Raw genomic sequence first — 52,321 nt, forward strand, 5'->3', positions numbered from 1 at the left:
GTACGGGTGAGTGAAAATCCCCCGGGTGGTCGCAGGTAAGCTCACTGCCCGTGATCCGGCTCGAACACGTGTCAAAGACGTACAAGACGTTGGCGCGCCCCGCTCTCGACGACGTCTCGGTGTCCGTGGACAAGGGCGAGTTCGTATTCCTCATCGGCCCCTCCGGGTCGGGCAAGTCCACGTTCCTGCAGCTGCTACTGCGGGAGGAAGTCCCCACCCGAGGTCGGGTGATCGTCGCCGACTGGAACGTCGCCAAGCTGCCGAGGCGGCGCGTTCCCAAGCTGCGGCAGCGGGTCGGTTGTGTGTTCCAGGACTTCCGCCTGCTCAACAACAAGACCGTCTTCGGCAATGTCGCCTTCGCCCTCGAAGTGATCGGAAAACCCCGACACACCATCCGCAAGGTGGTTCCCGAGGTGCTGCAGCTCGTCGGCCTGGACGGCAAGGCGGATCGGATGCCCGTCGAGCTGTCCGGCGGTGAACAGCAGCGAGTCGCCATAGCCAGGGCGTTCGTCAACCGGCCGCTGGTGTTGATGTGCGATGAGCCCACCGGGAACCTCGACCCGGACACCAGCCAGGACATCATGCTGTTGCTGGAGCGCATCAACCGCACCGGAACCACGCTGGTCATGGCCACGCACGACCACTCGATCGTCGACTCCATGCGTAGGAGGGTCGTCGAGCTCAGTCACGGCCAGGTCATCCGTGACGACGCCCGTGGCGTGTACGGCGTGGGCCGCTGAGCCCGCTGCACGCGAGGTCAGTGCAGCCCCGAACCCCAAGTCGCAGACCGCACCGAAAGCTGACTCAAGATGCGCGCGAGCTTCGTATCCAGCGAGGTCGTCAACGGCCTTCGTCGTAATGTGTCGATGACGATCGCGATGATCCTGACCACCGCGGTTTCTCTCACGTTGCTCGGTGGTGGCCTCATCGTCGTCCGCAAGGTGGATCAGGCCCAGGAATCGCTGCGCAACGCGGCAGACGTCGTCGTTTACATGAACGAGAACGTCAGTGCCAACGATCCCGAGTGCGCCAACGATCCCTGTGCCGGGCTCCGTTCCGAGCTGGAGCAGGCCTCCGGTGTGCAGTCGGTGCAGTATCTGAACCGCCAGGCCATCTTCGATCGGGCGACCGAGGAGTTCTCGAACCAGCCGCAGCTGCAGGAGCTGGTGCGGCCCAAGGCGCTGCCCGCGGCCCTGTGGGTCGAACTGGGCGACAACGTCACGCCGCAGGCCGTCAAGAAGCAGTTCGAGGGACGTGCCGGCATCGGTTCGATCAACGACCAGTCCCAGTTCGTGCGAAACATGGTCAACAAGCTCAACGACGTACGTGACGGGACGTTCCTGATCGCGGCGTTGCAGGCCTTCGCCGCACTGCTGTTGATTTCGAACACCATTCAGCTCTCTGCGTTCAACCGCCGCACCGAGACCGGCATCATGCGGTTGGTGGGTGCCTCCCGCTGGTACACCCAGCTGCCCTTCCTGCTGGAGGCCATGGTCTCCGGAATCATCGGTTCCGTCGCGGCGACCGGGCTGCTCATGGTGCTCAAGGAGGCGTTCCTCGACGGGTTGATGAAGCCGTTGACCAACGCCAACCTGCTGACCGCGGTCAGCTACGCCGACGTGGCCTTCGTGGCACCGATCCTGGTGCTGGTCGCCTCGGCGATCTCCGGCCTCACCGGGTATCTCACCCTCCGGCTGTACGTGCGGATCTGAGGATCGCTCGTTTCGCGGCCCGGCCTCGGCGTTCGACTCCGAGCCGGGCCGCGCAGCGTGCGAAAACCACGTGGTCCACTCGCCGGACGTAGCGCTATGCTCGCCGGTATGGCAAAGGAACGTGGCCACAACCTGATCGCGCGCAATCGCAAGGCGCGGCACGACTGGACGGTGCTGGACACCTACGAGGGCGGCATGGTGCTGACCGGGACCGAGGTGAAGAGTCTCCGCCAGGGGCGCGCCTCGCTGGTCGACTCCTTCGCGACGATCGACCGGGGCGAAGTGTGGCTGCGCAACGTGCACATCCCCGAGTACACCGAGGGGACGTGGACCAACCACGCCCCGCGTCGTTCGCGCAAGCTGCTGCTGCACCGCGACGAGATCGAACGACTGCTGGGCAAGACCAAGGAGAGCGGACTGAGTCTGGTGCCGCTCTCGCTGTACTTCTCCGACGGCAAGGCCAAGGTCGAGTTGGCACTGGCCCGAGGTAAGCGGATCCACGACAAGCGCAGGGACATGGCCAAGCGCGACGCCGAGCGCGAGATGGCTCGGGCCATCGGTCAGCACCGCAAGGGCATGCGCTGAGAATGCCGTTACGCGGACGACTTTCGTGTGATCCGCCGTGCTCGGATCGGGTGGCGCGCGCGGCCTTCGGCTGCCCGCGGTGAACGGGATCGAGGGGCCACCGTCCGACGAGGGTGTCCCGGACTGGATCGCGGGGCTCGGCCTGCCGGGGCTGGTGGATCTGCACACGCACTTCCTGCCCGAGCGCGTGCTGCGCAAGGTCTGGGACTACTTCGATCTGGCCGGTACCCACTACGGGATCGAGTGGCCGATCCGGTACCGCTTCGACGAGCCGACCCGGCTCGGTGTGCTGGAGAGCCTGGGGGTTCGTGCGTTCGCGCCGCTGGTTTATCCGCACAAACCGGGTATGGCCGAGTGGCTCAACCGCTGGGCGCTCGAGTTCGGGCGCACCACGGTGGGGGCCGTGCCCACCGCCACGATGTATCCGGAGCCCGAAGCCGCCGACTACGTGGCTGCGGCCCTCGACGCCGGGGCCCGCTGCTTCAAGGTGCACGTGCAGGTGGGCGGATTCGATCCGCGTGACCCGCTGCTGGAGCGGCCGTGGCAGCTGTTGGCCGCGTCCGGGGTGCCGGTGGTGGTGCACTGTGGTCACGGTCCGCTGCGTGGGGAGTTCACCGGACTGGACGTGTTCGCCGAGGTGCTCGAACGTCATCCGGGGCTGGTGACGGTGCTGGCGCACGCCGGGATGCCCGAGTACGGGCGCGCGCTGGAGTTGGCACGGGATCACCCCGGGGTTTACCTGGACACGACGATGGTCGGTGTCGCCTTCAGCGAGCGGTTCGCGCCGCTCCCGTCCGACTGGGCCGCCAGGCTGCTGCCCGTCGCGGACCGGGTGGTGCTCGGGTCCGACTTCCCGAACATTCCCTATCCCTACGCCGAACAGCTCGCAGCCGTGGCCGGTTGGGCCGGCTCCGATGAACGGCTGGGAATACCGTTCCTGCGCGCGGTGTTGCACGACACGCCCGCTCGGTTGCTCGGATGTGGCTAACCGGTTCGTGGGGACCGCTCCGTGCGGCGACGGTCCGGCCGTGGAACTCACCGCGAACCGAACCGCCGATCCGGGAGTGATCGTGCGGGAGTAGTACGTTATGATGTTGAGTACGGACTCGTCCGGGGGTTGCCCGGTGGAGCCGGACTGTTGCAAAACAGGTTGTTGAGTAACTGAACACGGGGGTGAACGGTTTCGACTCTGGCCGTTGAGCCAAGGGAAGCGTGCCGGTGCAGGCGGAAGACCACCGTAAAGCGTCGCCGTAAATTAACAAGCGCCGACAACAAGAGTCAGCGCGAGTTCGCACTCGCCGCCTGAGCGAGTAGCGACTCTGTCGGACCGGGTAAGTCTCCGACCCGGACCCCGGCATCGTGCAGGGGACTCACCGTTCAGTTTGGTCGCGGGACTGAACGGGACATCGCACAGCGACTGGGCTTGTCACACCGGCTTGTTCGCGTGACCGGTGAAGCCGAGTAGAGACATAGCGGACTGCGCACGGAGAAGCCTTGGTGAGGCGACAGAGGACCCGGGTTCGAATCCCGGCACCTCCACTGCGGTCCCGGTGACCGCGCGAATTTCGAAGTGACACCCCGCTCGGCGAGCCTCGCCGGGCGGGGTTTTTCGTTGTCGGAGCCCCGCGCCGCGCCCGGTGTCTCTCCCACACCGGGCGCGGCGATTTCGCGAGAAATTGACGCCGGGCCGTCCCGTTGTTGCCACATTTCCGCTGCTGCGCCGTCGTCGCGTGCGGGGTTGTGCGGCTACGATTCCGCCGTGCTCACCGCGACGGCGAGTATCGGAGGCAGGCGATGAGCGGAAACCATTCCCACGGCCACGGCCACGGCAGGCGGAGCGATTCCTCGGGCGAACCGCGCGCCACGCGTACGGCTCCCGCGCGGGGACTGCTCCACCGGCTCGGGCACTTCCTCCTGCCACACGAGCACGACCACGCCGAACAGGTGGACACCGAGCTGGAGGGCAGTCGTGCGGGCATGCGCGCCCTGTGGCTCTCGCTGCTGGTGCTCACCGCTACCGCCGTGCTGCAAGCCGGGGTGCTTTGGTTCTCCGGTTCGGTGGCGCTGTTGTCCGACACGCTGCACAACGTCGCCGACGCGCTCACCGCCCTCCCGCTCGCGGCTGCGTTCCTGCTGGCGCGCAGACCCGCCAACCGTCGCTTCCCCTACGGCTACGGCCGGGCCGAGGACGTCGCGGGGGTACTCGTGGTGCTGGTGATCGCGGGCTCGGCGGTGGCGGCACTGCTCGAGTCGGCCAACCGGTTGTTCGAGCCCTCCGGCATCGGTGATCCGCTGATCGTGGCGTTGGCCGGTGGCTTGGGATTCTGCGGCAACGAGCTCGCCGCTCGGATACGCATCCGAACCGGTCACCGGATCGGCTCGGCCGCGCTCGTGGCGGACGGACTGCACGCGAGGACCGACTCGTTCACCTCGCTCGGGGTGGTGCTCGCCGCCGGCGGCGCCGCTCTGGGGTGGCCGTTGCTGGATCCGCTGGTCGGTCTGTTGATCGGCCTGGCAATCGCGATGGTCACCTGGTCGGCCGCCAAACGGATACTGGCCCGGCTGATGGACTCGGTGGCGCCGGAACTCACCGACCTCGCCTACCGGGCCCTGGGCACCCATCCGGAGGTGCGTTCGGTGGAGGTGGTGCGGTTGCGCTGGATCGGGCACGCCCTGCATGCCGAGGTGAAACTCGGCGTGGCCGCGGAACTCTCGCTGTACCGGGCGCACGAGATCGCCCACGAGGCCGAGCGTGACCTGTATCGGGAGCTGCCCCGGCTGTCCGGTGCCACGGTGCACGCCCATCCGGCAGAACTCACCGCGGCCGAATCGAAGTGACAACGATCACTCGTTTCGTGTTCTTCCGGCGGCCTGCCGGGCGAGATCGCTTGTGCTCCGCGTTCCGCTCCCGGACTATTCCCTGGTCACGTATCTGACCATGGCGAGTTCAGTCCGGCTCGTCGCTCATCGCTGTCACGTGTGAACACAGCGGAAGCACGTAAAATCGGGCAAATGGTGTGCCGGGAAGACTGGTCGGCGGGAAGTTGACGGACGAACCGAACGGGACGTGTTGATGGCGACCGACCCCCAGCGTGACGGAGCACGGCGTGCGGAATCCCAGGACGGGAGTTCCCCGGACAAGAGTTCCCCGGACAAGAGTTCCCGGCACGAGCATTCCCAGCCGCAGGACTCGGGGGCCGAGGAACCGCAGCGCAATCCGGTGCGACGTTTGTTCTCCCCCACGTCCGATGCCGAGAGGATCACTCTCGCCGACATCCTGCGCACGGAGACCGTCGGTGGCGTACTGGTGCTCCTCGCCGCGGTGCTGGCGCTGCTCTGGGCCAACTCGCCGTGGGGTGAGACCTACAAGACGGCCGCCGAGTTCGTCCCCTGGCCGGGCGGGGAGTCCCTCGGGCTGGACCTGAACCTGAAGCACTGGGCCTCGGACGGGCTGCTGGCGATCTTCTTCTTCGTGGTCGGCCTGGAGCTCAAGCGCGAGTTCGTGGCCGGTGAGCTGCGCGAGCCCCGAAGGGCCGTGCTCCCCGTGGTGGCGGCCGTGGCGGGAATGATCGTCCCCGCCCTGTTCTTCTTCGCCATCGCCTCCACCGCGGGCGGGGAGGCGCTGCGTGGCTGGGCGATCCCCACGGCCACCGACATCGCTTTCGCCCTGGCCGTGCTCGCGATCGTCGGCAAGTACCTGCCCAGCGCGTTGCGGGCCTTCCTGCTGACGCTCGCGGTGGTCGACGATCTGCTGGCGATCACGGTCATCGCCGTGTTCTACACCGACGACTTTCATCCGCTGCCACTGCTGGGTGCGGTGCTGCCGATAGTGGCTTTCGCGTTGCTGGTGCGGCTGCGAGGCCCCTGGTGGCCGGTGCTGCTGGTGCTCGGTGTGCTGGCCTGGGGGCTGGTGCACGAGTCCGGGGTGCACGCCACCATCGCCGGTGTGCTGCTGGGCTTCACGGTTCCGGTACTGGGCCGGGGCGGCAGTGAACCCGGCCCCGCCGAGCACCTGGAACACCGCTGGCGCCCGATCTCGGCCGGGGTCGCGGTGCCGCTGTTCGCGCTGTTCGCGGCCGGAGTCTCGCTCGGCGGTGACGGCATCACGACCGCCTTCTCGGATCCGGTGGTTCCCGCGGTGATGGCGGGACTGGTGCTCGGCAAGCTGGTCGGCATCTTCGGTGCGACGTTCCTGATGGCCAAGTTCACCGGGGCCCAGCTCGACGCCAACCTGTCCTGGTGGGACCTGATCGGGCTGTCGCTGCTCGCGGGAATCGGTTTCACCGTTTCGCTGCTGATCGGTGAACTCGCTTTCGGTGCCGGGGAACGTGGTGAGAACGTCAAGGTCGCGGTGCTGTTGGGCTCGGTGCTGGCCGCGCTGCTGGCCTCGGCGGTGCTCGGTATCCGCAACCGTGCCTACCGCGGCGCCAGGACGACGGGTAACGGGTGACCCGCCGCCGAGTAATACTCACGTGTCCGGGCGCGATGTAGGATCAGCACGTTTCGTCGCATGTCCGAGCACTGGAGTGGATATTCGTGGTGATCCCCGAGAAGGGGAGCCGTCGCAAGATCAGTTGGGACGTGGTTCGGGCGGGCTGCGTCACGTTGGTGATGCTGTACCACTCGACCACGGTCAGCGTGGAGTTCCACCCCGAGATCGAACCGCGAACGTTCACCTTCCCCTGGCAGGTCGGTGCCAGCATGCTGCTGGTCGTATCGGCCTACTTCGCCTGCGTGACCATCGGGCGCGGGACCGTGCTGCGTTACTGGTGGGGCAGGCTCGCCCGGCTGCTGCCCGCCTTCGTGGCGGGCTCGGTGCTCATCTTCCTGCTCACCCGCGCCTTCCACGTCGAGGGGTGGTACCTGCCCGACGTCCGGGACCTGGTCGAGCACCTGCTGATGCTGTGGCACTGGAAACCGCGGGAGTTCGAGTTCCTCGACGTCGCGCACTGGACGGTGCCGCTGCAGCTCATGGGCTTCACGGCGGCGGCCTTGCTCTATCGCTCCCGGCTGGGCCGCGGTAACCGGATCGTCGGTGTGCTGTGGTTCGCGCTGCTGCTGCCCATCGCGCAGTGGCCCATCCGCGCCTCGGACCCCCCGGAGTTCTACCGGATGCTGGCCGACGGTCTCGGGGTCCACCGCTGGCACCTCTTCGTGGCCGGAGTGGTGATCTGGCTCTGGTCGGCCCGTAGACTCCGGACCCCTCACTTCGCCGCTTTCCTGGGCAGCGCGATGTTCGCGCAGTGGTTGCACAGCTTCGAGGTCGGCCCCTCGGGGACGCTGACCCCGGATCTCGGGTCCTCGGCGTGCGTGGCGCTCGGGCTCTGCTTGATCGCGCTGGTGGCGCGCGGTCCCGATTGGGACGCCGTGATCCCCGCGGCGGCGCGCCGCCCGGTCCAGTGGTACGCGGGGATCTCCTACGGGGTCTACCTGACGCACCAGTCGCTCGGCCACATGGTGGTACGCGGGTTGCAGGACCTGGGCATGCCGAGCTCCCTGCAGACCGCGGGGATGCTGGCCACCGGTGTGCTGCTGGGGTGGGGGCTGACCAGGGTGGTGGAGCAACCGGCCCACCGGTACCTGATGCGTGCCTACGACCGGTTCGCAACCGAGCGCAGGCCCGTTTCCGGCGGGGTCTGAGCTCTCTCCGCAGCGACGTTCGCGCGTTTCCGGTCGAGTTCGGCGGTCAGTTCCGCGACCGCGGTCCGCGCGGTGCGGCCCACGCCGATCAGGGTGGCCGAGGCGGCGCCGGTCCAGTCGCCGTAGCCCACCAGGTGCAAGCGTGGTTCCTCGGGGTTGCGCGTGCCCTCGGTGGGAATGCGGCCCTGCTGTCTGCTCAGCCGCAGCGGACGCAGCTGCCGCAGCGCGGGTCGGAATCCGGTGCACCACACGACGCTGTCGAACTCGCGCTCGGTCCCGTCCGCCCATGCCGCGCCACGCGGGGTCAGCCCGTCGAACATCGGAAGCGCGTGCAGCACGCCGCGTTCGCGGGCGTCCCGCACGCTGTCGACCATCACGATGTCGCCGAGTTCGGAGACACCGTTCGCCGTGCCCGACAGCCTTCGGGTGGCCACGTCGAACAGCACCCGGCCGTCCACCTCGTCCGGCATGAAGCGCGGTGGCCTGCGGGTGACCCAGGTGGTGTCGGCCACCGTGGACAGTTCCGCCAGGATCTGGGCCGCCGAGTTGCCACCGCCCACCACCAGCACGCGCTGTCCCCGGAACGGCTCGGGCCCCGGGTAGGAGGCGGTGTGCCACTGCGGGCCGGTGAAGTCGGTCATACCCGGATACGCGGGCACGTAAGGTGCACGCCAGGTTCCGGTGGCGCTTATCACGCCCCCGGCCGTCCAGGTTCCCACGTCCGTGGTCACGGTGAATTCACCGTCGGTTCGCCGTACCTGGTCGACCCGTACCGGTCGTCGTACGGGCAGCTCGTAGCGGCGTTCGTAGTCCCGCAGGTATTCGACCGCGTGGTCCACAGTGGGAAACTCCGCCCCGGCCTGTGGGGGCATCGGCCAACCGGGCAGCGAGTTGTGCTGGGCGGGGGAGAACAACCGCAACGACGGCCACATGCGCTGCCAGGCCCCGCCACCCTGCCGCCGTTCGTCCAGTATCGCGAAGTCCACGCCCGCTCTGCGCAGGAAGTATCCCGCCGCGAGTCCCGCCTGGCCACCGCCGATGACGATCACCTCGTGGTGCGGTGTTTCCGACATCCTGCTCTCGCGTTCCTCGGGGCCGTTGGGGTTCGCAGTTACCGAAACGATTTCACGCTCCCGTGCTATTCCGCCATTTCGCGAGAAATCGAGGGCAGGGCGCGGCGTAGCACGGCGTCGATTTCTCGCGAAATCGCCGTTCGGCGGGGACGGATCGTGGGGGGAGGCGGCGCCCGGTCGCCGGGTCGGGAGCGGGGAGGGAACCCGGCCGGGCGGGACGGCCCGGCCACCCCGGTTGTCGGGGGTTCGCGGCGGTCGGGCCGTTCTCGCCGAGCGACTTCGGCACATCGTCGAGGTGGCAAGCTGGGAAAAGGCGACCGTGCAGGTCATCCCAGCCGGGATCGAGAGACGGCACCCCGCGCACGCGGGGCCTTCATCCTGTTCGAATTCCCGGAGTCGAAACCGAGCGTCCACATGGAGCAGTCCAGTTCCTCCACTTTCCTGCACCAATCAGAGGATGGTCGGGCATAGCGGGAAGCGGCGGCCACGCTCCGGCAGTTGGTGATGAGCCCTGAGGATTCCATGGAGCTCATCGCTCGTACCGCCGACGAAACGGAGAGCTCGCAGTGACGGCACACCACCCCGAAGGATGGCGCAAGTCGAGTCGTTCGCAGCATCAAACGGCGTGCGTCGAGGTCGGCGGGATCTCCGACGGCGCGGCGGTGCGGGACAGCAAGGACCGGGCGGCCGGGTTCGTCGCGACCACTGGCTCGCAGTGGCGGGCGTTCGTGGCGGGGGTCAAGACCGACCGGTCCGGCTGAACCCGCGCGGACAACACCGACACGGCCTCCCGAGGCGGTCCGGCGTGGTCCGGGGCGATCCGGGACGATCCGGTGCGCCGTTTCCACGCGCGCCACACGGCGGCGACCTGCGGCCGTTGGTCCGGACGGCAGAATGTGGTCGTGGACCCGCTACACGATCCGGACGACGAAGAGCTGCTCGCACCGGAGCAGGCGCGTGACCTCGCCGCGCTGGTGGAGCGCGCCCAGCTGGCCTCCGGCGCTGTGCGCGAGGGGCGAGTCGGCAAGGTAGGCGTCGCCGACGTCGTGCTCAACGCGGGCAACCCGCTGGCCCTCGGCAACCGTGCCTGCGGGCTGTGGGGCACCTCCGCCGAGGTCGCCACCACGCTGTTCCGGCTGGAGAGCGTGTTCGCCGAGGCGGGCAGGCCCGAGGCCGTGGTGCACGCCTCGCCGACCACGGTGGCCGACATCGAGGGGATCGCCGACGACTCGGGCTGGCACGCGGTCACCGAGAACGTCGCGCTGTTGTACCGCCCCGATCCGGCCGCGCGCGAGACCGAGGCCATCGGCACCCATCCGGTGCGCGAAGCGGCCCAGGACGACCTGCCCTCGGTGGCCGAACTGCTGGCGGACGAACTGGACCTCTCGTCCGGAGCCGAACGGCGCCTGCCGCGCCATCTCGGCCAGCGGCTGGACGATCCACGGTGCTTCCTGCACGTGCTGGAGGACGGTGAACTCGAACGGGCGGCCGGGTTCGTGCTCGGTTTCGCCGAGAGCGGCATGGGGCTGATCGAGCACATCGCGGTACGCCCCGGCCGCCGCAATCGGGGGAGGGGCCGGGAACTGCTGCGCGTGGGTGTGGACGCGGCACTGGACCGCGGGGCGCTGCTGGTGGCCACGCACGCCGAGGACGGCGGATCCGCGCAGCGCTTCGCCGAGTCCTGCGGGTTCGAGACCGCCTACCCCGTCACCGCCTACACCCGTCGAGTCGACGAACTCCTCGAATAGCGAGACCACCGGCCCCATCGGCCTGCCGAACGGCGAGCCCCCCGGGGGCTCGCGGCTTCTCGCCGAGGACCGCGGTGTCGGACACGACATCCGGTAAGCGTTGCGTCCGGTAAGCACCGCGTCACGTGTGGCGAAATCCCGCCCCGCGTAGCGAGATCGGGAATATTTCACGGTCGAGTGAACTTGTGCTCTGCTGGACGACAAGGAGGCACAGTGCCGGAGACCTCGCCGACCGCTACCGAGAACCAGCCGAACGATTCGCCACGCAAGTCGAGCACGCTGTCCGAGCTACCCAGCGAGATCTGGGTCCTGATCAGCGGCGGTTTCATCGTCGCCATCGGGATGGGCATCGTCTCGCCCGCGCTGCCCACCTTCGCGACCAGCTTCAACGTCGGCGTGACCGCGGCGGCTTTCATCGTCAGCGCCTTCGCGCTGATGCGGCTGGTCTTCGCCCCGGCCAGCGGGCGACTGGTCTCGATGTTCGGCGAGCGGCCGAACTACGTGCTCGGCATCGTCATCGTCGGCATCAGCTCCACCGCCTGCGCCTTCGCGCAGTCCTACTGGCAGCTGCTGGTGTTCCGGGGGCTCGGCGGCATCGGCTCCACCATGTTCACCGTCTCGGCGCTGGCCCTGCTGGTGCGGCTCGCCCCGGCACATCTGCGCGCCAGGGCCTCCGGGCTGTGGGCGACCAGCTTCCTGCTGGGCAGCATCTCCGGGCCGGTGCTCGGCGGGCTGCTGATCGGGTTCTCGCTGCGGCTGCCCTTCCTGATCTACGGCATCGCGCTGTACCTGGCCGCTTTCGTCGGTTGGTTCCTGCTGCGCAACTCCACGCTGGCCGACCCGCAGCAGCACAGCGACGCCCCCGACCTCAGGGTCACCACCGCGTTGCGGGACTCCAGTTACCGCGCCTCGCTGCTGGCGAACTTCAGCAAGGGCTGGACCGCGCAGGGCGTGCGGATCGCGCTGATCCCGCTGTTCATCGTCGAGGCGATGCGACTGCCCGACGCCATGACCGGTATCGCCCTGTCGGTGTTCGCCGCGGGCAACGCTGCCGTGCTGCTCCCCGCAGGCAGGTTGGCCGACTCGCGCGGGCGCAAACCGATGCTGCTGAGCGGGTTGGCCATCGCGGCCGTGGGCAGCGCCGCGATCGGATTCAGCGAGTCGGTGCCCTGGCTGCTGGGGGCCTCGCTGCTGGGTGGGGTCGGCATGGGGCTGTTCACCCCGGCGCAGAGCGCGGCCGTGGCCGACATCGTCGGGCCGAAGGCCAAGGGCGGTCCGGTGCTGGCCGCCTTCCAGATGTCGGCCGACGTCGGCACGATCATCGGGCCGCCGCTGGCCGGTGCGCTGGCGGGCGCGCTGTCCTACCGTGCCGCGTTCCTGCTCACCGGGGCTGTCGCGCTGGTCGCGATGGCGACGTGGCTCTTCGCCCCGGAAACACTCGGTCGTAAGTCCCGTTCCGAGCGGACCGATTCCGATCGGAACGTGGAGTCGGCCGAGCCCGCCTAGCCGGTGGTGCCGGGCGCGGCTGGACCGGGTCACCGGAACGAATCTCCGGAGGTGGGTGTCACACCGTTGTCAACCGGGTACACCCACGGGAAACCCGGTGGGGAGGGGAGGGCGTGTCCATGGAAACCGGAGTGGAAGCAACCGAGTTGTCCGAGGTCGACCTGCGGCGGGAGCTTCGACACCTGCACGAGACGCGCAACGGGACGTTCCTGCACGGTGCCTCGGACGCGCTGGAGGAGCACACCCGCAGGATGTTCGAGCTGGAGCAGGAGTACCTGCGCAGGCATCCCGAACGGGAGGTCGACCCGAGGCGTACCCGGGAGGGTGCCCGAGCGGGCTGAGCGCGAACCGGTGGCTCGTGCTGCCGAACCCTCGACGTGTTCCGTGGTGCGGGTCACTCCGGGGCTCTCCGGGGAACCGAAGGGGGCCTCCGCCCCGCAATGCCGTCCGCCGGCGGGGCAGCCGAGCGACTCGGAGACGAAACCGCTGGGCACGGATTTTGGGGCGGCGTGATCGAACGAGGGGTACCCCCTGTACGGCAGGGGGCTCACCCTGTTGTAAAGTAGTGGCACAACGGAAGGCGGGGACGGAAAAACCGGACCGGCCCACCGGGAAAAACGAAAAGGGGCTGTGGCGCAGTTGGTAGCGCACCTGACTGGCAGTCAGGGGGTCACGGGTTCGAGTCCCGTCAGCTCCACAGTGAATACTTCGGTAACCCCGCACCGCGTGCTACGCGGTGCGGGGTTCTCGTGTCAGCGGCCTGCGTCCTTCCCTGGTGCGTCCTTGATCCGGTAGCTCCGTGAGCGGACGAACCGGGGGGTCTCCGGGGCACGCGAGAGGGTGCCGACACCTCCGGGGAGATCGGTTTCTCCCGTCGAACGATGATGGCTCCGTGTGGAGCTCCCGGATGGTGGACCCCGGTTCGCTCGCGTTTCGAGCAACCGGCCCAGCGCGTTCCGCCGAAGGGTGAGGTGTGGCACAGGCAACCCTGTACCGGGCCTGGACACTCCGCCGTTCTACCTATAGACCGGGGAGGGGCACGCGTCCGGTGACCTGTCCCAGCGAGTCCGAGCACGAAGGGAAAGGTCGGTGTAATGGACGTCACCGAACACGTCGAAAGCGTCTACGCGGAGCTCCGTCGACGCGATCCCGGTGAGAGCGAGTTCCACCAGGCGGCCGCCGAGGTGCTGCACGACCTCGAACCGGCCCTGCGAAAGCATCCGGAGTACGTGGACGCGCGGATCGTCGAGCGACTCTGCGAACCCGAACGGCAGCTCGTCTTCCGGATCCCCTGGACCGACGATCGTGGTGAGGTCCGGGTCAACCGCGGGTTCCGTGTGGAGTTCAGCAGTGCCCTGGGGCCGTACAAGGGTGGGCTGCGGTTCCACCCGAGTGTGGACCTCGGCACCGTCAAGTTCCTCGGCTTCGAGCAGATCTTCAAGAACGCGTTGACCGGTATGCCCCTCGGAGGGGGTAAGGGCGGAGCCGACTTCGACCCCAAGGGCAAGTCCGACGGCGAGATCATGCGCTTCTGCCAGTCGTTCATGACCGAGCTCCACCGAAGCCTGGGCGAGCACACCGATGTTCCGGCCGGGGACATCGGGGTGGGCTCTCGCGAGATCGGCTATCTCTTCGGCCAGTACAAGCGGATCACGAACCGCCACGAGGCGGGCACGCTCACCGGTAAGTCGGTCGCGTGGGGCGGCTCGCACGTTCGCACCGAGGCGACGGGCTACGGCGTGGTGTACTTCCTCCAGGAGATGCTCGCCACCCGAGGTCGTTCCCTGGAAGGCCAGCGCGTGGTGGTTTCCGGTTCGGGCAACGTCGCCATTTATGCCGTGGAGAAGGCCAGCGCCCTGGGGGCGACGGTGTTGGCCTGCTCCGACTCGGTCGGTTACCTCGTCGACGAGGACGGGATCGATCCGGAACTGCTGAAGGAGATCAGGGAGGTGCGCGGGCAGCGCCTGCCCGCCTACGCGGAGGCCAGGCCGAACGCTCGGTTCGTCGAGAGCGGCTCGGTGTTCGACGTGCCGTGCGACGTCGCGTTGCCCTGCGCCACCCAGAACGAACTGAACCGGGAACACGCCCTGACACTGGTCAAGAACGAGGTGTTCGCGGTCGCCGAGGGCGCGAACATGCCGTGCACGGCCGAAGCGATCGAGGCGTTCCGGGAGGCGGGCGTGCTCTTCGGGCCCGGCAAGGCCGCCAACGCGGGGGGAGTGGCCACCTCGGCGCTGGAGATGCAGCAGAACGCCTCTCGGGAGACCTGGACCTTCGAGCGGGCCGAGGAGAGGCTGGCCACCATCATGCGCGATGTCCACGCGCGGTGCCGGGCCACCGCCGAGTCCTACGGCGGTGCCTCCCACGATTACGTCTTCGGCGCCAACATCGCGGGTTTCCTCCGCACCGCGGATGCCATGGTCGCTCAGGGACTCGTCTGAGCAGCTCTCGCGCGTTGAGTCGCGCCGAGGGTGGTGCTTCCGGCTGAGGCCCGTGGTTCCCGTGCCCCTGCCGATCCGGTCGGCTCCACGACGGAGTTCCGACCGGCTCGGCACGGCGTGGGTCCCGGGCGGGCGTCGTGCTCCAACGAGGAGTCTCGAAACGGTTTTCCACGGAATTCGCCCGCCGAGCGGTTGACGGTTGGTGCTTCCGCGGCAATCCGGAAAGTCGTTCTCGCGAGACCGTTGACAGCGCTCGGAATTTCGTGGAACTTCTGTTCCCGATAGTTTCGAACCTTGTTCGGCATTACGAACAAGGTTTTCGGGGTTGCTGCGGCAGCTCCGCGGGCGGAAGTCACGAGGAGGGATCCATGTGAGCGGGGTTCCGGTCTTCCGATGACACGTGCTTTCCGGTGCGTCACGACCGGAGGGCACGGAAGAGGATCGACTGTCCACTCCAGGCTGTCCCGGCCGATTCCGGGATCGGTGTCCACTTTTCTTCGCGGGGCCCAGTTGTCCGTGCCCGCGGTGCACGGCAACTATTGGAGCGCTCCCAAGGAACGGAGAGACTGGCCGGTTCCGGCGAACGGGATGCCACGGCGAGGTGTCATCTCCGTGCGTGGGCACGGAGGAAAGCCAGGAGTCGGAGCGATCCGGTTCGGACCCTTCCGGGAAGATCCGCCCACTCGGTTCCGGGAAACTGTTTCCGTTAGAAGGAGACCCCAGTGCGATACTCACGCTGGTTCGCGGTGCTGGCCGCCGCGATGATCGCTGCCGGCGGTATTTCCGCCGGTTACACGGACACGACAGCGAGCGCGAACACCGCGCCGAGCGCGAACACCACGGCCGAGCTGCCGTCGAGCTTCCAGTGGACATCGACCGGTCCGTTGATCGGCCCCAAGCCCGACGCGACCCACGACGCGGTCTCCTTCAAGGACCCCTCGGTGGTGCGCTACAACGGCGAGTGGCTGGTGTACGGCACGACCGCGAGCGAATCAGGCGGTTGGAACCTGGTCTACACCCACTTCAGCGACTGGTCGCAGGCCTCCTCGGCCCCGCACTACTACCTCGACCAGTCCGCCATCGGCTCCGGGTACCGTGCCGCACCGCAAGTGTTCTACTTCGAACCCCAGGACAAGTGGTATCTGGTCTACCAGACCGGTGTGCCTTCCTACTCCACCACGGACGACCCCAGTGATCCGAGTTCCTGGTCCGAGCCGAGGAACCTCATGGACAGCATGCCCGACATAGTCTCCGACAACATCGGTGACGGTCACTGGGTGGACTTCTGGGTCACCTGCGATTCGGCCATGTGCTACCTGTTCTCCTCCGACGACAACGGGCACCTCTACCGTGCGGAGACCACGATCGGGCAGTTCCCCTACGGCTTCGGCAACACTCAGATCGCCGTGTGGGACACCCCCGAGGACCTGTTCGAGGCGAGCAACGTCTACAAGGTGGCGGGAACCGGCAAGTACCTGCTGCTGGTGGAAGCCATCGGCAGCGACGGCCGTCGCTGGTTCCGTTCCTGGACCGCCAACAGCATCGACGGCTTCTGGAAGCGGCTGGCCGACACCGAGCAGAACCCGTTCGCCAGGTCCAACAACGTCACCTTCCCCGATGGACGGTGGACGGCCGACATCAGCCACGGCGAGCTGATCCGCTCCGGTGTCGATCAGACCATGAAGATCGACCCCTGCCGGCTCCAGTTCCTCTACCAGGGCAAGGATCCGAACGCCGGCGGTGATTACTCCCAGCTCCCGTTCGAGCTCGGGCTGCTGACCCAGACCAACTCGTCCTGCTAGTACGCCGAAACCAGGGCGTGGGGTGCGTCCGCCCCGCTGCCGTTCGGCCTTCCGTTGGTCCCGGGTGGACTCGGTGACCGAGCGGCACGCTCGGGCCGGAGCTGGCCGGGCACCTGGGTCCGCCGGATCCGGGTGCCCGCACGGCTCCGAGTTTCCGTCCCGGCGGGGCGGGGACGAGCCCGCCGGAATTCCGTCCAGCTGGTCCGTCCGAGAAGTGGAGAGTGTTCCGAAATGTCCCGCAGCGACAACACTTACGGCCGCCGCGGAATTCTCGCGGCCGGCGCCGGGCTGCTCGCCGCCGCTGTGCCGACCATGGGCGCCCGAGCCTCGGAGGCTCTCGGTTCGCTGCCGAGCTCCACCGCAAGCACACTCGCCTCGAGTGGTTTCTCGAACCCTGTGATCTGGCAGGACTTCGCCGACGTCGACATCCGCCGGGTCGGCGACACCTACTACTACTCGGCCTCGACGATGCACTACTCGCCGGGCGCACCCGTACTTCGCTCGTACGATCTGGTCAACTGGGAGTTCGCCGGGCACTCCGTTCCGGTACTGGAATTCGGGCCCGAGTACGACCTCGATGGTGGAAACGCCTACGTGGGCGGCATCTGGGCGTCCTCGCTCAACTACCGCCCCGCTGATGAGTCTTTCTACTGGATAGGTCAGATCGACTTCGCGAAGACATACGTCTACACGGCTCCGGCCGCCGAAGGACCCTGGAACAGGCACGCCACGATCGACAACGTCTACTACGACGCCGGGCTGCTCGTCGATGACGACGACACCCTCTACGTGGCCTACGGTCAGACCGATATCAGTGTCGCCCAGCTGTCCCGGGACGCGAGCGGTGAGGTCAGATCCGAGCTGGTGTTCAGCACACCCCCGGAGGTCGGCACGCTGGAGGGGGCACGGTTCTACAGGATCGGCGGGAACTACTACATCTTCCTGACCCGTCCGGCCAACGGCCAGTACATCCTGAAGTCGTCGAACGGTCCGTTCGGGCCCTACGAGATGGGGGAGGTGCTGCTCGATCTGGACGGTCCGGTGCCCGGTGGCGGTGTACCGCACCAGGGCGGTCTCGTGGACACACCTGACGGCGACTGGTATTACATGGCCTTCGTCGACGCTTATCCGGGCGGCAGGGTTCCGGCGTTGGCCCCGGTCACGTGGACCTGGGACGGCTGGCCGGTGGTGCAGCTGGTCGATGGTGCCTGGGGCGAGAGCTATCCGCTCCCGGAACCGGCGCACGAGGTGGAACCGCTCATCGGGGTCGACACCTTCGAGGGGGCCACACTGGATCCCGCTTGGGAGTGGAACCACAACCCGGACAACAGTGTGTGGTGGACCGGTGGTGGCCTGTCGTTGTTGACCGCCACGGTGACCGACGATCTCTACGCCGCCCGCAACACCGTGACTCGCCGGATCCAGGGCCCCACGTCCACCGCGACGATCGTGCTCGAAGGATCCGCGATGCTGGAGGGCGACAGGGCGGGGCTGGCCCTGTTGCGCGATTCCTCCGCGTGGATCGGTGTCGATCCGGACGGAGGCAGCAACACGGTGGCGATGGTCGACGGTCTCACGATGGACGGTGACTGGAACACCGTCTCGACTGGTACCCGGCGGGCCGAGGCCGAGGTGTCCGGCAGCCGTGTCTGGTTGCGCATCAACGCCGACATCCGTCCGGACGGTGACCACCGGGCCAGGTTCTCCTACAGCACCGACGGCGTCGACTTCGAGTTCCTCGGCCCGGACTTCACCATGAATACCGACTGGCACTTCTTCCTGGGCTACCGGTTCGCGATCTTCAACCACGCCACTCGGGCACTGGGCGGCCTGGTAAACGTCGAACGCTTCGAACTGAGCACACCGTAGCGCGGGGCCCGCGGCCGTAGCGGGAAGGCGGGCTGCTGATTATCGCCCTGGCCTACGAACATCGGAGCCGGGTCGCGGGGAGTGCTCTCGTGCCCTCCGCGGCGGGAACGGTTCGGAGCTTGCCATGTCTCGACCGGGTGGTGGCACCTATGGGGTACCGGATCCGCGTCGAAGGAGGACGGTCACTGTGCCGAATCGAATCGTTCGAGGCGCAATCGGCACGGAGCACCAACCGATCCGCGACGGTGGCGACTTCCCGTCGGCCGTCCCCCTCACCGGAGGCGACCGGCATTACATCCCCTGCCGCCCGCTCCGCTGGGAAATATGTCAGGGGGCAGGTGTGCCCTTTTGGTCGAGTACATGCTCCGTTCGGCGCAGCGCGCGTTACGACTTACGGCTGTAATATCTGCTGTGCGATGCGTAAATACCCGATCGGGCCCTGTCTGGAGCCGTTCCGGCGTGTAACGATCCTCGCCGGAAAACTCGGGATTTTCCGGCTCGACCGGCGAGTCCTGAGTGGTGAATTTTCAGGGAGGTTGACCGAATGCTGGAGTTTCGGGGCCGACGGCGATCCCGGAGGCCGCTCGCGCTCGGCTTGGCCGCTGCCGTCAGCGGACTGGCACTGATCGTGCCGTCCGCCGTCGCCCAGTCGCCGGGCGACGACGTGCAGCACAGCAACAACGTTCACCCGGTGGCCAACGTGCCACGGCAGGGTCCGCTGCAGGAGTCGACCCACAGCGATCTGGCGTTCTATCAGAACTACGCTTTCCAGGGCAGCTACGACGGTTTCACCGTCTACGACATCTCCAAGCCGCACAAGCCTAGGACGGTCACCCAGGTGCACTGTCCGGGTGGGCAGGGTGACGTGTCGGTGAGCCCGGACGGCAACCTGCTGTTCCTGTCGGTGGACTACGCGCGCACCGACGCCACTTGCCAGAGCGAGCAGGGCTCCTACGAGGACCCCAGCTCCTGGGAGGGAATGCGGGTCTTCGACATCAGCGACAAGGCGAACCCGCGCTACATCAAGGGCATCAAGACCAACTGCGGTTCGCACACCCACACCATGGTGCCCGGCAAGAACACCGACGACCTGTTCCTCTACGTCTCGTCGTACAACCCGGACCCGGCGTTCCCGAACTGCCAGCCGCCGCACGACTCGATCTCGGTCGTCAACGTCCCGGCCGGTAGCCCGAGCGACGCGAAGGTGGTCGCCGAGCCGGTGCTGTTCCCCGACGGCGGCGCGGCAGGAACCGCGGGCTGCCACGACATCACGGTCTACCCGGAGTACGACCTCGCCGGTGGCGCCTGCATGGGCGATGGCGCGCTGCTGGACATCTCCGACCGCGTCGAGCCGCGGGTGATCACCACGGTGGAGGACCCGAACTTCGCGTTCTACCACTCGGCGACGTTCACCAACGACGGCAAGAGCGTCCTGTTCACCGATGAACTCGGTGGCGGCGGTGCCCCGACGTGCAACGAGGACGTCGGTCCCAAGAAGGGCGCGAACGCGATCTACAACATCACCGGCAGCGGGGACGAGCGCGAGCTCGAGTTCCAGAGCTACTACAAGATTCCGCGTCACCAGGCCGACACCGAGAACTGCGTGGCGCACAACGGGAACCTGATCCCGGTTCCGGGCCGCAACGTCTACGTGCAGTCCTGGTACCAGGGTGGTGTGTCGATCTTCGACTTCACCGACACCACCGCGCCGAAGGAGATCGGCTACTTCGACCGTGGTCCGGTCAACGAGGAGTACCTGACCCTCGGCGGTTCCTGGTCGGCGTACTACTACAACGGTTACGTCTACTCCAGCGACATCACGCGCGGGCTGGACGTCATGAAGGTGACCGGCCCCGGCATGGGCCATGCCAAGCAGGTTCACCTGGACGTCCTCAACCCCCAGACCCAGTACTCGTACCCCGAGTGATCCGTCCCGCCGCCGGGCCCGGCCGCACCGGGCCCGGCGCGGGCCGTTCGGAAGGGAGCAGGCGATGTTCCTGCGGAAACTTTCCTTGCTGGTGGTGCTGCTGACGGGTCTGCTCGGCGCCGGGACCGCGAGTGCGGCCACCCAGGCGTACAACGATGCCGACGCCGAGTTCACCAGCATGATGATCCCGCACCACTACCAGGCGATCGTCATGTCCGAACTGGCTCCGGACCGCGCGGCGGATCCCGAGCTGAAGTCGCTGGCGGACCGCATCCTTACCGAACAGAGCCTGGAAATCCAGATGATGCGGGGCTGGCAGGGCCGCAACGGCCTGCCGGTGACCGATCCGGAAACCGCCTACCAGGATGTGCTGGACAACCCCGAGATGCTCGAGCGGATGGGAATGGCCACCCGGGAGGAGATGGACCGGCTCGCGACGCTTTCCGGGGCCGAGTTCGACCGGATGTTCCTGGACCTGATGATCCCGCACCACGACGGTGCGGTCGCGATGTTGCGGGACGTGATCCTCAACGGCAGCGATCGGGAGCTGAACCAGATGGCCCAGGACATGATGTCCACCCAGAAGGCCCAGCTCGCGATCATGCGCGACATGCGCGAGGCCATGTGATGTGAGCGCGCCGTGCCCGGGCCGTCGTCGGCGGCCCGGGCATTCGCGTGGGGGAGGGGGCGGAACGGCTCTCGCGCGCGGGATGTGTATCGTGTCCGAGCACGGGCTGATCAGTACGACGAGCTGAACATCCGTGCCGAGAAACACGGGGCTGTGGCGCAGTTGGTAGCGCACCTGACTGGCAGTCAGGGGGTCACGGGTTCGAGTCCCGTCAGCTCCACAGAGAATACTTCGACCCACTCCGCGTCTCGCTTTCGTCGCTGTGGGCACCGAGCGTCGATTTCTCGCGAAATCGCCGGGCCCCTTCGACGCGGGCCGAGCTCCGACCACCCTCGGGGCGAACTTCGATCTCCCTCGCCCCCGGCACCGCCGTGGGGCTCCGGTGCGGCTCTCGCGAGGACGGCCCCCGACGTTGTGTGGGGCGCCTCCGATGTCGGGATCCCGAAGCGACAGCCGTCCCGGAAGTTCCGCCACGAAACCGGCTACGCGGACCGAGCCGACGAACTCAGTAGGACACGAAGGCGAACCGCCCGCTGTCGGGCGCCCAGTTGCCGACGTTGCTGGTGCCCTGCCCGCCGAACAGCGGGAAGGTCCGGAGGGGGGTCTGCCAGTCCGCGGTGGAGACCACGCGGATCGCGACCTCGGTGTCGGGCGGGTGTCCGAGAGTCCCGGCCGGATAGGACAGGTAGTTCGCGTACCTCCCGTCGGGGGAGACGTGCGGGAACCAGTCGACGGTCGCCGAGCTGACCAGCCGGCGAGGTGTTCCCCCTGCTGCGGGGAGGCGTGCCAGCTGCGCGTGCCCGGGCTGCTCGCCGAACGACTCGTCGTTGAACACGATCCACTCGCCGTCGGGCGAGTACTCCGGCCCGTCGAGGTGTCCCGGCCCGGTTTCCAGCACCCGCACGGGACCGCCCGCGGCGGGCAGCACCGCCAGCTCCCCAGCCGTGCCGTCCCCGCTGCTCGGCAGCAGCACGCACGCGAGGCTCTCCCCGTCCGGACTGACTCCGTGCAGGTAGTGCCGCCACCCGTCGTCCTCGGTCAGCCGGGTGGCCGCGCCCCCGGTGATCGGGGCGGAGTAGATGTGCCCGTCCTTGGCAGTGACGTAGACGGTCCGTCCGTCCGGCGAGGGCACGTGATCGTTGTTGATGTCCGGCACCCCGGTCAGCGGGATCCGTTCGACGTCGTCGGGGCGCTCGACGTCCAGCCGCCACAGCGCCCCGTTCCCGTTGAGCAGCAGCGCGCTGCCGTCCGGGGTCCAGTTGGGTGCTTCGAGCAGGATCTCGGCGGTCTCGAACAGCTTCCGAGGTTCGGGGGAGTCCGGGGCGGCGAGCCACACCACGGTGCGTCGGCCCGGTGCCAGCCGTCGGAAGTTCCCACTCTCGGGCGCGCTGTCGGTCATACGTCCATCGTCCGGGGCGGACCACGGCGCTCGGCGGCGGGGCACTCGGCGGCGGGGAGTTCCTCATTCGGCGACAGACGTCGTCCCCCGGAGCGAACGGAGAACGCGGCGTTTTTCCGGCGGATTCTTTTTACGCCGGGTGATGCAACCGAAAGCGCGGGAATCACGTCTCCGACACGAAGAGTGTTTTCACGATGAGTGATCGAACCCGATGCGCGCATGTTAATTGTCAAACGTTTTTTGTCCATGCCGAAAATTGTGAAAACGAACACCGCGCGAACCGGTTGATCGGCACAAAAAGATCACGAAGAGATATACCCTCTTCAATTCACGTCAGTTTCACGGCTAAGTTCCGCCGGGCGTTTCGACGGCCGGGGCCGGATTACCGGTTCCGCCGCGTGACGCCGGTACGTGCAGTTCGGAATCGAACGGGGACGGGTCCGGTGTGGTCACACCGCGTTCCGTCGCTCCGGCGTGGTCGGTGCTCCGCTCGGTTCAACTCGGGTCGTGGTCGGCTCTCCGCTGTCGCGGTGAGGCGGGTCGCGGCTCACGGCTGGTGAGGAACTTCTGATGAGCTACGACGCGCCCCGTGGCAACACGCCGCGTCCCGCCAGGATCGGGTCGTTACTGCTCGCGTTGGCAGTGGTCCTGGGCCTGATCAACGCCCCGCAGTTGCAGGCGCAGGCCGCCACGCAGGGCGAGATCCCGCAACAGGAGCAGGGCAGTGCGGCAGGCCGCTCCCACGAGGCGTCCACGGAGGACACCTCGGCCGAGGACGACTCCGGGGGGAAGCCGCACAACGCGCTGCCCGCCGAGGGGCTGCCCTCCGACGAACGCCCGCCCGCCCCGGAACTGCCGCAGCAGTTACCGGAAAAGGCGAAGGTCAGCATCGGCTCCGAACCGGACGCCGACACTCGAGGGTTCGACCCCGACACCAGCCGTGAGCTCAAGAGTGAGCGCTCCAGCCAGAGCCAGACCTTCGCCAACGCCGACGGCACCAGGACGCTGCGCGTCTACCAGAGCCAGAAGTTCGCCGAGACCGCCGACGGCGACCTCCGGCCGGTCGACCTGACCCTGGAACGGGACGGCAGTGGCTGGCGGACCACCACCGACTCGCGGACCAAGAACTTCGCGGATGCCGCGAACACCTCCGAGATCGCCTCGGTCGAACTCGCCGACGGCAGATCCCTGGGATTCCGGGTGGCCGACGCCGCCGACGTCACCGCGAAGGTCTCCGGCAGCTCGGTCACCTACCCGGATATCCGGCCGCGGGCCGATCTCAACCTGCGGGCCACCGCGGTCGGCATCAAGGAGACGATCCGGCTGAAGTCGGCCGACGCGCCGACCGTGTGGGACTTCCCGATGAACGTCGGCGACCTCACGCCGGAGCTGCACGAGGGCTCGGTACTGCTCAAGGACTCGGAGGGCGAGGTCCGCCACGTCATCCCGCCGGGCTACATGGTGGACTCCAACATCCACCCCCGCTCCGGGGAGGGCGTGCGCTCCGACGGCGTGAAGTACGAGATCGTCGGCGACGCCGAACAACCCGTGCTGCGGGTGTCGGTGGACGAGGAGTGGCTCGCGGACCCGGAGCGGGTCTTCCCGGTCAAGGTCGACCCGAGCGTGGTCGGCAAGGACACCGACGGCACCACCTACGTGCAGTCGCCCTACGACAGCGACTACTCGGGCGAGCCCAACATGAGCGTGGGCACCTACAACGGCGGTGGCAACAAGGCCGCGGCCTTCCTGAAGTTCGACTCGATCAGCTCCGAGCTGGCGGGCAACTACGTCCTCGGTGCCAGGTTGCGGATGTTCGAGACCTGGTCCTACTCCTGCGATCCCAGGCCGGTGCGGGTGCACGAGGTCACCCAGCCCTGGTCGGTGCAGGGCAGCAAGAGCTATCCCGGCCCGGCCACCGGCGCGGAGATCGCGCGCAAGAGCTTCGCCCACGGCTACAACGACAGCTGCGGGTCGCAGTGGGTGGACATCCCGCTGGGCAACGCCGGGCGCGATCTGGTGCACGGCTGGACCCACGGCGAGCCCAACCACGGCCTGGCGCTGCGGGCGTCGGAGACCGACTCCAAGGGCTGGAAGAAGTTCGCCAGCGCGGCCTCGGCCAACCCGCCCTACCTGGAGGTCACCTACACGCCGTACTGGGCCGACTACGAGCTCGGCGGCATGAGCCCGGTCGTCACCACCAGCGACGACGGCCGCATGAGCGTCACGGTGACCAACCGCGGGCGCGACACCTGGACCCCGGACAACGACTACAAGCTGGGTTACCGGCTCTGGGACGCCGAGGGCAACGAGCTGCCGCGCACCTCCACGGCGTGGACGGACATGCCGCACGACGTCGCTCCCGGACAGACGGTCACCCTCGACGCCCGCGTCGAGAAACTGCCGCCGGGCGAGTACTCGCTGCGCTGGGACATGGACCACTACGGCACCAGCCGGTTCTCCTCGACCGGGGCGCCGATGTCGGCGTCGGTGGCGTTCACCGTGCCCAACCAGCCGCCCGCCGTGGACTCCATGTCGCCGCCCAGCGACTACAACGCCTCGGTGCTGACCCCCACGCTCGCGCTGACCGGCCACGACCAGGACGCCTACCCGGGCGAGGGCATCAACTACCGCTTCAAGGTCTGCTCCGCGCCCGGTGAGGACTGCTTCAACTCCGGCTGGGTGGACTCCCCGGTCTGGTCGGTGCCGGAAGGCGAGCTCACCTGGGGCGAGAACTACGTCTGGTACGGCCAGATCGGCGACATGCGGATCGCCAGCCCCTGGACACAGGGCTCCCACCTGACCACCAAGGTGCCGCAGCCGCCGGTGACCAGCCACCTCTCCTCCGGTGACGAGGTCGGCGGGCGCGTCGACCCCGGTGTGGGCAACTTCGCCGAGGTCGAGACCGACGCCGAGATCGCCGCCGTGGGGCCGGAACTGTCCGTGGCGCGCTCCTACAACAGCCTCGACCCCAGGCGGAACCCGGCCTTCGGCTCCGGCTGGTCGACCAAGTGGGACGCGCGGGTGGTGCCCGACGACGACGGTTCCGGCAACGTCGTGGTCACCTACGCCAGCGGGCAGCAGGCCCGCTACGGGCGGAATCCCGACGGCAGCTACGCCACCCCCTCCGGCCGCACCGCCACGCTGGTGCGCACCGAATCGGACGGTTGGACGCTGCGCACCCAGGGCGGCCAACGCTACGAATTCGACTCTGGTGGGCGGCTGACCAGGATCGTCGATGCGCAGGGGCGCGAGCAGCACCTCTCCTACGACGGCTCGGGCAACCTCGCCACGGTCACCGACGCCACCTCGGGTCGTTCGCTGCACCTGACCTTCTCCGATGGGCACGTCACCGAGATCAGCACCGCCCCGGATCCCGTGCTGACCTGGTACTACCACTACGACGGCGACCGGCTCACCAGGGTCTGCGACCCCACCGGGGCCTGTGACAACTACACCTACACCGACAGCTCGCACTACCGCGCGGTCACGCTCGACGCCAACCCGCGCGCCTACTGGCGACTGTCCGAACAGTCCGGCACCGCCGTGACCAGCGAGGTGCCCGGCTACTGGGAGTCCAAGGAAGCCACCTCCCACAACCTCACCCACGGCAGGCCCGGCCCGATCGCGGGTGGCTCCACCACTGCCGCCGGTTTCGACGGTTCGTCCAGCTACGTCCAGCTGCCCGACGACATGGTGCGCAACTCGCAGTACCTCGCCGTCGAGATGTGGTTCAAGACCAGCAGTTCCAACGGTGAGATGCTGTTCTCCACCGGCTACGACCGGCCGGGCACCTCGAACCCGAGTGACGCGGCCATGCCCGCGCTCTACGTCGGCACCGACGGCAAGCTGCACGGCCACTTCTGGAACGGCAAGACGGCCGGGATCGCCAGCGGCTCGGCCGTCAACGACGGCGAGTGGCACCACGTGGTGCTCTCCGGTGCCCGCGACACCCAGACGCTGTTCCTCGACGGGCGGACCGTGGGCAGCCAGAGCGGCAAGATCGACAACGTCGACCCGCTCAACCACGTCGGCGCGGGCTGGTTCAACTCCCGCGACTGGCCCGCCGCCCCCAACGCGACGTGGGACTACTTCGACGGTGACATCGCCGAGGTGGCGATGTACCACCAGCCGATGGGCCGAACGGTCGCCGCCGAGCACTACGAGGCCCGCACCGCCACCGAGCAGCTGACCTCCATCAAGCGCGCTGGTGGTGCCTACGCGGCCGAGGTCTCCTACGATTCGTCCACCGCCAGGGTGACCAGCTACACCGACTCGGACGGCGGCACCTGGCAGGTCGGCGAGTCCACCACCGAGGGTGACGGGTTCCGCTACGGCGAAGCGGTGACCGGATCGCGCCCGAACGCCCACTGGCGACTGCGGGAGAACGAGGGAACCACCGCGCGCAGCGATCCCGCGCTGCGGCGCGCCGAGTACCACTCGGTCTCACGCACCTCCGGCCCGATTCCGGACACCGCGGCGCGTTCCTTCGACGGGCAGAGCTCCTACGTTCAGCTGCCGGACGACACGCTGACCGGCAGGAAACGGCTGGCGGTCGAACTGTGGTTCAAGACCTCCAGCACCGACGGCGGTGTGCTGTTCTCCACGGGCAACAACCGCCCGGACGACGAGAACCCCACCGGCGGTGCCATGCCGGTGCTCTATGTGGGCACCGACGGCAAGCTGCACGGCCACTTCTGGAACGCCAAGACCGAGGGCGCCGTCTCGGCGAACAAGGTCAACGACGGCCAGTGGCACCAGGTGATGCTGTCCGGCAAGCCCGAGCAGCAGACGCTGTACCTGGACGGCAGTGCCGTGCAGACCCTGCAGGGCGAACTGCAGAACGTCGACCCCTACGGCTACGTCGGAACCGGGCTGCTCAACGGCCTGAACTGGCCCGCCAAACCCGAGGGCACCTGGGGCCACTTCGAGGGCTCGATCGGCCAGGTAGCGCTGTATCCCTACGGGGTCTCGGCCTCCGACGCCCAGGAGCACTACGCGGCGCGCGGCGACGCGGCCGACTACCGGGCAGCCGTGCGCGAGGAGAACGTCCACACCCTCTGGACGCTGGGTGATCCTGCGGGCAGCACGCACGCCGAGTCGGTGCACGCGCTGACCGACGCCACCTACCACGGTGTAGACAAGGGCGTTTCCCCACCGATGCGCGGTTCGGGAGCCGTCGGTTTCGACGGGCAGAGCTCGTACGTGCGGCTGCCCAACAGCCAGGCGCGCGGCCGCAGCCGCCTGTCCGTGGAGATGTGGTTCAAGACCTCCAGCTCGGCCGGCGGAGTGCTCTACTCCACCGGTAACCAAGCGCCGAGTGTCACCGACCCTCCGGGCGGTGCGATGCCGGTGCTCTACGTGGGCACCGACGGCAAGCTGCGCGGGCACTTCTGGAACGACAAGGTTTCGGGGATCACCACCGACTCGGCCGTCAACGACGGCGAGTGGCACCACGTGGCGCTGTCGGCCGCCGGCGACTCGCAGCGGCTCTACCTGGACGGCGACATGGTGGGATCGCAATCGGGCGAGCTCGACAACCGGGACCGCTACGACTTCCTCGGCGTCGGGCAGCTCGACTCCAACGACTGGCCCGCCCTGCCCGACCAGGTGTGGAACCACTTCCAGGGTTCCATCGGCGAGGTGGCCCTCTACCACCGGCCGCTGGACAGCGCCAGCGTGGCCGACCACTACTCGGCCAGGAACGCGGCCACGGCCGTGGACATCACTGGCCCGGACGGCGGGGTCCGCACCTACACCTACGACCCCAACGCTGGTGGCCGGACCATCTCGGTGACCAATTCGGACGGCGCCACCAAGGTGTACGGCTACGACACCGGCGGGTTCGTCAACCGGATCACCGACGCCAACGGGAACACCACCAGGATCTCCAACGACGAACGCGGCAACCAGCTGTCCCGCACCCAGTGCCGCACCGACGGCACCGAGAAGTGCTACACCAGCTACCGCTCCTACTACCACAACCCCGACGACCCGCTGGACCCACGCAACGGCAAGGTCACCGAGTTCCGGGACGCCCGTTCGGGCTCCGAAACCGACGACACCTACCTGACCACCTACTCCTACAACGCCGCGGGCAAGCTCACCAGCACCTCGGAGCCGGGGGAGACCGGCGGTGCCCAGCGCACCACCACCAACACCTACACCACCGGAGACGAACCGGCTCCGGACGGCGGAACCCAGCCACCGGGGCTGCTGGCCTCCGAGACCGACCCGGCGGGCAACGAGACCAGCCACACCTATACCAGCGCCGGTGACCTCGCCAGCGTCACCGACCCGGCCGGGCTGGTCACCGAGTACGACTACGACGGACTCGGGCGCAAGACCAGCGAGACCCAGGTCTCCGACAGCGAACCGGACGGGCTGACCACCACCTTCGACTACGACCAGGCCTCCAGGCTGGTCGAGAAGGTCGGGCCCGAGACCGAGAACGCCGTCACCGGCGAGCTCCACCAGCGCCGGGTGCGCAACACCTACAACGGTGACGGCAGCATCGCCGAGACCACGGTGGACGACGCGCTGGGCAACGACCCGGCCCGCACCACCTCCTACACCTACGACAACCGGGGCCGCCGCCTGGAGGTCACCGGCCCCGAGGGCGGAGTCACCCGCACCGAGTACGACGAGTTCGGCGAGGTCGTGCGCCGGGTAACTCCCGCCGGGACCGAGTACACCTACAGCTACACCGACGCCCGGCACCAGCTGGCCACCATGACGGTGACCGGGTTCAGCGGTGACGGTTCCGAACCGCACGACGTGGTGCTGGAGTCCCGCGCCTACGACCCGGCGGGTCGGCTGGCCAGCGTCACCGACGCGATGGGCCGCACCACCACCCGCACCTACTACGACGACGGGCAGCTCGCGGCCGAACGACTGCTGGACTATCAGGACCCGGAAACCGGGAAAACCCGTGACCTGCTGCTGCGCAGTTACGAGTACCTGGGCAACGGCTCCGAGTCGCTGGTGGTCCGCGGCGACGGGCAGTACAGCACCAGCACCGAGTACGACCCCGCCGGGCGCCCGGTGCGCAGCACCGACCACGAGGGCGAGCAGGTGCTGCGCTCCACCGAGACCAGCTACGACGCGGTCGGCAACCCGATCGAGGTCATCGACCGGAACCCCCAGGGCGAGATCGTCCGGCACGCCGAGAGCAGCTACGACCCGATGGGGCGGCGCCTCTCGAACACCGTCCACACCGGCGGGGAAACGCTGGTGTCGAAGAGCAACCGCGACCAGCGCGGGCTCGTGACGTCCACCGTGGACCCACGCGGTACCGCACAGGGTGCCGACGCGGCCGAGTTCACCACCGAGTACGGCTACGACGCACTCGGCAGGCGCGTCACCGTGACGCAACCCCAGGTGCGGGCCGAATCCGGCGGCAACCCGGCCGAACCCGTCTCGCCGGTGGTCACCAACGGCTACAACACCTTCGGCGAAACGGTGGCGCGGCGCGGCCCCAACGGCAACGTGACCACCAGCGCCTACGACAAGGCCGGGCGGCAGGTGAGCACCACCAAGCCCGACTACACCCCACCGGGCGCGAGTGAGCCGATCACCGCCACCAGCACCACGAGCTACGACGCCGCCGGACGCGTGGTCAAGAGCACCGACGCGCTGGGCAACACCACCACGTTCGGCTACGACGAACTGGGCAACCTGGTGCGGCGTACCAATCCCGCACGCGAGGGCGAGCAATCCGGCGGCGTGTGGCGCGCCACCTACGACCCGCTGGGCGAGCGGCTCTCGGTCACCGACGTGACCGGCGCCGAACAGCACTACACCTACGACAAGCTCGGCAGGACGATCACCTCCACCGTGGTGGAGCGCGTGCCGGAACCGACCAGGAACCTGACCACCCGCTACACCTACGACGCACTGGGCAACCCGGCCTCGGTCAGTACGCCCACCGGGTTGACCACCACCTACGAGCACGACGACCTCGGCAATCCGGTGAGCATGACCGACCCGGCGGGCAACACCACCACGTCGGTCTACAACGCGCAGGGCAAGCCGGTCTCGATCACCGAACCGTCCGGGGTGACCACCACCTACGAGTACGACCTCGCGGGCAGGCTGCTGCGCACGGCCGATCTGGACGCCGCCGGTAACGAGGTGCGCAGCCGCGGCTTCGGCTACGACCGGGCGGGCAACCAGGTCAGCAGCACCGACGCGCACGGGGTGACCACCACCCGCTCGTTCGACCCGCTGAACCGGCTGCGCTCGATCACCCGCCCGGTCGCCGACGGCGAGGAGATCACCACCAGCTACGGCTACGACGCGGCGGGCAACGTCACCAGGGCCACCGACGGCAACGGCAACAACACCGTCTACACCGTCAACTCGTGGAACACGACCGAGTCCACGATCGAGCCCGCCACCGAGCGGCACCCGGACGCCGCCGACCGCACCTACACCACCGCCTACGACGCGCTGGGACGGGTGAAGCGGGAGATCCAACCGGGCGGGGTGACCGTCAGCAAGTCCTACGACGCGCTGGGCAACCTCGTCGGCGAGAGCGGCTCCGGCGCGGAGGCGTCCACCCCGGACCGGAGCTTCGGCTACGACAAGGCCGGGCGGATGACCTCGGCCACGGTGTCCGGCAAGACCAACACCTTCGGCTACGACGACCGCGGCAACCTGGTCTCGGCCGCCGGGCCCTCCGGTGACTCCACCTTCGCCTACGACGACGAGGGCAGGATCAGCACCACCACCACGGCTGCGGGCGAGGCGTCGTTCGGCTACGACGCGGCCGGACGACTGGCCACGGCGGTGGACCCGCTCACCGGCATCACCGCCACGTACGGCTACGACGACGCCGGGCGCCGCGCCCAAGTGGAGTACGGCGGTCAGGGGACCTACCGCGAGTACGGCTACGACGAGCTCAGCAGGCTCTCCTCCGACACGGTGCACCGGGCCGACGATTCGGTCAGCACGGAGCTGTCCTACGACTACGACGTCGCCGACCGGCTGATCAGCAAGCAGAACTCGACGGCCTCGGCCACCACGACCTCGAACTACACCTACGACAAGGCGGGCAGACTCACCTCCTGGGACAACGGTGACCAGGTCACCCAGTACTCCTGGGACGCGGCGGGCAACCTCGTCGGCTCCGGCGGTGAGACGGCCACTTACGACGAACGCAACCGGCTGCTCTCGCGGGGCGGCACCGAGTTCGAGTACTCGGCGCGCGGCACCGTGACCGCCCGGAGCGCGGGCGGGACCACCACCGACGTGCGGTTCAACGCCTACGGCGAGATGACCGAGGACGGCGGCAAGTCCTACGGCTACGACGCGCTGAACCGGCTGGTCTCGTCCGGGTCGCGTTCACTGTCCTACGCGGGCGACTCGCTGAAGGTGACCTCGGACGGGCAGAGCGAGTACTCCTACACGCCGGAGGGTGGTGCGCTCGGGGTCTTTAGTGGTGGGTCGGCCGGGATCGCGGTGACCAACCAGCACACCGATCTGGTGGGCACGGTCTCGCCGGGCGACGGTTCGGTGTCGGGGTGGCGCTCGTACTCGCCGTTCGGCCAGGTGAGCGAGCAGGAGGGCTCGCAGCCTTCGCTGGGGTATCAGGGGCAGTTCACCGATTCCGACAGCGGCAAGGTGAACATGGGCTCGCGCTGGTACCGGCCCGGCACGGGCACGTTCACCTCGCGCGACACGGCGAATTTGGATCCGACCAGCACGACCGATGCCAACCGGTACGCCTATGCGGGTGGTAATCCGCTGACGCGGATCGATCCGCGGGGCTACTTCTGGGGTTCGGTGGTCGATGTCGTCAAGGAGGTGTCGGGCTACAACGACGCCAAGCGATGTATGCAGGGTTCCTGGGCGGGGTGTGCCTGGACGGCGGCGAACTTCACGCCGTTCGGCAAGATCGCCAAGGGGGTCAAGACCGCCTACAAGGGCTACAAGACCTGGAGCCGGGGCCGGAAGACCGGCAAGGCCGTCGACGACGTGCCGTCCAGTGGTAGGAAGTTCAATCGCGGCGGCGGCAAGGCCAAGAGCAAGGCGAAGAGCCGGGGTCGTGGTAGGGCCGGTACTCGGGTCGGTAAGACCGTGGGGCACGTCGGTGGGCGTGTGGCCGTTTCCGCTGGTGGTTCGGCGGCCGGTAGCACCATGTCGCGGGCGGCGATCGCTCAGGCCCGGGAGGCGGCGCGTGAGGCGGCCCGGCTGGCGGCGCGGCGCAAGCGGGTGCGTGACGATGCGATGACGCATCACCCCAAGCCGAAGCCGTCGAACACGGTCTCCAAGCAGGTGCAGAACAGGCTGAATCGGCTGGACAACCAGGAGCCGATCGAGCTGGGCGTGTTGGCCGCGGATGCCGCCTCGGCGGGGTCTGAGGAGGATGCCGGTGGGTTCGTGCCGGATGCGTTGGGGGCTGTGGGTGGTCTCCGTCGTGGTGGCGGCATGTCACGTCCGGGGGCGACGCCGGATCTGCCCGGTGGTGGTTCGGCACGGTCGTCGGGCTCTGGCGGTTCGTCGGGTGCTGGTGGTTCGTGCACGCCGAACAGTTTCGTGCCGGGTACCGAGGTGGTGTTGGCCGATGGGTCGCGGGTCGCGATTGAGGAGGTCGAGCTCGGTGATCGGGTGCTGGCCACCGACCCGGAGAGCGGGGAGACCGAGCCGAGGAGGGTGACGGCCACCATCACCGGCCAGGGCCAGAAGCACCTGGTGGAGGTCACCGTCGACACCGATGGTGACCGAGGATCCGCGACCGACTCGGTGACCGCGACGGGTGAGCACCCGTTCTGGGTGCCCAATCGGGACGAGTGGGTCGATGCCGAGGATCTCCAGGCTGGGGATCGGGTGCGCACCGCTGAGGGTGAGCAGCGGCTGGTCACCGGTATCCGCACCTGGACCGCGCTGCAGCGCGTCCACAACCTCACCATCAACGACACCCACACCTACTACGTCGACCTCAACGGCCACGACGAAACACTCGTCCACAACGTCAAGTGTGGGGCGAACGGTGGTTGGCATGGAGCTCTGCAGCCGGCGGGAGATGGGAAAGAGATCAACCATATTCCAGCCAAGACGGCTAGTCCTCTCAAGAACCACAGTGGTCCCGCGATTCGGATGGATATCGATGACCATCGTGCGTTGTACAGCACGGGAGGTTCGTTGCCTTCCCAAGCATGGCATATGAGGCAGAAGGAGTTGATCGATGCTGGAGACTTCCGTGGTGCCATGCAGATGGACGTGGACGACATTCGAGCCCGTTTTGGTAGCAAGTACGATGAGGCGATCCGAGAGATGTGGGTAAGTCTCAGCAGCAACAAGGCCCTTCGGAGGTGGGCCTCTTCGTTGCCGCGGTCGTAGGGCATGGAGTGAGGAGTTGGTGTCGGGTGTCTGTGGACTGGAAGGTTGAGATCGTCGAGTACGGTGATATCCCGCAGTTTGGGGATGACACCGTTCCGCAGGATGAAGCCGAGCGTCGGTGGAATCGCTATGTGGAGCTGGCTGACTCCGTGACCGGTGATGAGGGTCCTGAGGGGGTTGTTGCGATCGTGTCTTCGTTGAAGGTCCAAGACGATTACGATGCTTACGAATCGGCGCATGGTGCTCTGCAGCGTTTCCCTCCCGCGGATCTTGGGAAGGGTGTCGCTTGGGCGGCTGAGGAGCTCACTCGGATTCCGTATGATCGCAGTGGAATCGTTCTTGTGATTGTGGCCAGATTGCCCGCCGCTGCCGCGGAGGCGTTCAACGAGGCGGTCAAGTCCGTTCCGGGGGAGGTTCGGAACAGGCTCCGCGATGTTGTCGATTTCCACGAAGCGAATGACTGGCTCGCCGAGGACGGGGACAAAGGCATCATCAAGGTGCCCCGCGAGTAAGGAACGCTCGATGCGGGTCACTGAGACTCGCATGTGACCTACACCTCCCCTGGCATCTGACGCCAAAACACTGAGGGTGTGTACCTCGAACAACGGTGTCGTCGTTGAAGCCGGTGCTGGCGTCGGATGCCGTGTCGGCTCTCTCGTCGGGTTCGTCGGGTGCTGGTGGTGGGTGCACGCCGAATAGTTTCGTGCCGGGTACCGAGGTGGTGTTGGCCGATGGGTCGCGGGTCGCGATTGAGGAGGTCGAGCTCGGTGATCGGGTGTTGGCCACGGATCCGGAGACGGGGGAGACCGGGCCGGAGCGGGTGACGGCCACCATCACCGGCCAGGGTGAGAAGCACCTGGTGGAGGTCACCGTCGACACCGATGGTGACCGGGGTGCACAGACGGAGTCGGTGACGGCCACGGGTGAGCCCCCGTTCTGGGTGCCCAACCGGGACGAGTGGGTCGACGCGGCCGATCTCCAGGCTGGGGATCGGGTGCGTACCGCTGAGGGTGAGCAGCGGCTGGTCACCAGTATCCGCACCTGGACCGCGCTGCAGCGAGTCCACAACCTCACCATCAACAACACCCACACCTACTACGTCGCCCTCAACGGCCACGACGAAACACTCGTCCACAACGTTGATCCGGAGTGCTGGCCCGATGGTGGTTTGGCCCGCTATGAGGACCTAAATCAAGGTCGGGCCACCGGCATGACCGCACGAGTCACCAAAGGTATGCTACCTGACACCGAAGGCTCACCAGCTGCTCAGAGTATCAAGCCTCCAGGATTTATTGACGGAATATCCCGAAAAGATGGTGGTCACGGTCATGCTCGTGGTCATCTTCTGGCGAATAAGCTCGGAGGAAACGGAGATATTCCAGAAAATTTGACGACGCTCCACCAAGTTCCAGTCAATACGCCCAGGATGTCGAACTATGAGCGTCAGGTTAAGAAGGCGGTTCAGTCGGGTTCTGGTCCGGTTGTCTACAGAGTCAAGCCTGTCTATAAGGGATCTAATGGTATGTCGGAGGGTGTTACCATGATGGCTCGTGATGCGTCGGGAAATACGTTGTTCCCGCCAGTGACAGTACTTAACCGCCTTCCGTGAACAGTGAGGAGCATATATATGCCGTCGAGCATTGATCGTCTCAAACAGCTGCTATCACCACCCGATGATGCTCCCGGGGTGGTCGATTGGGGCCTCATCGAAGAGCGTCTGGAAGTTGGTTTGCCGAACGACTATAAAGAGTTCGTTAGATTTTACGGAAATGGAACAATAGAGGGTTTTATGATGACATTTCTAATGGCCCCTAATGTTGATAACGGTATAGAGTGGTGGGAAGAGCAACTGTGGGTATTGCGCCAGTTGTCGGAGGACGTCCCAGAGAGTTATGTTATCGCCTCTAGTGGGGCGAATCTGTTGCCATGGGCGTATACAATTGATAATGATCTTTGTTATTTGTGGATGGAGCCGCTGGAGGATCCGGATCGGTGGTGGGTGGTTTCGCGGACGCGGGACATGGACTGGAGTGTGTTCGAGGGTTCGATGATAGAATTCTTGGTGGAAATTATCTCGGGAAGCCGTCGAGAAGTATGGATGCCACGTGACTTTCCCGGGGAATACCCGTGGTTCAAGACAACTGCGCAGTACCTTGCTGATACTAATCCTGAGTAATGATGTTTAGAGCGTGTCCTACGTGGTTCGTCGAGTGAACTGTTTGTAGCAGGTTAAAGTCGCTGCGAGACCGAGAAACTACAGGTAGAGACGCGGATCGCGTTCATAGCGTGGGGCTGGGCGTCGGTAGCCGGACAGCCAGGAGAAGATGTGTTCAATAGCCCAGCGATGCCATCTCACACGGTCGCTGGCCTCGATTCCCTTGCGGGCAATCCATGGAGTGATGTGCTTGGCGCGCACCCATCGACGCAGGTTAGAACGGGCGTAAGCCTTATCGGCATAGAGTCGTTTTGGTGTGGCCTGGCGTCTCCGATCTGAGTCGTGTCTCGATAGGCGTCCAGAGAGCATGAGGACCAGTTCTTCGCTGTTGTGAGTGTTGGCGGCCGAGAGACCAAGCACGAGAAGCAGTCCGGCTGGATCGGACACCAGAGGCAGCCCGGAACGTGGTTTGCTCCCGCTCCACGGGAATCGGACCGGTGTGGACGCCCCTTTTGTTGAGGGAGGGGGCGGTGGGTTGACTGGGGGAGCCGCCGGTCATTGGTGAGGGTGTCGATCGTCGGATAGGTGTACCGCTGACGATGGTTGCGGTGGCGCGACCGACTCGGTGACCGCGACGGGTGAGCACCCGTTCTGGGTGCCCAACCGCGACGAGTGGGTCGACGCCGAGGATCTCCAGGCTGGGGACCGGGTGCGCACCGCCGAGGGTGAGCAGCGGCTGGTCACCAGCATCCGCACCTGGACCGCGCTGCAGCGCGTCCACAACCTCACCATCAACGACACCCACACGTATTATGCGGTCGCGGGCGAGACACCCGTACTCGTCCACAACTCCGATGGTTGTCCTGATCTGGATGCTCTTTCCCAGAGCGGGATGCGCGCAGCTAAGGGAAAAACAACTCATGCAGGACGTGAGTATCAGAAGCATATGAACCGAGGAGATCTGCCTGTGGTTCCAGGGAAACAATTAAAATCAGCTGGCCAGGATCTGTTGGATGATATTTTGACAAACCCGAAAACTACTAATTCTTTCGTGGATTCCGGTAACTTTGCTGGTGGTTCGCGATATGTCATGCCTGATCCGGAGGGCGGGCGAGGAATAGGGGCAACTTTCGATGCTAACGGTCAGTTTCAGTATTTTGGACGCTACTAGAAATGTTGATAATACATCCATGGGATATTCAGGAAGGCAATAGTGTTATTATTGCCGAGCTTCGAAGGTCTCTCGCTGGAGATGCAGTGATAAATGTTCGCTACATAGTTCCCAAGGAGGAAAGATGGCCCGAAGGGCATAGGGCGGATAGAGTTCACGAAGTCGATATGGCCGTTGAACTGCAGATGGAAAGTGGGTCAGCTCTGATTCTTTCCTGGGATATGGACGGCCTCAATGAAGGTATAGCGGCTGACTTCAGAGGTCCTGGGGAGGAGGGTGCTAACTTGCCTGGGGATCCTATTGATGTGAGTGACCATATTGATTGGGAAGAGTTTCTTGGTGTGTCGATTGTGAGCATAAATGCCGCTTGGCATGTTCCCAATGAAGGGTGTCCAGAGATGCCATGGTCTTATCATTTCATGTTTTCTGATGATTCGAGCGTAACGATAGCCCTAGGTGGGGATAATGGAGTGGGATTGAGATATATTCCCGATGCTCTGGTTGTGATACTCGATAAGGAAATGGCGGCTACATATAAGATTCCGGCGAGCAGTACTCCTTCGTGTGGATAGATCCAAATAGGAAGATTTAATTCTATTCATATTCGGACCTCTTCGTTGCCGCGGTCGTAGGGTATGACGTGAGGAGTTGGTGTCGGGTGTCTGTGGACTGGAAGGTTGAGCTCGTCGAGTGCGGTGACATCGTCCAGGATGAGGATGACACCGTTCCGCAGGATGAAGCCGAGCGTCGCTGGAACCGTTATGTGGAGCTGGTCGACTCCGTGACCGGTGATGAAGGTCCGGAGGCGGTTGTTCCGATCGTTTCTTCGTTGAAAGTCCGATACGATTACGGTGCTTATCAAGCCGCGTATGGTGCTCTGGAGCGTTTTCCTGCTGCGGATCTTGGGAAGGGTGCCGCTTTGGCGGCCGAGGAGCTCACTCGGATTCCGTATGATCAAAGCGGAGTTGTGCTTGTGACTGTGGCCAGGTCTCCCACCGGTGCGGTGGAGGCGTTCAACGAGGCGGTCAAGTTCGTTCCTGGGGAGGTTCGGAACAGGCTCCGCGATGTTGTCGATTTCCACGAAGCGAACGAGTGGCTCGCCGAGGACGGGGACAGCGGCATCATCAAGGTGCCGCGTGAATGACCGCGTGAGTACGGGGGCGTCATGAATCGAGAACAGTGGGCTTGTGCATCGCGAAGCTTGGCTTTTTGGACGTCTGTTGACGAATAGGTGGGAAATCAGTGGCGAACTTGCTGAGTCCTGGATGTCTTCCGAAAGGATTCAACTATCCGACGGAGTTCGTCCGTGTGGTGGGGCTCGGGATCACGGACATGGAGCCCTGGGCGATTCTGGAGGGAGAAGGGCTCCTAGCACGGTATGCCGGCCTGCAGAAACGGTATCCGGACCGGAATGTGATCCCGTTCGCTCATAGGATCGACAACGATGATGTCGCTTGTTGGGACCTCGATCGCGATGCCCGCGTGGTGATCGTCCACGATTTCGCTTCGCCGGGGTGGGAGCGGCAGGGAGAGTTCGGGGGCTTCTACGACTGGCTCCGCCAAGCGGTGGAGGATCTGATCGAGTACGACTGCTGAGGTGAAGCCGAGCCGCGTGGTATCGGAGGAAAGAACGTCAAGTTCTCACACTCGCTCGTCGCTGCCCTTGTGAACACCCCCGAACGTCGCCGCCCGATCGGCCTTCCGGCGCAACTTCGTGTTACTTGATCGATACCGTCTTTACCGTTCAACCTCTCCCCACCAGCATCGTTGTTCGGGTGCACCCGCTCCGTCACCCCAAGCGAGGAGAGTTTCGATGCGTGGACGAAGGAAGCAACTGGTCGGTGGCGCCGCCCTGGCGCTGACCGCCCTGCTGTCGGTATCCGCCACCGGCGCCGCCAGCCCGGCCGACTCCGCCGACTCCGTGGGCACGTCCGCGGTGACCTTCTTCGACGACTTCTCGGGCAGCAACCTCGACCGCTCCAAGTGGAAGGTCCTCAAAACCGGCGAGAACTTCGGCACGGTCAACAACGAGCAGCAGGCCTACGTCGACTCCTCGGAGACCATCTACATCGACCACAACGTCGCCGGTGCCAGCGGCGGCACGCTCGCGCTGCACCCCCGCTACCGGCCCGGCCACCAGGCCCCCGACGGCCGCAGCTACGACTTCATCTCCGGTCGGGTGAGCACGCAGGACCGCTTCGAGTTCACCTACGGCAGGTACGAGGCCCGCATCAAACTGCCGGAGAACGCCAACGCGTCCGGGCTGTGGCCCGCCTGGTGGTCGTTGGGCGCGAAGATCGACGAGGGCGAGCCCTGGCCCACCAACGGTGAGGTCGACGTGATGGAGAACGTCGGCGAGCCGTGGACCAGCGTCGCGCTGCACGGCCCCGAGTACCACGGCGACACCCCGGTCAACGCCAGCCAGTCCTTCCCCAACGGCGATCCGGGCGGCTGGCACACCTACCGCGCCGACTGGTGGAACGGCGGGTTCACCTTCTTCGTCGACGACAGGCAGATCTACCGCATCACCAAGGCCGAGATCGAGCAGAACGGCTGGACCTGGGTCTACGACGACCCGCAGTACATGATCCTCAACTTTGCGCTCGGCGGCACCTACCCGCAGGGCGTCAACGGGGTCACCCAGCCCTACCCGGGCCTTCCGCAGTCCACCGTGGACAAGGTGGCCTCGGGCAGCGCCCGCTACCTGATCGACTGGGTGCGGGTCTCCCAGTGAGTCACTCCGCCGCGCGGTCGGGAGTTCCTCTCCCGGCCGCGCGGGCCGCTCGTCGCGGTCACCGGCCCCGATCGTCCGAGTGCTCGGCCCGAGCGATCCCCCATCGTGCGAGGTGGCGACCCCGATCGGGTGTCCCCGGTCCCCGAGCGATTCCCCTGGTGTTCAGTCGCCGCCGATGACGGTGCGGATCCGTTCCGGCAGTGGGTATTCCCGCTCCACCGGCAGCAGCCGCCGCATCGCCTCGTGATCGCCGTCCCGGTGGTGCCGGTGGAGCTCGCCCGCCAGCTCGGTGCGGTCGTGCACCGAGACGATCCACTCGTCGACGTAGCGCCGCACCGCGTCACCGCCCAGCCCCACCTGGATCGCCCGCCACTCGGCGGGGCGCATGGCGGTGTTGCGCTCGGGGTCCCACTGCACCCGCACCGGGCTCTCGGCCAGGTGAGTTCGCCAGTGCTCGTGGTCGAGGTAGCGCCTCGGATCGAACGAGCTCGCGCAGGAGTTGGCCAGCGCCCACTCGAAACCCTCCCGCCGCAGCCGCACGGCCAGCACCCGCTCTTGATCTGGCTTGGTGCCGAAGCCGCAGCGATACATCATCCAAAGCAGCGAAGGCTTGATCCAGGTCATGCGGTCGCGTTTGAACGGTGCGACGAACGTGCCCGCCCGCAGCGCGGGGTCGGCTATCTCCGGGCGGTACGCCTGGTAGACGGTGACGGTCCGCTCGTCGAACTCGGCTCGCACGGTTCTGGTCAACGGTGAACGTCCTCGTGGCAGTGGTCGGGTCGGCGGAACCTCCCGCGGCCTCTCGCTCCGGCAGGACCGACGTCGAGCAAGTACTACACCACGTCGGTCCTTTCCGGTGAGTCCGGACCGGGATCAGGCGAACACGCTGATGAGCAGCACCAGCAGGAAACCCGTGCCGCCGACCAGCGTGGCCATCACGGTCCACGTCTTGAGCGTGGTACTCACATCGAGGCCGAGGAAACGTCCCACCAGCCAGAACCCGGAATCGTTGACGTGCGACAGCACCATGGAGCCGCACGCGATCGCCAGCACGAGCAGCGCCAGGTAGAGCGAGGAGAGCCCGTCGACGGCAGCGACCGTCGGCGCGAGAAGCCCGGCGGTGGTGGTCAGCGCCACCGTGGCCGAACCCTGTGCCACGCGCAACCCGGTCGCGATCACGAACGCGGCCACTATCAGGGGGAATCCGGCCGCGTTGAGCGTTTCCGCGAGTGCGTCGCCGATTCCGCTGGCCTGGAGCACGCTTCCGAACATCCCACCGGCGCCGGTGATGAGGATGATCGCGCACACCGGGCCGAGCGCTCCGTTGACGATCTGCTCCACGTTCGTCCGGGAGCGTCCGCGTCCGAACACGACGATGCTGACGATCGCGGTGGCCAGCAGTGCGATCGGTGTCTCCCCGAGCAGCAGCAGCGGACGCACCCACGCAGCGTCCGAGTCGACGGCTCCCACCGTTCGAAGTGTCTCCAGTCCTGTGTGCAGGAAGATCATCACCAGTGGCAGCAGCAGCACCCCGAGGACGGTGCCGAACCGGGGGAGCGGTGCGGTCTCCTCCGAACCCGCCGTGTCCTGGTCCACTTCGGATGAAGCGCCCAGCACCGGTACCGGAACGTCGATACGGGGACCGATGAACTTGGAGAAGACGTACGAACCCACGTACCAGGACGGCACGGCCACGAGCAGACCGAGCAGCAGCACGAGGCCGACGTCGGCTCCGAGGAGTTCGGAGGCCGCCACCGGGCCGGGGTGCGGCGGGACCAGGGCGTGCATCGCCAGGAAACCCCCGGCCGTGGGGAGGGCGTACAGCAGCAACGAGCCGCCGAACCGTCGCGCCACGCTGAATACGATCGGGAGGAGCACCACGAAGGCGGCGTCGAAGAAGATGGGGAAGCCGAACAGCAGGGAGGCGAGTCCCAGGGCGAGCGGAGCCCGTCGCGGGCCGAACCGGTTGATCAACGTGTCGGCCAGGACCCGGGCACCGCCGCTGATCTCCAGCAGCCGCCCGATCATGGCTCCCAGGCCGACCAGCAGCCCCACGTTCGCCAGCGTGTCGCCGAACCCGGTGAGCAGCGTGTCCACCAGTTCGTCGAAAGGTATCCGTGTCGCCAGTCCTACGAGCAGACTGACCAGCACCAGCGAGATGAAGGCGTGCAGTTTGAACCGCACGATCAGTAACAGCAGCAGGGCCACCGCTGCGACCGCTATCGCCAGCAGCGGCATGACTCCGTAGACGGGCTCCGTCGTCGTTTCCACGGGAAGCTCCTCGATGCGGGTTTCCTCGAAACCGGTGGCGGCGCGCATCGCCGGAAGCGGTTTCAAAAGGGGAGGGGGATGCGGCGCGCGAGCCGCCGAGGGGCTCGCGCGCGGTTGAACGCGGGACGGGGGCGTCCCGGGGCCGTCAGTGGGACTGCCGCGCCACCGTCGGGCCGCTGGAGCCGACCAGGAAGTCGAGATCACAGCCTTGGTCGGCCTGCAGGACGTGCTCGGTGTAGAGCTTCACCCAGCCGCGCTCCTCCTGCCGCGGGGTGGGGTGCCGCTCGGAACGCCGACGGGCGATTTCCTCGTCGGGCACGTCGAGGTGCAGCCGCCGGGAGGCCACGTCGAGTTCGATCCGGTCACCGCTCCGCACCAGCGCGAGCGGTCCGCCCACGGCGGACTCGGGGCAGACGTGCAGTATCACGGTTCCGTAGGCGGTTCCGCTCATGCGTGCGTCGGAGATGCGCACCATGTCGTCCACGCCCCGCTCGGCGAGTTTGCGGGGAATGGTGAGGTTGCCGACCTCGGGCATTCCGGGGTAGCCGCGTGGTCCGGAGTTCCGCAGCACGAGCACCGTGTCCGCGTCCACGTCCAGCTCCGGGTCGTCGACGGCGGCGTCGTACTCCTCGATGCTGTCGAACACCAGCGCCCTGCCCCGGTGGTTCGCCAGCTCGGGGGAGACCGCGGACTGCTTGACGACCGCCCCGTTCGGGGCGAGGTTGCCGTGCAGCACCGCGGTCCCCGCGCCGAGGCCGAGCGGCTCCGCACGCGGGTGGATGACTTCGGTGCCGGGCACCCGCTCCCCGCCGGACGCAGCCTCGACGAGCCCACGCCCGGTGACCGTGATCGCCCGTTCATCCAGCAGATCGGTCAGCTCGGCCAGGACGGCGGGCAGCCCACCCGCGTAGTAGAAGTCCTCCATCAGGTACTCGCCCGAGGGCTGCAGGTTCGCCAACCACGGCACGTCGCGACTGATCGCGTCCAGGTCGTCCAGCGTCAGCGGGAGTCCCACCCTGCCCGCGATGGCCAGCAGGTGGACCACGGCGTTGGTGGAGCCGCCCAGCGCCGCGTTGGCGACCACCGCGTTGCGCATCGCGGGTTCGGTCACGACTCTGCTGAGCCGCAGGTCCTCACCGACCATCTCGACGATCCGCTGTCCGGCGCGTTGCGCGGTGGCGTAGCGGCGGGAGTCCACGGCCGGTATCGCGGCGGAACCGGGGAGCGAGAGGCCCATCGCCTCGGTCAGGCAGGCCATGGTGGATGCGGTGCCCATCGTCATGCAGTGCCCGTTGCTCCGGGACATGCCCGACTCGGCGGCCAGGTACTCCTGTTGGCTCATCCTGCCCGCGTTGACGTCCTGCGTGAACTGCCACACGGCCGTTCCCGAGCCGATGTCGCAGCCGCGGAACTTGCCGTTGAGCATGGGGCCGCCCGTGACCACCAGGCTGGGCAGGTCCACGCTGGCCGCTCCCATGATCGACCCGGGGGTCGTCTTGTCGCACCCGGTCAGCAGCACCGTTCCGTCCACGGGGTTGCCGCGCAGCGACTCCTCCACGTCCATCGACAGCAGGTTGCGGAAGAGCATGGCCGTGGGGCGCAGCAGTGTCTCGCCGAGCGACATCGTCGGGAACTCCACGGGAAATCCGCCCGCCTGCCAGACTCCCTGCTTGACGCTCTCGGCCAGCCTTCGCAGGTGCGCGTTGCACGGTGTGAACTCCGAGAAGGTGTTGCAGATCCCGATGACCGGACGTCCGTCGAAGACCTCGTCGGTGAACCCCTGGGCCCGCATCCACGAGCGGTGGAGGAAACCGCCTCTGCCGCTCTCGCCGAACCAGTGCCTGCTGCGGTTGTCCTCGTCGTTCATAACGGCCTCCTGACCGGGGACGTGCTCCGCTCACCGTCGACGAGGCGGGGCAGCCCGAGCGGGTTGTGGTCCGCCAGCTCCTCCGGGAGCAGCGGTTGGGGAGTGGACTGGAAGCACACCGGACGCAGGAACCGCCGCAGCGCCGTGGTGCCGACGGAGGTGTGCACCGACCCGGTGGTGGCGGGGTGGGGGCCGCCGTGGTGCATGGCCGCCGTGACCGCCACCCCGGTCGGCCAGCCGTTGAACACCACCCGGCCGACCCGCTCGCGCAGCACTTCCAGCAGCGGAGGAACCACCTCGTTGTCCGGGTCGGACGGTTGTTCGGCCTCGCAGTGGAGGGTGGCGGTGAGGTTTCCCGTGAACGCTTCGGCGGCCTGCCGCAGCTCCGCGAGGTTCTCGTAGGTCACCACGATCGAGGTGGGGCCGAAGCACTCGGTGAGCGCGGAGTCGGAATTGGCCAGCAGTTCCGGCACGGTGGTTTCGAGCAGCGTCGCGGGTACCCGCTCGTCCGCCGGGGGGCCGGTGGCCAGCACCCGCATTCCGGGGACGGTGGTCAACCGGTCGCGTTCGGCGGCGTGCGCGTCCCTGATCCGCTCGTTGAGCATCGCGGCGGGAGCCGACCGCTCCACCGCGTCGACGATGCGCTGCCGTTCGCCGTGCCCCGAGGGCAGGAACAGCAGACCGGGTTTGGTGCAGAACTGTCCCGCGCCGAGGGTGAAGGACGCCACGTACCCGTCGACGATCTCGGGACCGCGTGCGCGCAGCGCGGCGGGGGTGACGAACACGGGGTTGAGGCTGCCCAGCTCGCCGTAGAAAGGAATGGGGTCGGGCCTGGAATTAGCCGCTTCCAGCAGTGCTTTTCCGCCCGCCTCCGAGCCGGTGAACGTGGCCGCCTTGACCCGCGGATCGGTCAACGCGCGCAGGCCGGCGTCTTGCCCGTGCACCACCGCGAGGGTGCCTTCGGGGGCCCCGGAGGCGCGGAGCGCTTCGGCGAGGAGCTCGCCGACGCGTTCGGACAGCCGTGGGTGTCCGGGGTGCGCTTTGACCACGACCGGACATCCCGCCGCCAGCGCCGAGGCGGTGTCACCGCCCGGGACGCTGAAGGCGAACGGGAAGTTGCTCGCGCCGAACACCACGACCGGTCCGAGCGGCACGAGCATCCGCCGCAGGTCGGGCCTGCCGTTCTCGGTCGCCGTGTCGATGACGGGTTCCAGGTACCCGCCGTCCTCGAGCGCGGCGGCGAACATCCTGAGCTGTCCGCTGGACCTGCCCACCTCGCCGGTGAGGCGGGGGCGCGGCAGCGCCGTCTCGCCCTCGGCCAGCGAGACGAGCTCCTCGGTCGCGGCGTCCAGCGCGTCCGCCGCCGCCCGGAGCAGCTCGGCCCTTTCGGAGGGACGCAGCGCGGCGAGCGGTCCGGCCGCCTCGCGCGCGGCGTCGAGCGTTCGTTCGAGTGCGGGGAGGTCGGTTTCCTCCGGGATGGTGACCGTGGTCATCACGCCCTCGCTTTCGGCTGGTCGGGGGAGGCGGTGAACCAGGAGGTGGTTTCCCGCCCCCGCACGACGTGGTTCGACAGCCTCGCCACCTCGTCGATCTCGATCTCGATCAGATCGTCGGGGGCCAGGGTGAAGTCGAGTTCCGGAATGATCCCGGTGCCGGTGGCCAGCACGGCACCGTCGGGGAAGTCGGTTTCGGCGAACAGCGCGTCCACCAGTTCCCGCGGGCTCCGGTGCAGCTTCGCGGTGGAGGTCTCCCCGCGCCACACCTCGTCCCCGTCCCGTCGCACGGTCATGCGGATGCGCAGGTCGGTGGGGTCGTCCACCTGCCAGATCGGCCTGATGCCCGCGCTGAGCCCGCAGCTGCCGTTGTAGACCTTGGCCTGCGGCAGGTAGAGCGGGTTCTCCCCCTCCAGCGACCGTGAGCTCATGTCGTTGCACGCGGTCAGGCCGACGATCTCGCCGCGACTGTTGACGACCAGCGCCAGTTCCGGCTCGGGGACGTTGAGCGGCGAGTCCGCGCGGATGGCGACGGGGTCGCCGTCCGTGACCACGCGCCACGCCGGTGCCTTGAAGAACAGCTCGGGCCGCGGCGCGTCGTAGACGTGCACGTAGACGGTGCCCGCCTCGCTCTCCTCGACGCGGGCACCTCGGGACCGTTCGTAGGTCACGCCGCTCGCCCAGACCTCGGTGCGGCCGTCGACGGGAGGAAGCAGTCGAGCGCCCGATTCGGGCGTGGAGTCGGCGGAGTTGTCGCGCTCCAGGAACTCGCGGAACTCGGTCGCGGGCAGGCGTAACAGCTCCGCGATGCTTTCCACCGAGGGCAGGGGGGTGACGCGGTCTCCTTCGTGGCGGCCGATGCGGGCCGTGCCCGTCCCGGGATCCACGTAACGAACCAGGTGCACTGCGTCTCTCCTTGGCTTGTTTCGGGCGACCATCACTCGTAATGGTCAGTATGCTGAACGGTAGACAGCATGCTGAACGATATGGACCGCTGTGATCTGTGTCAATCCGATCGGGGAAATAGGATGTAGCGCAGGGACCGGCTGAGGAGGAGCACGGATCGTGGAGAACGAAACGGGTCAGGGAGACGGCGACCGCTCTCTCGCGCCCGCGGTTACGCGTGCGGTGGCGGTTCTGGACATGCTCGCCGCGAACCGGGAGGAGTCGTTCGGGCCTAGTGAGCTCGGCCGGAGATTGGGGATCGCGAAGTCCTCCGTGTCCAACGTGTGCCACGCCCTCGCGCAGGGAGGGCTGCTGCGGCAGGTGGACGGGGAGTACTGCCTCGGCCAGCGGCTGGTGGAGTACGGCGAGGCATATCTCGCGGGTGTCGACCTCGTCCAGCAGTTCCACGCCGCCTGCCTCGAGCTGGCCGAGGACGAGGAGGAGACCCTCCAGCTGGCCGTACTCGACGGTTCCGACGTGGTCTACCTGGCACGCAGGGGTGGAGGTCACCCGATCAGGCTGGTCTCCGAGGTGGGTCGTCACCTGCCCGCCACCTGCACCGCGGTGGGCAAGGCGATGCTCGCCACGCTGAGCGAGCGCGAGCTGGCGGAACGGCTCGGTGCGGATCAGGAGCTGCGCGGGCTGACCGCCAACAGCGTGCGCACCCGCGCCGAACTGGATCGGCAGCTTTCCGAGATCCGCGCCAGGGGCTACGCCGTCGACGACGAGGAGGCGGGCGAGGGAATCTTCTGCCTGGCCAGCACGGTGCCGACCCGCAGCGGCACGACCGCCGCGGTCAGCGTCACCCTCCTCAAGGCCCGACACAGCCGGGAACGTGAGCAGCGACTCGTCGAACTGCTGCGGAAGCTCGTGGGGGACCTGGCGGGGCGGCTCGGCTCGACCGGGGTGCGCGGGTAGCGGTATACGCGTACCCCTGGTGGGTTGACGGCGAACGAGCCCGGCGCGCTGTGCCGGATTTCATCCGCGCCGCTGTTGCGCGGCGGGTGCGGCTTTGTGACCGTGGATCTTGCCGGGCCGCACGGTCGTCGCCTCGCCTCAGCGGGTAGCCCCGTCGTCCGGTGCGGTCCGTCCCTGACGGGCCGGAACACGACTTCCTAGAGAACCAGGAGCGCACGCGGTGTTCGATTTCTCCGAGCTGCGGCTCCCCGTGATCGCCGCGCCGATGGCGGGCGGACCGTCCACACCGGAACTGGTCGCCGCCGTGGCAGCGGCGGGCGGCACCGGTTTCCTGGCGGCGGGCTACAAGACCCCGGAAACCCTGCGGGAGCAGATCGAGCGGGTGCGCGGCGAGGTCCCGGTCTTCGGCGTCAACCTGTTCGTGCCGGGGGAGCCGTCCGACCGCGCCGAGGAGGTGGCCTTCTACCTGGCGGAACTGCGCGGCGAAGCAGAGCGCTACGCCGCGAAACTGCCGCAGCCCGACCCGGCCGACCGCGACCGGTTCGAGGAGAAGCTCGACCTGCTGGAACGCGAACCCGTCCCGATCGTCTCCTTCACGTTCGGCCCGCCGCCCGAGGAGGTGGTGCAACGGCTGCACCGGGTGGGCACGCACGTGGTGGCCAGTGTGACCACGGTCGAGGAGGCGCTGCACGCCGAACGCAACGGTGCCGACACCCTCACGGTGCAGGGCACCGAGGCGGGCGGCCACCGCGCGACGTTCCACCCGGACACCCCGGACGACGAGGTGAGCACCCTCGAACTGCTCGTGCGGGTGCGCGCGGCCACCGAGCTGCCGCTGCTCGCGGCCGGGGGGATCTCCGACGGTATCGACATCGCCAACGCGCTGCGGGCGGGGGCCACGGCGGTGCAGCTGGGCACCGCCTTCCTGCGCTGCCCGGAGGCCGGGACGAGCGGGCCGCACAAGGACGCGCTGATCGACCCGCGCTTCGCCGAGACCACCGTGACCAGGGCGTTCTCGGGCAGGAACGCGCGCGGGCTGCGCAACCGGTTCATCGCCGAGCACGACGCCACCGCCCCGGCCGCGTACCCGGAGGTCAACCAGCTCACCAAACCGCTGCGCGCCGCCGCGGCAGCGCAGGCCGACCAGGACGGGTTGGCGCTGTGGGCGGGGACCGGCTACCGCGAAGCGGGTGATGACCCGGCCGGGCGAATCGCCACTCGGCTGTGGGAGGAGGCCGGGAGCCCGGTTCCCGGCGATTTCGCGAGAGATTGACGGCGCCCTCCGGGCCGGGGTGGCTACCGGGGACGCCGTCGTGGGCTTCGCGTGGTCAGTGGAAGCGGTCGGTTTTGACGGCCGCGATGAAGTCCGTCCACTGTGCTCGGGTGGTGGTGAGGTGTCCGGCCGTGCGGTTCTTGGTGTCGCGGATGGCCGCGCCGTGGAATCGGCGCATCCGCCGGTCCAGGCAGGGAGTGATCGAGGGCTTCGTCGATCACACGGTCAGCATCGTCCTATCGCTCCACGTGGTGGAACTGGTCATGCATGAGTGCGCTGATACTCACTCGGTAGGTTCCGGCTGCTACGCGGCGACGGTCATGCGCTCGGTGATACGCCCGTAGTAGTCCGCTGCTACCCAGGTTACCTGGGCTGGACGTCGGCCTCCGGTGCTCCAGAACTCCCGGAGCGCTGTGCGGGCCTGCTCGATGGGGATGGCTGTGAACCGATCGTGGTAACGTCCGGTGTCGATGTCGCTGGCCAGGTGGGGGTCCTCCAGCGGCGGTTTCGAGTTGAAGGATACCCAGATCCGGTCCGGGTCAAGATCGGATGCGGTGAACAGCAGCGCTGCGTATCCGGCGGTCGGGTTGACGCAGACCCGTACGTGGTACTCGGGAAGGTCCATCGTTTCGAGCGTCACCGTCCGCTCACCAACGAAGACCTCGCTCGGCTGGAGCGGACTACCCTGCGTGAGAACAGTGTTGATGACCTGATCGACCTGGTCAGCGTCGTAACCGTGCAGCCAGTCGTGTTGGTGACTCGCGCTGATGATCATGCTTTCTTGGCTCCCTTCAGTTCGTACGGTACCCCACTGCCCCGGGGCCAGACACTGACTGACTTGCCCGCCGAGAGCAGGGCACGGACTGCTGCTTCGCAACCGAAACGACCCTGACAGATCACGGGCTTGTTGATCACGATGCTGACGTGGTTCAGGTTCGGTTGGCTGTCCAGCCACCGGGCTACCTTGGTTTCCACGTGGCTGGCTGAGGGCACAGCCTTGGCCCGAGGCGATATGGCCGGGAACGCTGGGCTCGCCCGAAGTTCCTGGTCGTTCTGCTCGAACCAGACGTCGTGTTCCCCGCTTCGCCACGGTTCGGTGTTGATCTGGTTACCCTCGTCGTCGAACACGTTCCCGGCGGTTTCCGACAGGTCGGTCAAGCTTGTGACCTCGTGTTCAGCCCATTCCGGGGTGCTGAACTCGGGTTCGTCGTCGCGGTGGGCCGTAGCATCCGGCTGGTGTGGTTCGAGGCCCGTAGGCATGGCGGCTGATGGCGAGTTCGCCTCGTCATCGCTGGGGACTCCGGCGGTCTCGGCTCCGGGGGCGCCGATGCTGGTCATGTAGGTGCGGATGGCCTTGTCGACCGAAACGAGTGTTTTGCCGACCTCGGTCGTGGTGGACCAGGCTTCGCGGTAGGCCGGGATGCCGGCCGACAGGTCGTGGTGGGTGTGCTCGTCGACGACGGCGGCCAGGGTCTGGCCGCTTTCGCCGATCCGTTGGCGGGCTTGGACGAGAGCGGTCTGGCTTTCGGCGAGTTTGGTCAGCACCAGGGCCAGTTGCTCGCCGAGCTTTTCGAGGCTGCTCACGATGCCTGTCTGTGTTTCCGTCTCGGCGCGAGTGAAGGGTGTGGCTTGCCTGCCGGTGGCACGCTCGTCCGCAACGCTCGCGGTAGTGATCGCGGGCAGAGGCAGCCCGGCGACCGGCGGTTGTGCGGCACGTCCGGCGCCGAACTAGCTGCGGGCCTCGATCTCCATTCCCCACGCGTCTCCGGTAACACGCCGCCGGGAAGGACTGTCACCGCGCGGCCTCCTGCGGGGTGGCTGGCCGCTTCGGTAAGGACGCGCCGTGCGCGGTGGAGTGCCTCATCCTGCTCCGGGGTGGACCCGGGATCCTCGTCCCCGTGGCTGCGGGCCACGTCCTGGATGCGACTGACTGTTTGTTCGGCCTGCGCGCGGATCGTGGGGAGAGTGAGGAGCTGTTGCATGGCGCGACGGTAGCGTCGCCGACCGACAGCGAGTGCTCTTCAGCGGACGAACCCGTCGCGGAAGACCTTCTTCCCGGTCAAAACGCGGTCGACCGAAAAGACCGTCCCGGTGCGCGCGCACTTTCCGGGACGGTCCGAACGGCTGAACTCAATCGAAGCGGTTGGTTTTGAGGGAGTGGATGAAGGATGTCCACTGTGTTCGGGTGGTGGTGAGGTGTCCGGCTGCGCGGTTCTTGGTGTCGCGGACGGCCGCGCCGTCGGCTAACCGGCCGACCTCGACGCAGGCGTTGCCGGTGGAGCTGCGGGTGGGTTTGCGCCAGTTGGTGGGATGTTCAGCTGTCACTGGGTGCTCCTTGAGTGTTGGCGAGTGTGGCGATGAGGTCGGTTGATTGTTCGGGGTTCATCGCCGTGTTCCGCAGGGTGGTGAGCGCGTTTTCGAACGCGTGTATTTCTTTCGGGGTGTGTAGCAGTGTCAGTGAGCTGAAGTGTTCGATGTAGACGATTGGTGCTGCTTTGTCGAAGTCGAAGTAGATGAAGCTTCCGGCGTGGGTGGGGTTCCATTGGCCGGTGCGGCTGGCGACGATCCTGATCTCGACGTTGGGCAGCTCGCTCATCTTCAGCAGGTGGCGTAGTTGCTCGGTGTGCACCTCGGTTCCGCCGATGGGGTCGCGGAGTGCGTTCTCGGTGATGATCGCGGTGAAGTTCGGCGCGTCCCGTTTGGTGAGCATGTCGCGGCGGCCGAGCCGGATGGCGGTGCGTGTGTCGGCGTCGCCGGGTGACCAGGTGGCGATGATCGCCCGCGCGTAGTCGTGGGTCTGCAACACGCCGGGGATCACGGTGGTGGCGACCTCGGCGATAGTGCTCGCGGTGCGTTCGTACTCGATGAGTGTGGTCATGTCGCGGTGGGAGGAGTCGCCGACGGCCACCCAGTTGGCGTCCTCGGCGGCTCGGGCGAGTTCGACCACTCTGCTGCGCTCGGTGTCGGTGGCGTCGAGCGCGGTCAGGATCGCCGCGACCGTTTCCGGCTCCGGTCGTTTGGCGCCGCTTTCGTAGCGGGCGAGCACGCTGTGGTGTTTGTGGACTTTTTCCGCCAGTTTTCGTGTGGACAGTCCTGCTTTCTCGCGTGCTTCTCGCAGTTCAGCGCCCAGCGTTCGTGTCTTGGGCAATCCTCGGCTGTTGCCGCCCATGCGCCAACGATAACCCGCGTCTCGTGGCGCTTACGTCATTCGATCAGGCGATTGCGCATGGTGTTGCTAGCAACGCATATTGGTGCTGGCAACGAAAGATGTTGTTGGCATAGAGGAGGTCATCGTGTCGCATCCGTTCGTGTGGGTGCCGGGTGGTGGTGCTCGGCATGCGAGTGGGGATGTGGTGCCGCTGCCGGGGGTGGAGTTTCCGGAGGGTGTGGTGGTGTCGACGTTGTGCGGCGTGGAGGTGTCGGCGGAGACGGGTGAGGTGGCGTGGTTGTGGGGCACGTGCCGCGACTGCGACGAGCGGACTCGGGAGCTGGCCGGGTTGGAGTCGTTGGCCGAGGTCGAGCGGCGCGCCGGAAGGGTGGTGCGGTCGTGACCGGTGAGCGGGCGAGGTTGGCGATCGCGCTGAAACACGAGGAGTGGGTGCTGGAGCGGGTGGCCTACGACCTGGCCGGTGGTCGGGCCACGGCGCGGCAGTGCGCGGAGACGGCGGTGGTGCTGGAGCGGGTGGCGCGGCAGCTGCGGGAGCACGCGGCGGCGGTGTCGTTCGGTGGTGGGGCCGTGGACGGTGTGGTCGATGCGGGTGTGCTGGGTGATGAGGGTGGTGGTGCCCGGTGATGGTGGGTTCGGTGTGGCCGGTGGGGACGGC

General features: G+C 67.1%; 41 protein-coding genes, 2 tRNA genes, 1 other RNA gene and 1 pseudogene. 32 read left to right on the forward strand and 13 right to left on the reverse strand.

What is annotated here, in order from left to right; all coding sequences use genetic code 11:
* The first annotated feature begins 50 nt into the window (after window positions 1-50).
* The 8 genes from ftsE to BLR41_RS02350 all read left to right on the forward strand — a co-directional run bounded on the left by ftsE (window position 51) and on the right by BLR41_RS02350 (window position 7,937).
* Window positions 51-740, forward strand: a complete 690-nt coding sequence (gene ftsE, locus BLR41_RS02315; protein ID WP_043578170.1) for a cell division ATP-binding protein FtsE — start codon at window positions 51-53, stop codon at window positions 738-740.
* A 69-nt stretch (window positions 741-809) separates the two neighbouring features.
* Complete coding sequence (ftsX, locus tag BLR41_RS02320) at window positions 810-1,712, forward strand: permease-like cell division protein FtsX (RefSeq protein WP_092625862.1); 903 nt, start codon at window positions 810-812, stop codon at window positions 1,710-1,712.
* Window positions 1,713-1,820: 108 nt separating this feature from the next.
* Window positions 1,821-2,297, forward strand: a complete 477-nt coding sequence (gene smpB / locus BLR41_RS02325) for an SsrA-binding protein SmpB (RefSeq protein WP_092626091.1) — start codon at window positions 1,821-1,823, stop codon at window positions 2,295-2,297.
* Between the two features lie 70 nt (window positions 2,298-2,367).
* Window positions 2,368-3,285 carry an amidohydrolase family protein gene (locus BLR41_RS02330; RefSeq protein WP_092626093.1) on the forward strand — a complete coding sequence of 306 codons (918 nt, stop codon included), beginning with the start codon at window positions 2,368-2,370 and terminating at the stop codon, window positions 3,283-3,285.
* Between the two features lie 181 nt (window positions 3,286-3,466).
* Window positions 3,467-3,839, forward strand: a transfer-messenger RNA (tmRNA) gene (gene ssrA / locus BLR41_RS02335).
* A gap of 252 nt (window positions 3,840-4,091) precedes the next feature.
* Entirely contained in the window at window positions 4,092-5,135 is a 1,044-nt protein-coding gene (locus tag BLR41_RS02340; protein WP_092625864.1) for a cation diffusion facilitator family transporter, read from the forward strand.
* Between the two features lie 391 nt (window positions 5,136-5,526).
* Window positions 5,527-6,747 (forward strand): Na+/H+ antiporter NhaA, encoded by a 1,221-nt coding sequence (nhaA, locus tag BLR41_RS02345; protein WP_425426870.1) that lies wholly within the window; start codon window positions 5,527-5,529, stop codon window positions 6,745-6,747.
* Between the two features lie 89 nt (window positions 6,748-6,836).
* Window positions 6,837-7,937 (forward strand): acyltransferase family protein, encoded by a 1,101-nt coding sequence (locus BLR41_RS02350; RefSeq protein ID WP_245693742.1) that lies wholly within the window; start codon window positions 6,837-6,839, stop codon window positions 7,935-7,937.
* Here BLR41_RS02350 and BLR41_RS02355 read toward each other — a convergent pair.
* Window positions 7,889-9,010, reverse strand: coding sequence for an ArsO family NAD(P)H-dependent flavin-containing monooxygenase (locus BLR41_RS02355; protein WP_092625868.1), 1,122 nt, complete (start codon window positions 9,008-9,010; stop codon window positions 7,889-7,891). The two genes, BLR41_RS02350 and BLR41_RS02355, sit on opposite strands and share 49 nt — an antisense overlap.
* A 566-nt stretch (window positions 9,011-9,576) precedes the next feature.
* Between BLR41_RS02355 and BLR41_RS02360 the strand changes: the two genes are divergently transcribed.
* The 11 genes from BLR41_RS02360 to BLR41_RS02410 all read left to right on the forward strand — a co-directional run bounded on the left by BLR41_RS02360 (window position 9,577) and on the right by BLR41_RS02410 (window position 21,151).
* Window positions 9,577-9,771, forward strand: coding sequence for a DUF397 domain-containing protein (locus tag BLR41_RS02360; protein ID WP_092625870.1), 195 nt, complete (start codon window positions 9,577-9,579; stop codon window positions 9,769-9,771).
* A 141-nt stretch (window positions 9,772-9,912) separates the two neighbouring features.
* On the forward strand, window positions 9,913-10,758 hold the full coding sequence (locus BLR41_RS02365) for a GNAT family N-acetyltransferase (RefSeq protein ID WP_092626097.1): 846 nt from the start codon (window positions 9,913-9,915) through the stop codon (window positions 10,756-10,758).
* A gap of 213 nt (window positions 10,759-10,971) precedes the next feature.
* Entirely contained in the window at window positions 10,972-12,264 is a 1,293-nt protein-coding gene (locus tag BLR41_RS02370) for an MFS transporter (protein ID WP_092625872.1), read from the forward strand.
* A gap of 113 nt (window positions 12,265-12,377) precedes the next feature.
* Complete coding sequence (locus BLR41_RS02375) at window positions 12,378-12,605, forward strand: DUF6158 family protein (protein WP_092625874.1); 228 nt, start codon at window positions 12,378-12,380, stop codon at window positions 12,603-12,605.
* Window positions 12,606-12,888: 283 nt separating this feature from the next.
* Window positions 12,889-12,961 (forward strand) — tRNA-Ala (locus BLR41_RS02380).
* Between the two features lie 397 nt (window positions 12,962-13,358).
* Window positions 13,359-14,705, forward strand: coding sequence for an NADP-specific glutamate dehydrogenase (gene gdhA / locus BLR41_RS02385; protein ID WP_092625876.1), 1,347 nt, complete (start codon window positions 13,359-13,361; stop codon window positions 14,703-14,705).
* Window positions 14,706-15,427: 722 nt separating this feature from the next.
* Window positions 15,428-16,507, forward strand: coding sequence for a glycoside hydrolase family 62 protein (locus tag BLR41_RS02390; RefSeq protein ID WP_218119855.1), 1,080 nt, complete (start codon window positions 15,428-15,430; stop codon window positions 16,505-16,507).
* Between the two features lie 231 nt (window positions 16,508-16,738).
* Window positions 16,739-18,376: a glycoside hydrolase family 43 protein gene (locus BLR41_RS02395; RefSeq protein ID WP_092625878.1), complete on the forward strand. Its 1,638-nt coding sequence runs from the start codon at window positions 16,739-16,741 to the stop codon at window positions 18,374-18,376.
* Window positions 18,377-18,920: 544 nt separating this feature from the next.
* Complete coding sequence (locus BLR41_RS02400; protein WP_092625880.1) at window positions 18,921-20,303, forward strand: LVIVD repeat-containing protein; 1,383 nt, start codon at window positions 18,921-18,923, stop codon at window positions 20,301-20,303.
* A 64-nt stretch (window positions 20,304-20,367) separates the two neighbouring features.
* On the forward strand, window positions 20,368-20,931 hold the full coding sequence (locus BLR41_RS02405; RefSeq protein ID WP_176797769.1) for a DUF305 domain-containing protein: 564 nt from the start codon (window positions 20,368-20,370) through the stop codon (window positions 20,929-20,931).
* Window positions 20,932-21,078: 147 nt separating this feature from the next.
* A tRNA-Ala gene (locus tag BLR41_RS02410) sits at window positions 21,079-21,151 on the forward strand.
* 285 nt (window positions 21,152-21,436) lie between these two features.
* Here the strand turns inward: BLR41_RS02410 and BLR41_RS02415 are convergent.
* Entirely contained in the window at window positions 21,437-22,330 is an 894-nt protein-coding gene (locus BLR41_RS02415) for a TolB family protein (protein ID WP_092625884.1), read from the reverse strand.
* Window positions 22,331-22,900: 570 nt separating this feature from the next.
* Between BLR41_RS02415 and BLR41_RS02420 the strand changes: the two genes are divergently transcribed.
* The 4 genes from BLR41_RS02420 (at window position 22,901) to BLR41_RS22330 (ending at window position 35,846) form a co-directional block, all read left to right on the forward strand.
* Window positions 22,901-33,670, forward strand: coding sequence for a LamG-like jellyroll fold domain-containing protein (locus BLR41_RS02420; RefSeq protein ID WP_218119856.1), 10,770 nt, complete (start codon window positions 22,901-22,903; stop codon window positions 33,668-33,670).
* A gap of 26 nt (window positions 33,671-33,696) precedes the next feature.
* Complete coding sequence (locus tag BLR41_RS02425) at window positions 33,697-34,182, forward strand: hypothetical protein (protein WP_092625886.1); 486 nt, start codon at window positions 33,697-33,699, stop codon at window positions 34,180-34,182.
* Between the two features lie 113 nt (window positions 34,183-34,295).
* Window positions 34,296-35,279: a polymorphic toxin-type HINT domain-containing protein gene (locus BLR41_RS02430; RefSeq protein WP_245693755.1), complete on the forward strand. Its 984-nt coding sequence runs from the start codon at window positions 34,296-34,298 to the stop codon at window positions 35,277-35,279.
* Between the two features lie 18 nt (window positions 35,280-35,297).
* Window positions 35,298-35,846, forward strand: coding sequence for an SMI1/KNR4 family protein (locus BLR41_RS22330; RefSeq protein ID WP_143012972.1), 549 nt, complete (start codon window positions 35,298-35,300; stop codon window positions 35,844-35,846).
* Between the two features lie 78 nt (window positions 35,847-35,924).
* Here BLR41_RS22330 and BLR41_RS23930 read toward each other — a convergent pair whose 3' ends face one another.
* Window positions 35,925-36,272 carry a transposase gene (locus BLR41_RS23930; RefSeq protein WP_176797771.1) on the reverse strand — a complete coding sequence of 116 codons (348 nt, stop codon included), beginning with the start codon at window positions 36,270-36,272 and terminating at the stop codon, window positions 35,925-35,927.
* A 163-nt stretch (window positions 36,273-36,435) separates the two neighbouring features.
* On the opposite strand from BLR41_RS23930, the pseudogene BLR41_RS02440 reads away from it, so the two are divergent.
* The 5 genes and pseudogenes from BLR41_RS02440 to BLR41_RS02455 all read left to right on the forward strand — a co-directional run.
* Window positions 36,436-36,996, forward strand: a pseudogene (locus BLR41_RS02440) (polymorphic toxin-type HINT domain-containing protein); the annotation flags it as partial.
* A 5-nt stretch (window positions 36,997-37,001) separates the two neighbouring features.
* A complete protein-coding gene (locus BLR41_RS22335; protein WP_218119857.1) occupies window positions 37,002-37,568 on the forward strand; it encodes a hypothetical protein in 567 nt (188 codons plus the stop codon).
* A gap of 86 nt (window positions 37,569-37,654) precedes the next feature.
* On the forward strand, window positions 37,655-38,140 hold the full coding sequence (locus BLR41_RS02445) for a hypothetical protein (RefSeq protein WP_092625894.1): 486 nt from the start codon (window positions 37,655-37,657) through the stop codon (window positions 38,138-38,140).
* A 98-nt stretch (window positions 38,141-38,238) separates the two neighbouring features.
* Window positions 38,239-38,592, forward strand: coding sequence for a hypothetical protein (locus BLR41_RS02450; RefSeq protein WP_092625896.1), 354 nt, complete (start codon window positions 38,239-38,241; stop codon window positions 38,590-38,592).
* Window positions 38,593-38,809: 217 nt separating this feature from the next.
* Entirely contained in the window at window positions 38,810-39,730 is a 921-nt protein-coding gene (locus tag BLR41_RS02455; protein ID WP_092625898.1) for a glycoside hydrolase family 16 protein, read from the forward strand.
* A 162-nt stretch (window positions 39,731-39,892) separates the two neighbouring features.
* Here the strand turns inward: BLR41_RS02455 and BLR41_RS02460 are convergent, their stop codons facing one another.
* From BLR41_RS02460 to BLR41_RS02480, 5 genes are all read right to left on the reverse strand, one after another.
* On the reverse strand, window positions 39,893-40,480 hold the full coding sequence (locus BLR41_RS02460) for a DUF4291 domain-containing protein (protein WP_092625900.1): 588 nt from the start codon (window positions 40,478-40,480) through the stop codon (window positions 39,893-39,895).
* Window positions 40,481-40,603: 123 nt separating this feature from the next.
* Window positions 40,604-41,968, reverse strand: coding sequence for a GntP family permease (locus tag BLR41_RS02465; protein WP_218119876.1), 1,365 nt, complete (start codon window positions 41,966-41,968; stop codon window positions 40,604-40,606).
* Window positions 41,969-42,146: 178 nt separating this feature from the next.
* The gene (locus BLR41_RS02470) at window positions 42,147-43,868 is read right to left on the reverse strand and encodes an IlvD/Edd family dehydratase (protein ID WP_092625904.1); all 1,722 of its coding nucleotides are present in this window, start codon (window positions 43,866-43,868) and stop codon (window positions 42,147-42,149) included.
* On the reverse strand, window positions 43,865-45,361 hold the full coding sequence (locus BLR41_RS02475) for an aldehyde dehydrogenase (NADP(+)) (protein ID WP_092625906.1): 1,497 nt from the start codon (window positions 45,359-45,361) through the stop codon (window positions 43,865-43,867). The genes BLR41_RS02470 and BLR41_RS02475 overlap by 4 nt, the downstream gene beginning before the upstream one ends.
* Window positions 45,361-46,266 (reverse strand): fumarylacetoacetate hydrolase family protein, encoded by a 906-nt coding sequence (locus BLR41_RS02480; protein WP_218119858.1) that lies wholly within the window; start codon window positions 46,264-46,266, stop codon window positions 45,361-45,363. Before BLR41_RS02480 ends, BLR41_RS02475 begins: the two co-directional genes overlap by 1 nt.
* A 160-nt stretch (window positions 46,267-46,426) precedes the next feature.
* On the opposite strand from BLR41_RS02480, the gene BLR41_RS02485 reads away from it, so the two are divergent.
* On the forward strand, window positions 46,427-47,224 hold the full coding sequence (locus tag BLR41_RS02485) for an IclR family transcriptional regulator (protein WP_092625910.1): 798 nt from the start codon (window positions 46,427-46,429) through the stop codon (window positions 47,222-47,224).
* Between the two features lie 220 nt (window positions 47,225-47,444).
* Complete coding sequence (locus BLR41_RS02490; protein WP_092625912.1) at window positions 47,445-48,497, forward strand: nitronate monooxygenase; 1,053 nt, start codon at window positions 47,445-47,447, stop codon at window positions 48,495-48,497.
* Between the two features lie 55 nt (window positions 48,498-48,552).
* On the opposite strand, the gene BLR41_RS02495 is transcribed toward BLR41_RS02490, so the two are convergent.
* The 5 genes from BLR41_RS02495 to BLR41_RS02515 form a co-directional block, all read right to left on the reverse strand.
* On the reverse strand, window positions 48,553-48,675 hold the full coding sequence (locus BLR41_RS02495; RefSeq protein ID WP_092625914.1) for a DUF397 domain-containing protein: 123 nt from the start codon (window positions 48,673-48,675) through the stop codon (window positions 48,553-48,555).
* A gap of 126 nt (window positions 48,676-48,801) precedes the next feature.
* Complete coding sequence (locus tag BLR41_RS02500) at window positions 48,802-49,272, reverse strand: Imm1 family immunity protein (RefSeq protein ID WP_092625916.1); 471 nt, start codon at window positions 49,270-49,272, stop codon at window positions 48,802-48,804.
* Window positions 49,269-50,081 (reverse strand): DddA-like double-stranded DNA deaminase toxin, encoded by an 813-nt coding sequence (locus BLR41_RS02505; RefSeq protein ID WP_092625918.1) that lies wholly within the window; start codon window positions 50,079-50,081, stop codon window positions 49,269-49,271. The genes BLR41_RS02500 and BLR41_RS02505 overlap by 4 nt, the downstream gene beginning before the upstream one ends.
* A 546-nt stretch (window positions 50,082-50,627) precedes the next feature.
* Window positions 50,628-50,822 (reverse strand): DUF397 domain-containing protein, encoded by a 195-nt coding sequence (locus BLR41_RS02510; protein WP_092625920.1) that lies wholly within the window; start codon window positions 50,820-50,822, stop codon window positions 50,628-50,630.
* Window positions 50,812-51,666 (reverse strand): helix-turn-helix domain-containing protein, encoded by an 855-nt coding sequence (locus BLR41_RS02515; RefSeq protein ID WP_092625921.1) that lies wholly within the window; start codon window positions 51,664-51,666, stop codon window positions 50,812-50,814. Before BLR41_RS02515 ends, BLR41_RS02510 begins: the two co-directional genes overlap by 11 nt.
* Window positions 51,667-51,790: 124 nt before the next feature.
* Between BLR41_RS02515 and BLR41_RS02520 the strand changes: the two genes are divergently transcribed.
* Window positions 51,791-52,048 carry an HC3 family zinc finger protein gene (locus BLR41_RS02520; protein ID WP_092625924.1) on the forward strand — a complete coding sequence of 86 codons (258 nt, stop codon included), beginning with the start codon at window positions 51,791-51,793 and terminating at the stop codon, window positions 52,046-52,048.
* On the forward strand, window positions 52,045-52,290 hold the full coding sequence (locus BLR41_RS02525; RefSeq protein ID WP_092625926.1) for a hypothetical protein: 246 nt from the start codon (window positions 52,045-52,047) through the stop codon (window positions 52,288-52,290). The genes BLR41_RS02520 and BLR41_RS02525 overlap by 4 nt, the downstream gene beginning before the upstream one ends.
* Window positions 52,291-52,321 lie beyond the last annotated feature (31 nt).

The organism is Actinopolyspora mzabensis, from assembly GCF_900101095.1.
GTDB lineage: Bacteria > Actinomycetota > Actinomycetes > Mycobacteriales > Pseudonocardiaceae > Actinopolyspora > Actinopolyspora mzabensis.

Coding starts and splice junctions, on each gene's coding strand:
- ftsX (WP_092625862.1), top strand. CDS start 810: ATGCGCGCGAGCTTCGTATCCAGCGAGGTCGTCAACGGCCTTCGTCGT.
- smpB (WP_092626091.1), top strand. CDS start 1,821: ATGGCAAAGGAACGTGGCCACAACCTGATCGCGCGCAATCGCAAGGCG.
- BLR41_RS02340 (WP_092625864.1), top strand. CDS start 4,092: ATGAGCGGAAACCATTCCCACGGCCACGGCCACGGCAGGCGGAGCGAT.
- BLR41_RS02355 (WP_092625868.1), bottom strand. CDS start 9,010: ATGTCGGAAACACCGCACCACGAGGTGATCGTCATCGGCGGTGGCCAG.
- gdhA (WP_092625876.1), top strand. CDS start 13,359: ATGGACGTCACCGAACACGTCGAAAGCGTCTACGCGGAGCTCCGTCGA.
- BLR41_RS02395 (WP_092625878.1), top strand. CDS start 16,739: ATGTCCCGCAGCGACAACACTTACGGCCGCCGCGGAATTCTCGCGGCC.
- BLR41_RS02400 (WP_092625880.1), top strand. CDS start 18,921: ATGCTGGAGTTTCGGGGCCGACGGCGATCCCGGAGGCCGCTCGCGCTC.
- BLR41_RS02405 (WP_176797769.1), top strand. CDS start 20,368: ATGTTCCTGCGGAAACTTTCCTTGCTGGTGGTGCTGCTGACGGGTCTG.
- BLR41_RS02415 (WP_092625884.1), bottom strand. CDS start 22,330: ATGACCGACAGCGCGCCCGAGAGTGGGAACTTCCGACGGCTGGCACCG.
- BLR41_RS02420 (WP_218119856.1), top strand. CDS start 22,901: ATGAGCTACGACGCGCCCCGTGGCAACACGCCGCGTCCCGCCAGGATC.
- BLR41_RS22330 (WP_143012972.1), top strand. CDS start 35,298: ATGCCGTCGAGCATTGATCGTCTCAAACAGCTGCTATCACCACCCGAT.
- BLR41_RS02455 (WP_092625898.1), top strand. CDS start 38,810: ATGCGTGGACGAAGGAAGCAACTGGTCGGTGGCGCCGCCCTGGCGCTG.
- BLR41_RS02465 (WP_218119876.1), bottom strand. CDS start 41,968: ATGCCGCTGCTGGCGATAGCGGTCGCAGCGGTGGCCCTGCTGCTGTTA.
- BLR41_RS02470 (WP_092625904.1), bottom strand. CDS start 43,868: ATGAACGACGAGGACAACCGCAGCAGGCACTGGTTCGGCGAGAGCGGC.
- BLR41_RS02475 (WP_092625906.1), bottom strand. CDS start 45,361: ATGACCACGGTCACCATCCCGGAGGAAACCGACCTCCCCGCACTCGAA.
- BLR41_RS02495 (WP_092625914.1), bottom strand. CDS start 48,675: ATGCGCCGATTCCACGGCGCGGCCATCCGCGACACCAAGAACCGCACG.
- BLR41_RS02500 (WP_092625916.1), bottom strand. CDS start 49,272: ATGATCATCAGCGCGAGTCACCAACACGACTGGCTGCACGGTTACGAC.
- BLR41_RS02515 (WP_092625921.1), bottom strand. CDS start 51,666: ATGGGCGGCAACAGCCGAGGATTGCCCAAGACACGAACGCTGGGCGCT.